The sequence below is a fragment of the Streptomyces sp. JJ66 genome, from assembly GCF_019303495.1.
Lineage (GTDB): Bacteria > Actinomycetota > Actinomycetes > Streptomycetales > Streptomycetaceae > Streptomyces.
On record NZ_JAEVFI010000009.1, the window covers coordinates 112,095 to 157,961 of the forward strand.

Genomic DNA, 45,867 nt, shown 5'->3' on the forward strand with positions numbered 1-45,867 from the left:
GGCGTCCCGGCGGCAGAGCGCCGACCTTGCTCGGAGGCCGTGCCGACTGGGGTCGGGGCTTCGGCCAGCACGGCCTGCAACGCGGTCGCACAGCGCTCGGTTTGCTCGCGGGTGCCCACCGTGATCCGCAGATGGCCAGGAAGGTTCAGCAGGCCGAGGTCGCGGACGAGAACCCGGTGCCGCTCGGCAAGCCGGGCGGCCACCCAGGCGCTGTCGGTGGGGACGCGCGCCATCACGAAGTTCGCGGCGGACGGCAGCGGTTCGGCACCGGCCGTGCGGACTCCCTTCACCAGCAGGTCGCGGGCGTCGGCGGTCTCGGCCCGGACTCGCTCCAGGTAGCCGGGCTGGGCCAGGGCCTGCAGCACGGCACGTTCCGCCGGGCGGCTGACCCGGAACGGCAGGGCGCGGGCGGCCCGGTTCACCTGGGTGACCAGGTCCGGCGGGCCGATCGCACAGCCGATCCGCAGCGAAGCCAGGCCCCACGCCTTGGAGAAGGTGCGCAGCACCAGTGCGCGGGCGCCGTCGCGGACGGCCGCCAGGGCGTAATGTTCGGCGGGGTCGGTGAAGTCCAGGTACGCCTCGTCGAAGACCAGCACGCCGGGGGCGTGGCGAGCGGCGGAGAGCAGCAGTCCGGTCTCGTCGCGGGTGAGCAGTGCGCCCGTCGGGTTGAGGGGGTTGCAGGCGAACGCCAGGTGGGCGCCGTCCCGCACAGCGTCGGCGAGCTGGTCGGCGGGGATCCGGTAGCCGCGCAGCGGCAGGGACCGCACCTGGGCGCCGACAGCCGTCGCGGCGGCGAGGTAGCCGGGGAAGGTGTGGTCGGTGGTGACGGTGGCCGCCTCCGGCGCGGCGGTGAGGAAGGCGAGGGAGGTCAGCAGTACCAGCTCGTCCACACCGTTGCCGAGGGCCAGCATCTCCTCCGGGACGCGGAAGTGGCGGGCCAGCGCCGCTCGGAACCGGGCATAGGCGGGGTCGGGGTAGTGGGGCAGGGAGTCGGCGGCCTCGCGTTGCACGGCCTCGACGGCCCCGGGGGGCGGGCCGAAGGCGGATTCGTTGAGGTGGAGCCGCAGCACGTCGGCGCCGTCCGCCCGGACCGCCGGGGCGGTCTGGAAGAAGGACGACTGCTGCGGGCGGTCGGGGCTCATGTGGTGTGCTCCTGAGGTCGGTCCTCAGGGCCGGGCAGGCCCTGAGGCGTGGGCGGCCGGGTCGAGAAGTCTCTGATGGTTCGTCAGTCGAACGGGACCCTGGCGACGGTCCGCAGCCGGTCCTGGTTGAGCAGCGCGCGGCTGCGGGATCGCTGGATCTTTCCACTGGGGGTTCTCGGCAGCGCACCTCGGTCCAGGAAGCGGCACTCGGCGAGGGCGACCCCGGATTTCGCGGCGGCGACGGCGGCGGCCTGGCCGGCGACACGGTGGAAGTCGTCGGTGCGCCGCCGGATCTCGGTGAGCAGAACCAGCCGTGGTGGCCCCGTTCCGGTGGTCTCCAGCAGAACCGAGCTGCCGTGGCGCAGGGTCCCCAGCCCGTCGAGGGCGGCTTCGATCTCGGTGGCGTAGATCTTGCGTCCGCCGACGGAGAGCATGTCGTCGGTGCGGCCGGTGAGGTAGAGGTCGCCCTGGTGGAGGAAGCCGCGGTCGCCGGTGTGGAACCGGCCCCCGGGGAAGCGGTCGGCGGTGCGCCGGGGGTCCCCGTAGTACCCGGCGGCGAGGCTGGGTGAGGTGAGGGTGATCTCCTCCACGCGGCCGGAGCGGGTGGGGGTGAGGTTCACGCCCGGCAAGGGCGGGCCGTTGGAGACCAGTGGCACGGCGCGCGGGGCGTCGGGGGTGGTCTCGGCGGCCTCGCCATCGAGAAGGGCGGCGCCGTCGAAGTAGCGGACGACCGGTTCCCGGAACCACGGGGTGGCGGCGGCGGCCAGCGTCGCCTCGGCGAGGCCGTAAGCGGGCATGAATGCCTCTGGGCGCAGCCCGGAGGGGGCGAAGCGCCGGCGGGCCTGGTCGAGGGTGTGCCAGTCGACGCGCTCCGCCCCCAGAACCAGGACACGCAGGGTCAGTTCCCGGGGCAGGGCGGCGGTACGGCTCTGGGCCCGGGTGGCCAGGTGCAGCGCGGTGCTGGTGCCCGCGGTCATGGTGGCGCCGTACTCGGAGAGGTCGCGGAACCAGCTGCGGGGGGCCATGGCGAAGCGCTCCGGCGTGGACAGCACCAGGTCGAAGTCGTAGGCCCAGGCGTTGAGCAGGCATCCGAAGACGCCCATGTCGTGGGAGAGCGGCAACCAGCAGCCGATGGTCTCCCGGCCGGGAGCGCTGCCCGCGAAGTCCAGCATCATGCCGAGCTGCGCGGCGATGGCGCGGGGGGTCAGCGCACAGCCCTTGGGGGTGCTGGTACTGCCCGAGGAGTACTGGATGAAGGCGATGTCATCGAGGCCGGGTGGGCAGGGTTCGACACGGTGGCCGCCGGTGGTGACCGACTGAGCGGCCAGGGTCGCCCAGTCGGTCACCGGCAGCGCGCCGGTCAGGTCGGGCGGGGCCGGCAGGGCCGTTTCGGGGGTGAGGACGAGCAGCCCGGGGTCGAGCTGCCCGGCGAGGGTGCGCAGCTGGTCGCCGTATTCGGCGGAGGTCATGCCGCGGGCGGGGAGGGGAAGGGAGGCGACGGTGCCGCCGGCGATCCAGACGGCGAGGAGTCCGCGTACGGCCTCGGGGGTGTTGGTGAGGACGGCCCCGACGCGGGTCCCGGGGCCTACCCCGGCGGAGCGGAGAGCCGCGGCCATGGTGTGGGCCTCCGCCACCACGTCGCGCCACGGGGTGTGGGTGAAGGCGGTGTCCTGCCAGGCGTGGAGGGTGCCCCGGCCGGTGCGGCTGAGGAGCGCCTCCCAGAGGCCGGGGTGCGGGGCCGCCGCCGATCGGGCGCTCTGGTCGGCGGCGGCGCGGGGGGTGGGCGGGGTCATTCGACGTCCACCAGGGAGGGCGCCGCGTCCCGGCGGTGTGCGAGGGGTGCGAGATCCTGCTGGCCGCGCAGGAGTTCGGACCGGTCGGCGCCCGCTGCGGCGACCCGGCTGACCCCTGCTTCGCGCAGCGTGAGGCGTTCGGTGTCGATGCGGACGACCTTGCGGGCGAGCCGCGTCTTCTCCATGGCCCAGATGACGATGGCGCTCAGGTCGATCTCGTACCAGCGTATGCCGTGCCGTGCGGAGCGCGGAAAGGCGTGGTGGTTGTTGTGCCATGCCTCACCGAAGGAGGGGATGGCGAGCCAGAACACGTTGCGGGACTCGTCGGTTGTGGTGAAACGGCGGCGGCCGAAGTAGTGGCCGATCGAGTTGACGGCGTAGGTCATGTGGTTGACCAGGAAGATGCGGATCAGCCCGCCCCAGAGCATGCCGGTGAGGAAACTGGTAGGAGCACCGCCGCTAAGGGCGAAGCCGAGGAGACCAGGCAGCACGATGCCCGCCGCGACGATGAGGACGAAGTGCTCGCTGAGCCAGCGCAGTGACTTCTCCCGGGTCAGGTCGGGGCAGTACCGCATGGGGTCGGAGGTGAGGTCGCGGTTGAAGAGCCAGCCCAGGTGCGCGTGCCAGATCCCGGCGCCCGCGCCCCGGAGCCCGGGGGCGCGGCCCAGGTGCGGGCTGTGCGGGTCGCCCTCCTTATCGGCGACCCGGTGGTGCTTGCGGTGGTGGGCGGCCCAGATCAGCGGCGGCCCCTGGGCGGCCATGGCCCCGGCGGCGGCGAAGGCCACCCGGACGGGCCGGTGGGTCTCGAAGGCACGGTGGGTCAGCAGCCGGTGGTAGCCGATGGATATGCCGAAGCCACAGACGGCGTACATGACCAGCAGGACTGTCAGGTCACTCCAGCTGAAGATCCGGTTCCACAGCAGGACCATTCCGGCGAAGACTGCGAGGAGCGGGACCACGGAGGCGGTGAGGATGAACCACTTGTGCTCTCTGCCGTCCATTGGGCAACTGCCTTTCTCGATCATTCTCGATCGTGGCGACGTGTCGCGGCCCGCGCGGGCTCTAGACGCCTTGGGTGGTTTCCGGGTCGAACTCGGTGCGCAGCGGCGGCAGCGCGAGAGCGAGCAGTGCCGCTGCGGCGGTGAGCAGGGTTCCGGTCAGGAACGCGGTGTGGTAGCTGCTGAGCAGGGCATCGGGCGGGGCCGTCCCGGTCGCGGTCTCGCTGCTCAGCCGACTGCTGGCCAGGCTGGCGAGGACAGCGAGGCCGACGGCGCCGCCGATCTGCTGGCCGGAGTTGAGGATGCCGGAGGCCGCACCGGCGTCGGAGCGGCCCACGCCGCTGACGGCGGCGACCACCAGGGGGACGAAGGCGAGCCCGAAGCCGGCGGCGCACAGCAGCAGGGTGGGCAGCACCTGACCGGCGTAGCCACCGTCGGTGGTGGTGCGCAGCAGCAACCCGAGGCCGATGGAGGCGACCGTCAGACCGCCGGCGCTCAGGGCGCGGGCGCCGAGGCGGGGCAGCAGTTGGATGGCCAGGCCGGAGAAGACTGCCATGGTGATGCCGAAGGGTGCCCAGGAGAGCCCGGCGCGCAGCGGGCTCCAGCCCTGGATCACCTGCATGTACTGCGTGAGGAAGAAGAAGATGCCATAGAGGCCGGAGGCCGCCAGCAGCACCATGGCGTTGGCCAGGACGACGGGCCGGTTGCGGAAGATGCTGAGGCGGATGAGCGGGTCGCTGCCCTTGATCTCGCGCAGCGCGAAGAGCGCCAGCAGCCCGGCGGCCCCGGCCAGCCCGGCGACGGTGGCGAGCGAGGTCCAGGAGCGAGACTCGGTGCTGATCACCGAGTGCACCAGCAGGAGCAGACCGCCGGTGAGGAGGACGGCGCCGGAGGTGTCCAGCCGGACCCGGGAGCCGGGGGTGTCGCGGTCGGCCAGCGCGGGGCGGAGCGCGAGTACGAAGAGCAGCACGCCGATCGGGATGTTCACGAAGAAGACCCAGCGCCAGCTGATGAGATCCGTGATGATGCCGCCGAGGAGGACGCCGGTGACGCCGCTGATCCCGGTGAGGCCACCCCACACACCCAGCGCCCGCCGCCGTTCACCGGCCTGGGTGAAGGCGTTGACGAGGATGCTGAGAGCGGCCGGGCTGAGGAACGCGGCTCCCAGGCCCTGGACGGCACGCGCCGCGATCAGCACCTCGGCGGAGGTGGCGGCTCCTCCGGCGAGCGAGGCGAGGGTGAAGACGGTGAGTCCGGCGAGGAAGACCCGGCGGCGGCCGAAGAGATCGGCGCAGCGTCCGCCGAGCACCAGGAAGCAGCCGAAGAGCAGCATGTAGGCGTCCACGACCCAGGCCAGTGAGGCCAGTTTGAAATCCAGGTCAGCCCGGATCGAGGGCAGGGCCATGGCGACGACGGTGTCGTCGATGATCACGCTGAACTGCGCGCCGCAGGTCACGGCGAAGACCAGTGCGGTGGCCCGGCGGCCGCGCGGCGGCCGGGTCGTGGCGGGGCGTGGGGCTGCTTGGGTCACGGTGGCTCCCGGAGAGAGACAGCGGCGTCTTCTACGTTCGTAGGAATTGTTTCTACGAACGTAGAACTCTAGGGTTCTGGGATGGTTCGGTCAATGGACAACTCGCCCGATCACCGCCCCGCCCGGACGCGCCTGCTGGACGCCGCGGTCACCGTCCTGGCCCGCGACGGCCTGCGCGGGCTGAGCCATCGGCGGGTCGAGCAGGAAGCCGGTCTCACCCACGGCTCGACCACGTACTACTTCCGCACCCGCGACACCCTGATCCGGCAGGTGATCGCCTACCTGGCGGAACGCGACCAGGAGCTGGTCACCGCGACCCTCGGCCCGTCGGACGCCGAGGGTCCGCCCACGGCCGCCGACGTGGTCCGGATCCTGGAACTGCTGCTGACCTCCGCGCGAGAGCAGACGCTCGCCCGCTTCGAGCTCTTCCTCCACGCCGCCCGTGAGCCGGAGCTGCGCGGAGACCTGGTCCGCTGGCGCCGTCCGTTCCGCGATGCTGCCCGGGCGCTGCTCGCCGAGCTCGGCGCGCCCGAGGCCGATCGCGCGGCCGAGTCGCTGGTCACCGGCATCGACGGCCTTCTGTTCACCGCTGTGTGCCTGCCGGACCGGATGCCGCTGGACGAACTGCGCCGACAGACCGAGCGGCTGCTGGCCCGTCATCTGCCGCTGCCCGCGGGGGAGGGCGGGCCAGCAGCCGCCGTTCCCGCCGAGGACACGCCCTGACGCGATCGTTTCCGGGTACTGCGGCACCGCGCGGGGCTGGCGGCCCGCCGAGCCGGTCACCGCCGGGTCCCGGTGGTCCGGGCCCCGGCGGCGGCGACCGCGCGGTTGAGGCGGTCCATGCGGGTGGCCAGAGTCATGCGGCCCTCCAGCCGGAAGGCCGGCGGGCGGCTGCCGTCCACGTCTGTGAAGCCGTACTCGGCCGCCAGATCCCCGACGGCGAGCACCTGCCCGGCTCTGGCGCCGACCTGCGGGTCGGCGGCAAGCTCGGCGACAGCACGGCCCGCGTACTCAGGACTGTGCACCACGCCGGCAGGTCCGGAGCCCATCAGCTCCGCCGCCGCGGCCACCCGCTCGGTGCGCACAAACCCCGGGTGCAGGGCGAGCGCGGTCACCCCGTGCCGCCGCAGATCCCGCGCGAAGGCCCGGCTGAGCCGGTCCGAGCCGTGCTTGAAGACGTCGTAGGCGGCCTGGCCGAGGTACTCCTCGCCGTCGGTGTAGCCGATCCCCACGATGAGCCCCCGGCGCCGCGGCAGCATCAGCGGCACCAGCAGCCGGGTGACCTCGTACTGGGCCCGCAGCGAGCCGGCGCACAGGTCATAGCGCCACATCGGCTGCTCCCAGAACGGCGCGTCGAAACGCACCTCACCGGAGCGCTCGTACCCGGCCCAGGCGTTGTTGACCAAGAGGTCCAGCCGCCCGTGCGCCTCCCGCACACGTTCTGCCAGCGCCCGGTTGTCCTCGGCCGAGGCGTGATCGCAGCGCACCGCGATCCCTGTACCGCCGCGAGCCGAGACCTCCTCCGCCACCTCCTCCACGGTGCCGGGCAGCCCCTCGGTCCGGCCGTCGGCGCGGGAGCTGCGCGCGGTGACGTATACGGTCACGCCAGCCTGCCCCAGCGCCAGCGCGATGCCACGCCCCACGCCGCGGCTGGCGCCGGTGACCACGGCCACGGCGTCCTCCAGCCGCGGCGCCCGCCAGGCGCCGTCCCCTTCGGTGCCTATGTCACTCACTCTGCGTTCCCTTCGATTCGTTCACGTCATGCCCCGGCGCGGGCGGCGATTCCGGCCGCGTACCGCAGCGTGCGGCGATAGGCGTCGGTGTCGGCCACCCGGGGGAGTCCGAACCGCTCCCGGAGCTCCGGCATCGAGGTGGGCAGCACTCCGCCGCTGGAGCGGGTGACGTCGCTGACGTCTCGCAGCACGGCGAGGTAGGAGCGGGTCGCCGGCGGGAGATGGCCCACGTTCCGCGCCTGCTCGCTGTCCGGGTCCACCACCGGCGGGGGATTGAGTCGCCCTCCGCGAGCGGCGAGGTGCTCGGCGCACACCCCGAGCGCCGCTTCCATGTCCATCGCCTCCGCGCCGTAGGTCACCCAGAACTCACCGCGGGTCAGGTCACTCCCGATGGCCGCGAGCACCGCGTGGGACAGCAGATCCTGCGGTACGACGTCGATCCGGTTCCCCTGGTGTACGGGGAGGAACGGTGCCCGGCCCCGGCAGATCCAGTCCGAGAGCAACTGCACGATCTGGCCCCGGGAGGTTTTGCCGGTCGCCGCGTCGCCGATGAGATTGGTGGGGCGGAACACCGTGTGCGGGACGCCCGCCTCGCGCAGCAGCCGCTCCGCCGCCAACTTGGAGCGCACATAGGCGGCGGTGACGTTCCCGTCGCCGAGCGGCGGGTGCGCCCCGGGCAGCACCGCCGCGACGAACGCGGTGCTGATGAAGTGCACCGGTGCCCCGGCCCGCAAGGCGAACTCCGCGACATGTCGGGTCCCCCGCACATTCACCGGCTCATAGGCGGCGGCCGGCAGACCCCACTCGGTCAGCCCTGCGGAGTGGATCACCACGTCCGTCTCGGCGGCCAGCTCCCGGTAGGCACTTGGCGACAGGCCCAGCCGCGGCCGGGTCACATCGGCGGTGACCACCCGCGCGGCATCCGGCAGCGCCACCGGGCGACGGGCCGTCGCGATCATCCGCATGGCCCGGCCGGCTGTTCCGGCCTCACGCAGCAGCGACTGCCCGACCACACCCCCGGCCCCCGTGAGCAGCACCGTCCGGACGCCGGTCACGACCGCCCCTCCCGCCATTCGAGAACCCTGCTCGCGCCACGCACGCCCACGGTGAGCAGCGGCTCCGGCGGGAACGACGGCGCCCCCTGACCGGCGAGCCCGTCCACGCAGAGCAGGCGGGTGAACTCCGAGTCCTTCCCGAGCAGCAGATCGCGCAGCACCTGACCGCCGAGATGGGTCGCGGAGATCCCGTTGCCGCAGAAGCCGTATCCGTACCAGATCCGGCCGGGCAGCACGCCGAAGTGCGGGGTGTAGTCGCGGGTGATGTCCACCGGGCCGCCGTAGGCGTACCGGAACGCCACATCGCGCCACATGGGGAAGAACCGCTGGAACTCGGTGAGGAGTGCGCGGTAGGCGCGCGGTTCGGCCATGCGGCGGTGCCGCAGATCCCGGCCGGGGAAGTAGAGCGCCGGGCCGCCCGCCCACATCAGGCGATTATCCGCGGTGAAGCGGGCGCAGGTGAGGAAGGTCCTGGCCTCCACCAGCCCCTCGCGGCCTGGCCAGGCCACCCGGGCGAGCTGGCCGTCCGTCAGCGGATCGCTCACCAGGGCGTAGCTCCACACCGGGATAACCTTGTTCCGGAAGGGCCGGAAGGCGGACTGGTGGACGTTGGTGGTCAGCACGACGTGATCGGCTGTGACCAGCCCGCCGGGGGTGCGGACCCGGGGCCGGGCCCCCGGCACCACCCGCAGCGCCGGGGTGCGGTCATGGACGGTCACCCCCAGCTCGCGCACCACGCGGGCGAGCCCGCGGGCGAGCTTGAACGGATTGACCAGAGCGCCGACCGAGGCCAGTGCGCCCAGCAGTGCGGGGGACCCGACGCGCTCGCGGGCCTCTTCGGCGGTCAGTAGCCCGGGGGCCGCGCCGGAGAGCCGGGTGGCAAGCTCCCGGTCCCGTTCCAGTCGCCGCAGCTGCGCCGGAGTGGTGGCCGCCAGGAGGTAACCGGTCGGTTCGTACTCCGCGTCCACCCGGTGGCGGCGGAGGAACCGGCCGATGCCCAGCACGGAACGGCCCACGGCCCGGGACGCCTCGGCCGCCCTCCGCTCACCGAAGTTGCGTGCCAGCGACTCCACGTCCTTGCCCAGGGTGGGGGTGACGAAGCCGTCGGCGCGACCGGAAGCACCGTGCCCGGAGTACTCGGCCTCCAGGACGTGGATGTCCAGGGCGGGTTCGGCGAGCTTGAGGAAGTAGGCCGTCCACAGCCCTGCGAACCCGCCGCCGACGATGCAGACGTCGCATTCCAGTGATTCCCGCAATGGCGGTCCGGGCTCGGCTGGCTCGGTCTCCTGCCAGTACACGACATTCTTCAGGACGCTCATTCAGCGCACCTTTTCCAGTACGATCCGGGCGAGACCAAGATGCCTTTTCTGGAAATGCTCTGCGGAAGTCCTCAGATATCTTTCGTAGGATGCGTAGGTCCGCTTGCCGACCATGGACTCAGCCGCTTCGCGGTGTGTGATGAGACGGCTGTGCCACTCCTGCACAGTGCGGCTGTAGTGTTCCGGGTCGTTGCGGAGTGCGACGACATCGAAGCGTCGCTCAGCCGCCTCGACCACCTCGGAGAGTGCCGGAATCTCAGATTCCGGGAAGACGCGTTCCATGATGAACAGCAGATCGCTGACCGCGCGCCGGTCAAGGCGCACGTTGTTTCCCTTGATATTGGTCTGCAGGGCGAGCCGCCCGCCGCGCGGCAGCCAGCCGGAGCAGCGCTCGAAGAACTCCCGGTACGCCGCCACGCGCTCGGCGCGGCGCAGCCCGGTGGCGGCGAAGTGCTCGAAGGCGCCGATGGAGATGACGGCGTCGTAGCCCTCCTCTGGCGTGTGGTCCTGCCAGCTCTCCAGCCGCACCTCGGTGCCCGGCAGTTGCTGCCCGCGCACCCACTTCGCCTGGCTCTCGCTGAGGGTCAGGCCCACGGCCCGCTCCACCCCGCTGCCCTCGGTCAGCCGCCGCAGCAGGCTGCCCCAGCCGCACCCGACATCCAGCACGCGGCGCCGGCCGGCGGCCTTCGCGGCGGTGATGAGGTGGTCCAGCTTCCGCTGCTGCGCCTGCTCCAGCGTTTCGGCGGGATCTGCCGCGTCGTCCCACAGAGCGCAGGTGTATGTGAGCGAGCGATCCAGCCAGAGGGCGTAGAAGTCGTCGGAGACGTCGTAGTGGTGGCGTATCGCCTCCGGGCTCGCCCCCCGGCGCACGGCGACCCGGCTCATGCCGCGCCGCTGCCGAGCTTCGCGTCCCGGGCCAGCTGCACCAGATCCCCGATGGTTCTCACATCCGCCGCGCGGCCCGGATCGAACTCGATTCCCACCTCGTCCTCGATCTCGTAGACGACATCGGCGATCTGCAGGCTGGAGAGGCCGACGGACTCAAAGCTCGTCTGGGCGTCCAGCGTGTGTTCCGATGCCCGGCTGCCGAGTTTCTTGGCGATGAGCTGACACACCATCTCTACCGTGACCATCGCGCATCCCTTCCTGACCGCGTCGCTGATTTTCCCCGCAGCCTAAATGACCCCCGCGCGCTCCGGAATGACAGATGACTGCCATACGGGGACTGGCAGGAATCTGCTATCCGTCACCCCTTCCCAGGGCGGGGACGCGAAGGTAGAAATCCGAGGACAGCCGGGAACTCCCCGAAAGCATTCGGAGGAACGGGCACACATGACTCACTCTTCCTCAGTCGGCACCACCCGGTCACGCGTGACGGACTACATCGCGGACTTTCTGCGGGCACAGGGCGTTCACAACTGCTTCGGCGTGGGCGGCGCGAATATCGAGGACCTCTACGACGCGCTCCACCACACGGGAGAGCCGATGCGTGCCTTGGTGGCCAAACATGAGTTCTCGGCCGCGGCGATGGCGGACGGCCACTACCGCGCTTCGGGGCGGCCCGCCGCGCTCGCCGTCACCTCCGGCGCCGGAGCGATGAACCTGGTGCCCGGCCTGGCCGAGCTGCGCGCCTCCCAGATCCCGGTCCTGGCACTGATCGGCCAGCCGCCAGCCAAACTCGATGGACATGGCTCTTTCCAGGAGACCTCGGGCCTCGGCGGCACCCTGAGTGCCGAGCGGCTCTTCAGCCAGCTCGCGGTGTACTGCGCCCGGGTGGAAGAGGCGGAGGATATCCGAACGCTGCTGCCTGAGGCGTGGGCACGGGCGCAGGCGGAACCCGCCGGGCCGGCCGTGCTGCTGCTGCCCAAGGACGTCCAGCAGTCCGTGCTCACCTCGTGGGCACCCCCGGCAGCTGTCCGGCCGGCCCGCCGCCCGCCCGCTTCCGCGCGGCGGCAGCGGGAGGCCGCCCGGGTCCTGGCCGCCGCCGGGACCGAGCCGGGCGGGGTGGTGGTGATCGCCGGGCGCGGTGTGGCCTCCGCCAACGCCCGGAACGAACTGCTGCGTCTCAGCGACGCGCTGGGCGCGGCGGTCGCCGTCGCCCCCGACGCGCGGGACGTCTTCGACAACCGCCACCCCCGCTTTCTGGGCGTCACCGGGGCCATCGGCCATGGGGCCGCCGAGGCGGCGCTGCGCCGGGCCGCCGCCGTCCTGCTCGCCGGGACGCGGCTGCCGCAGCTCGCTGGGGGACCGCTGCGGGAGCGGCTGAAGGACGTACCCGTGGTCGGCCTCTGCGACCGGCGGCCGTATCTCGCCGCGGACCAGGCCGCGCTCGTCCATCTCGACGGGCCACTGCGGCAGGAACTAGTCACCCTCACCGAACTGCTGCCCGCTCCGCCGGAAACCACTCAGGCGACGCCCACCCCGCCGAGCCCCGCCACGGCCGATATCTTGGCGGCCCCGCTCGACATGCGCACCGCCGTCACCACGCTCGCCGGTCAGCTCCCGGACGGCGCGGTCGTGGTCTGCGACGCCGGGAACTGCGGCGCCACGGCCATCCACCACCTCCCCACGCCGCCCGGCGGCCGCTTCGTCGTCGCACAGGGCATGGGCGGCATGGGCCACAGCTTCGGCGCGGCCGTGGGCGCTTGCCTGGCCACCGGCGCCCCCACCTTCGTCGTGGCGGGTGACGGAGCCTTCCTGATGCACGGCCTGGAAGTGCACACCGCCGCCGAACTCCAGCTTCCGATCACCTTTCTGATCCTCAACAACAACGCGCACGCCATGTGCCACACCCGGGAACACGTCTTCTTCAACGCCGAGTACAGCTACAACCTCTTCCGTCCCACCCGCATCGCGGAGGGGGTGGCGGCCATGTTCCCGCACCTGCCGGCCCGCGGCGTGCGCACGGCTGGAGAGTTGCGCCAGACGCTCCAAGCCCGCCCCGGTTCCGGCCCCCTCCTCATCTCGGTGGACGTCGATCACCGGGAGATGCCGCCCTTCACCCCGTTCCGCCCGCACACGCGGACTACCGAGGCCATCCCACCGAATCACCCATCGCACCAGAACTCCGAAAGGCCATGGCATGACCTACACCCCGCCTCCCGCCATCCCGCCCGCGATCGCCGAGGTCCCCGGACTGCTCCGCTGGGAGACGACCCCGAGGGAGGAGGCGATCGCCCAGGCGCACGCCCTCACCAGGGAGAGCTTCACCTATGACGAGGTGTACGGCCGGTTCTGCACCGTCGAGGAGTACATCGACGCGCCGCCCCGCGCCGTCTACGACTATCTGTGCGAGGTACGGCACCTCAACGAGTACACCTACAGCACCCGCGACTTCGAGCCGGTGGCGGGCAAGCCGGGCCTCTACGTCGGCCGGGACACCCTGATCAGCGACGACACCAGGATCTATCTGAGCTACCGCACCAACGCGGAAGCGCTCACCGTCGATATGCACTGCGCCTGGGACCAGGGCGACGACCTGTGGATGATCTACCTCTACCGCGTCGTGGACGCCCAGGTCGTCCTGGGCAAGCCGGGATCCGTGGTGCTGTGGACCAACTGCCGCCACCCCTACTACGACAAGAACCCCAACCCGGAGCTGGCCCCGAGCCCGGAGCGCCCCTGGGTGGGCGACTTCTGGAACCTGTTCTACGCCGGTCACTTCCTGGAATTGCAGAACCTCAAGAAGATCCTTGAGTTCCGGCACGGCGGCGGATCGGCGGGCGACGCGTGAAAGCCGTCAGCCTGCTGGAGGTGGCCTCCTACCTGCCGCCCCGCCGGGTTCCCACCCAGTACTTCCTGGACCACCAGGCCGAGGCCGCACCGATGGCCGAGCACGAGATGTTCCGGCCGCCCGCCCACCGCCACCTGGTGGCCCGGGAGGAGAGCGCCGCAGACATGATCGAGCAGGCCGGACGCACCTTGCTGGAACGGATCGGGCCCGCCGAGGCGCGGCGCATCGATTTGGTCCTCACCAACGTCCTGCTGCCCGACCTGCCGTTCACCGGCTCCGGGGCTGAGACCGCCCACCGCCTGGGCCTGCGCCCCGACTGGGTCCTCGACGCACACAACGGCGGCTGCGCGTCCTTCGTCCACATGCTGCGGATCGCCCGGGCCCTCATCGGCACCGGCCAGGCTCGGGCCGCGCTGCTGTGCAACGTCCAGAACGGCGCCGGCAACGTCATGGACCAGCCCGGGGTCCGGACCCTGCCGGAAGCGGTGATCCCGGGCGACGGCTGCGGCGTCGCGTATGTCGCACTATCGGACGAGTCACCCATCCTCACCGTGGAGACCCGAAACCTCGGGGAGTACTCCAAGGACTGCGGGCTGACCCTCGACGACGGGCGTAAGTACTGGGAACCGGGCCAGAGCGAGATGCACGTCGGCTTCACGCCCGGCCGAGTCGCCGACATCATCGAGCGCGGCAACCGACTGGTACCGGAGGTCGTCACCGCCGTCTGCGAGCGCCTGCACATCAGCACCGCCGACATCGACGCACTGATCACCAACCAGCCCAACCGCGTGTTCCTCCACAAGTGGCAAGCACAACTGGGCATCAAGCCGGAGCGGCACCTGGACACCTTCGACGAGTTCGGGAATCTCTTCGGCGCTGGGGTCCCGGTCACCCTGGAACACGCCCTGCGCCAGGGGCGCGTCGCGGACGGCGACCTGCTGATGCTGGCGGGATTCGCCCATGCCGGAGACTTCGCCGGCGCCGCCGCCGTGCGCTGGCGCACGGCGGTGTGACCCCGGCGCCTCCCGCCTCCCGCCTCCCGGGGGAGGCGGGAGGCGCCGGGCAGGGCCTACGCATCCCCCGAAGCCGGCGGACCCGGCTCCGGCAGCACCGGGCGGGCCAGAGCAGCGGTCAGGCCGTCGGGGACGGTCAGGTCCTCGACCAGCCATCCGGCACGGTGCGGGCCACCACCGCCACCCACGGTGGCCTGCACCGCGCCCGGTGGCCACGCGCCCGCCAGGACTTCCACGGCACGCAGCTCCGCGCCCAGCCCCAGCCCCCACGCCTTGCTCACCGACTCCTTGCGAACCCAGCCGCGCAGCAGGGCCGCGGGCCGGTCCGCCGGGGGCAGCCCGTCCAGCCAACGCCTTTCCCGTGCGCTGAAGCAGCGCCGCGCGGCGGCCGCACCGACCAGCCCGCCGCCCTGTTCCGCCGCCTCCAGATCCACGCCCAGCGGTCCGCTGTCGCACACGCCCAGCAGCCACCAGGCGCCCGAGCGCGAGACGCCGACCTCCGGGCCGTGCTCCGGCCGGCGCAGGCTGGGGCGGCCGTGCGCCGGGCTGCCGCACCCCCGAGGGCACGGCAGCCTGCCCCATTCCAGGCTCTCCGCCGCCACCCCAAGCTCCGTCCCCAGCACCCGCCGGATCCCCGCTCGGGCAGCGACATAGCGGGACCTGACCCGCACGTCCGTGATGGCGAGAGCACGGGCACGCTCCCCCGGGTCGAGCAGCGCCCAGTCCGCCGCGCGGCCCGCCGAGTCGTCCGACCTCCCCAGCCAGAGGCGGACGGCGGCGGCCTGGGCCGACGGCGGAACGGTCAGGCGCTCCAGCACCGCAGCACCCGGGCCACATGCATGCGGGACGGGCAGTCCAGCTTCCGCATCACCTGCCGCAGATGATTGACCACCGTCCACTCGGAGATCGCCAGTTCGCGGGCGATCTGGCGATTGGTCATGCCCTCGCTGACAAGCTGGGCGATCTGGAACTGGCGCGGGGTCAGCGAACGCGCCTCCCCCGGGATGACGGGACCGTCTACACCGGGACTACCCGCCACCGGTTCTCGGAGCCCGCCGGCCGGTGGCGGGAGCAGCCGCAGCGCGGCCCGGATGCCCTCCGCGCACAGCTCCTCGCACTCCGGCTCGGCTGCCTCACCGAGCCGCACACGTGCCTGTTCCACCTGCACGCTGTCCGCTCCGGCGGCCAGGCCGTGCCTGCGCCGGACGGCGCGCGCCACCGCCAGCACCCGGGCCACGTCGGCACTTTCCCCGGGGGGCGCTGTGGCGGAGACCAGGGCTATCGCCTCCAGCGCATCGGCCGTCTCCTCCGGGGCGGGCCAGGGCAGCAGCAGCGCCAGGGCCGCGCCAGCCGCCTCGTGCGCCTCAGCCGGGCGGCCCAGCTGGCGGCGCACCCGCGCCAGCGCAGTACGGACCCCAGCCCGCACTGCGGGGTCAACGGAGGCACCCTCCAGCTCGGCATCGGCCTCCACCAGCATCCGCTCGGCAGCCTCGGCGGCCCGCCCGGCCAAGCTCAGCGCCCAGGTGCGGCGCAGCGGTGCGGCCTCGGCGGGGCCGCCACAGGCCCGCAGCCCGGCCAGGGCCGCCTGACGCGCCCCGTGCGGATCGCCCGTCCGCCGAGCCAGCTCGGCGCGCAGCGCCGCCAGACCCGGCTCCGCCATACCGGAGCCCTCTGGCGCCGACAGCGCCGCGGACTGTGCCAGGGCGCCCTCGGCGCGAGCGTGGTCGCCCCGGGTCATCGCCCACCGGGCGACGACACGGAACGCCGAGGCCCCCGAGGCGGCGTCCGCTCCACCATCCGCGGCCCACTGGGCCAGTGTCTCCAGCCGACCCGCGTAGGCCGCCAGCAGGGTCTGGTCCGACGTGAGCCCATGGCGCAGGGCGGGCTCCTCAAGGAGGAGCAGTAGCCGCAACTCCTCGCCGTAAGCCCCGAGGTGCTGGAGAAACCGGATCAGGGTGAGCAGATCGGGAAGCCGGCCCCGCAGCGTGGTCAGAGCCCTGGCGCGCACGGGGTCCTGCGGTGTCCAGCGGGCGTCGCGCAGGGCAGCGCACGCGCGTTCCAGGAGCGCCTGGACGGCGGCGGCGTGCTCCTGCCGCAGCGCCGCCTGCAGTCGCGGTGCGGCGCCGAGGCAGCGCCGGAAGTGGTGCCGCACCGGGTGCGGCATGGTGAACTCGTGGCCGTCGCCATCCCGGGCGGTGCTGGTCAGCAAGCTCTTGTGCACCAGGGCCGCCAGACCCCGCTGGGTCTGCTCCCGGCTCACTCCGCTGACGCGGCACGCGAGGCCCATGTCGATGGCGGACTCGAATACCGAGAGTCGCCTGGCCAACTCCCGCTCCTCGGATGTCAGAGCAGAGTCACCCCACCGCAGGGCACGGGCCACGGAGCGGTGCCGCTCCGGCAGGGTGCGAAGCCGGCTGTAGTCGCCGAGGCGGTCCACCCGCACCCTGCGCAGGATGTCCTCCAGCTGGAGCGGGCCGAACGCCTCGGCCGCACGCTCGATGCCCAGCGGCAGGCGCTCGAGCTGCTCGCAGATGTCGCTGACCGACTGGAGAGTGGCGGGGTCGTCGAAGACCGGACGGTAGTACGGGCTCACCGACTCCCGGAACAACCGCACGGCATCGCCGTCCGGCCCGGGGGACAGCCCCACCAGCGGCAGGACGTACTCCGAGTGGATGTCGAGCGGGACCCGGCTGGTGCAGATCACCGTGAGCTCCGGGTCGGCCGTGAGCAGTTCCGTTGCCGCCGCCGCGACCTCGGCCACCGCGAGATCGCAGTTGTCGAGGAGCACGGCCCGGGCGTCCGGCCCCCATGGCCCCGGCAGCAACTCCCGCAGCGTGCCGGCCGTTCGGCCCGGTGCGGTCAGGGCGAGGTCGCGGACGGCGATCGTCCCGCGATGGTGCGGCAGCGCGTGAAGCGCGGCGAGCGCCAGACTGCTTTTCCCGACGCCGACCGGTCCGGTCACGGTCACCAGTCTGCGCCGTGCGACGGTCAAGAGGCGGTGAAGAAGTTCCAGTTCGCGACTCCGGCCCAGCAGTGGCGACGCCACATAGATCTCGTCCCCGTTTCTGACGACGGGTTCGCCTGGTTCTACACTGGAGATCGGGCCCTCATGCAGCAATGTCATGCTTGGTTCCCCCCTGGAAGCGTACCCAGTGCCCTCCCGGCGGCATTCCCCCGTCGCCCGAGCCACGCTTCCTCGGGACGGACTTGCCGACCGCGGCACCAGCCAACACATGCTGAGGCGCCGACCCTACCTCCGTCGGCCGCCCCGGCGAAGCGCGATTTCCTGTCTGCCCGGGGCCGCTTCGCGGATCCGTGAAATGCTTGCGGCCAGGTGCCCACTTGTGAAAAGCAACTCGCGGCGTCCGGGTGGTCATCCCCGTGCCAGCCGATCAACGCGGCCACCGTCTGCACGCGGTAGCCGGGGTGGCAGACCACCCGCCTTCGACCGCGAGGCATACAAGCAGCGCAACACAGTCAACGCTGCATCAACCGCTTGACGCGGTGGCCCGGGATCGCCACCCGCTACGCGTCACGGGCAGCATTTCTCCGGTCTGCCAGGTGATCCAAACGAAACCGCCTAGGTCACGTGCGCTTCTTACGCTTCTCCCGCACCCGCACGGAGAGCTGGATCGGGGTGCCGGTGAAGCCGAACTCCTCGCGCAGCCGCCGCTCGATGAAGCGCCGGTAGCCCGCCTCCAGGAAGCCGGAGGCGAACAGGACGAACCGTGGCGGGCGCGTTCCGGCCTGGGTGCCGAACAGGATGCGGGGCTGCTTGCCGCCGCGCACCGGGTGCGGGTGGGCGGCCACCAGCTCGCCGAGGAAGGCGTTCAGCCGCCCGGTGGGCACCCGCGTCTCCCAGCCTTCCAGGGCGGTTTCGATGGCGGGGACGAGCTTTTCGACGTGTCGCCCGGTCCGCGCGGAGATGTTGACGCGCGGCGCCCACTGCACCTGCACCAGGTCGCGCTCGATCTCGCGCTCCAGGTAGAAGCGGCGCTCGTCGTCGAGGGTGTCCCACTTGTTGTAGGCGAGCACCAGCCCGCGTCCGGCGTCCACGGCCATCGAGATGATGCGCAGGTCCTGGACGCTGATGGACTCGCTGACGTCGAGCAGGACGACGGCGACTTCGGCCTTCTCCAGCGCGGCCGCGGTGCGCAGCGACGCGTAGTAGTCGGCGCCCTCGGTGAGGTGGACGCGGCGGCGGATGCCCGCGGTGTCCACGAACTTCCATGTCTTGCCGCCCAGTTCGATCAGCTCGTCCACCGGGTCCCGGGTGGTGCCCGCCTGTTCGTTGACGACGACGCGCTCCTGGCCCGCGACCTTGTTCAGCAGCGAGGACTTGCCGACGTTGGGACGGCCGATGAGCGCCACCCGGCGCGGCCCGCCCAGGGCGTCGCCGAAGGTTTGCGCCGGGGCCTCGGGCAGCACCTTCAGCACCTCGTCCAGCAGGTCGCCGGTGCCGCGTCCGTGCAGCGCCGAGACGGGGTGCGGTTCGCCCAGGCCCAGGGACCACAGCATGGCCGCGTCCGCCTCGCCGGAGGGCCCGTCCACCTTGTTGGCGCACAGCACCACCGGCTTGCCCGCCCGGCGCAGCAGCTTGACCACGGCCTCGTCGGTGTCGGTGGCTCCCACGGCGGCGTCCACGACGAAGACCACGGCGTCCGCGGCCTCGATGGCGAACTCGGCCTGCGCGGCGACGGCGGCGTCGATACCCAGCACGTCGATCTCCCAGCCGCCGGTGTCCACCACCTTGAAGCGGCGTCCGGCCCACTCGGCCTCGTAGGTGACGCGGTCGCGGGTGACGCCCGGCCGGTCCTCCACGACGGCCTCGCGGCGGCCGAGGACGCGGTTCACCAGCGTCGACTTGCCCACGTTCGGGCGGCCGACGACGGCGAGCACGGGCAGCGGGCCGTGACCGGCCTGGCCGAGGGCGCCCTCGACGTCCTCGGCGTCGAAGCCCTCCTGCGCGGCAAGCTCCATGAACTCCGTGTACTCGGCTTCGCCGAGCTCACCGTGCCCGTGCTCGTCGCCGGAGCTGATCTGGTCGTTCATGAGGTCCTGTCCTTGGCTGGAAGCTGCGGGAAGTGCGTGCGGTGGGGAAGGTGAGGGGGTACGCGGTGCCGGTCAGCGGCCGGTGAGCCGCCTGGCCTCGGTCAGGTGCGCGCTCAGCCGCTCCTGTAGCCGCTCGGTGGCCTCGTCCATGACCTTCCGGGTGCGGCGGCCCTCGCCACCGACGGACACCGGGTCGCCGAAGACGACGTCGATGCGGCTGCGCAGCGGCGGCAGCGCGGGTATCGCCCTGCCGCGCTTGCCGGAGCTGCCGAGCACCGCCACCGGCACGACCGGCGCGCCGGAGCGGACGGCGAAGTAGGCCAGCCCGGCGCGCAGCGCGGCGAAGTCGCCCGCGCCCCGGCTGCCTTCGGGGAAGATGCCGAGCACGCCACCGTGCTCCAGGACGCCGAGCGCGGCGGTGACGGCAGCACGGTCGGCCGTCCTGCGGTCCACCGGCACCTGGCCGATGCCGCGCAGAAACGCCCCGAGCGGGCCGGTGAACGCCTCCTGCTTGATCAGGAAGTGCACCGGGCGCGGGCAGGTGCCCATGAGCACCGGCCCATCGACGTTGTGCGCGTGGTTGACGGCGAGGATGGCCGGGCCGGAGGCCGGCAGGCGCCGGGCGCCGAGGACCCGCGGCCGCCACAGACCGTTGATCAGCCCGATCCCGATGCGCCGGCCGGTTTGTGCGCCGCGTGCGCTCGGCAGCGGCCGGTCCTGGGTACTCACGCCGTGCGCTGCTTGTCTTCGATCAGCGTGACGACGCACTCGATGACCTGCTCCAGGGTGAGGTCGGTGGTGTCCACCTCAATGGCGTCGTCCGCCTTGGCCAGCGGGGAGGTCTTGCGGCTGGAGTCGGCCGCGTCCCGGCGCATCAGGGCCTCGCGGGTGGCGGTGAGGTCCACGCTGCCCTGCTCGCCGACGCGGGCCTTCAGCTCGCCGCCCCGGCGGGCGGCGCGAGCCTCGGGCGAGGCGGTCAGGAACACCTTGAGGTCGGCGTCGGGCAGCACGGTGGTGCCGATGTCCCGGCCTTCGACGACGATGCCCCCGGCCGCCTCGGCGGCGATCCGGCGCTGGAGCGCGGTGATGGTGGCCCGGACCTCGGGCACGGCGCTGACGGCACTGACGGCCGCCGTCACCTCGGCGGTGCGGATCGGCCCGGAGGCGTCCACCCCGTCGGCGGTGATCGTCGGCGCGGAGGGGTCGGTGCCGGAGACGATGTCGGGCTTGCCCGCGGCCGCCGCCACCGCCTGCGCGTCGTTCACCTCGATCCCGTTGGTGAGCATCCACCAGGTGATCGCCCGGTACTGCGCGCCGGTGTCCAGGTAGCTGAGACCGAGCTTGGTGGCGACGGCCTTGGAGGTGCTGGACTTGCCCGTGCCCGAGGGGCCGTCGATCGCGACGACGACGGGTGCCGGAACACCCTGGGGGACGGGGGTCGCACCCTGAACGGTTGCAGCCACGGTGAAGAGGGCCTTTCTGGAGCCTGCGGGCGGATGCCGGGGCGGGATTTGCCCCGCCCCCAGGCTACCGGGAAGTGCGCGGCCGCCTCACCGCGCCGGGTAGCCGCCGGAAGCGGCGCGGGCGAGGCGCCCCCGGAGGACGGCCGAGGGGCCAGGGCACACGCCTGCGGACGGACGCGCCCCAGGCCGGACAGGCGACCGGGCGCGCACCTGAGGACGGGCGCGCCTGAGGCCGGGGCGGCGTCCGGAGGCGCGCCTGAGGACGAGGCGCGCCTCAGGTCTGCCGGATCGCCCAGCCGCGCTCGCGCAGCACCTCCGTGAGCCGGACGGCGGCCGCCTGCTCGACCATGAGCTGCACGTGCCCGGCCTGCTGCCCGGTGGCGTGCTCGATCCGCACGTCCTCGATGTTGACGCCCGCCTGGCCCGCGTCGGCGAAGATCCGGGCCAGCTCGCCGGGGCGGTCGCTGATGAGCACCGCCACCGTCGCGTACGCCGTCGGCGTCTGGCCGTGCTTGCCGGGGATGCGGGACCGTCCGGAGTTGCCGCGCCGCAACACGTCCTCGATGCCGCCGGAGCCCTCGTGGCGCTTGGCGTCGTCGGCCGACTCCAGCGCGCGCAACGAGCGCACCGTCTCCTGCAGGTCACTCGCCACGGCCGCGAGCACGTCGGCGACCGGCCCGGGGTTGGCGGAGAGGATGTCCAGCCACATGCGCGGCTCGGAGGCGGCGATGCGGGTGACGTCGCGGATGCCCTGCCCGCACAGCCGCACCGCCGTCTCGTCCGCGCTCTCCAGCCGGGCCGCGACCAGGCTGGACAGCAGCTGCGGGGTGTGCGAGACGAGCGCGACGGCGCGGTCGTGGGCGTCGGCGTCCATCACCACGGGCACCGCCCGGCACAGCGCGACCAGTTCCAGCGCCAGGTTCAGCACCTCGGTGTCGGTGTCGGCCATGGGCGTGAGCACCCACGGGCGGCCCTCGAACAGGTCGCCGGTGGCCGCGAGCGGCCCGGACTGCTCGCGGCCCGCCATGGGATGGGTGCCCAGGTAGGTGCGCGGGTCGCCGCCGAGGTCGGCCAGCTCGCGGCGCGGGCCGCCCTTGACGCTGGCGACGTCCAGGTAGCCGCGCGCCACGCCCGCGCGCTGCGCCTCGGCCAGCACCGGGGCCACCCGGGCGGGCGGCACGGCGATGACGGCCAGATCGACCGGCCCCGGCGGCGGCTCGGCCGTCCCGGCGCCCAGTGCGGCGGCGGTGCGGGCCTGCTCGGTGTCCCGGTCGCGCAGGTGGACGGTGACGCCGCGTGCGGTGAGGGCGAGCGCGGCGGAGGTGCCGATCAGGCCGGTGCCGATGATCAGTGCGGTCCGCATGTCAGAGGCCGACCTCGCGCATCAGCATGCCGACCTCGGTATTGGTCAGGCGCCGCAGCCAGCCCGACTTCTGGTCGCCCAGCGGGATCGGCCCGAACTTGGTCCGCACCAGGCGGTCCACGGGGAAGCCCGCCTCGGCGAGCATGCGGCGCACGATGTGCTTGCGGCCCTCGTGCAGCGCCACCTCGACCAGGTAGTTCTTCCCGGTGTTCTCCACCACCTTGAAGTGGTCGGCGCGCGCGTAGCCGTCGTCCAGCTTGACGCCGTCCTTGAGCCGCTTGCCCAGGTCGCGCGGGATCGGCCCCTGGATCGCGGCCAGGTAGGTCTTGGTCACGCCGTAACGGGGGTGGGTGAGGCGGTGGGCCAGCTCGCCGTGGTTGGTGAGCAGGATCAGGCCCTCGGTCTCGGTGTCCAGCCGGCCGACGTGGAACAGGCGCGTCTCGCGGTTGGTCACGTAGTCACCCAGGCACTGGCGGCCCTCCGGGTCCTCCATGGAGGAGACGACACCGGCGGGCTTGTTCAGCGCGAAGAACAGGTAGGACTGCGCGGCGACGGTCAGGCCGTCCACCTTGATCTCGTCCTTCTCCGGGTCCACGCGCAGGCCCTGTTCCAGCACGATGCGCCCGTTGACCTCGACGCGGGCCTGCTCGATCAGCTCCTCGCAGGCGCGACGGCTGCCCATCCCGGCCCGGGCCAGCACCTTCTGCAGGCGCTCCCCCTCCGGCTCGTCGAACGTCTTGGGCAGCTTCAGGCCCGGCTTGTCGTGCCGGGCACGGTTGCGCTCCTCGACCTGCGCGTCGTACTCGCGGGAGCGGGCGGGCGCCGTGCGCCGGGGCCTGCCGCCCTGGGCGCCCTTGCCCCCCGGCGTGCCCTTCGCGCCCTTCGTGCCCGGGCCGCCCTTCCCGCCCGGGCCGCCCTTCCCGCCCCTGGCGCCCGGCTGGGCGGGCTTGCCGCTCCGGCCGGGCGCCGACTGGCCGCCCGGACCGCCCTGGCCGCCCGGCTTGCCGCCGGTCTGGGAACCCGTCGTCGGGTAGCGGCGCTCCTCCGGGCGGGGGCGGCCGCCGTCGCGCCGCTGCCGGTTGTCCCGGCCGCCTGTCGCGCCCCGGTTGTTCCGGTCGCTGTTCCTGCCGCTGCTTCGCATGTATTCCGTCTTACGTCCGAGCGTCGCCGCTGTCATCGTCGTCTGCATCTACCTCGAACGACGGCACGCCCTCCTGGCTCTCGCCCTCGACCGCGTCCGCCTCGGGGAGGAAGGGCGCGAGCTCCGGCAGCTCGTCCAGACCGCGCAGGCCCATCCGCTCCAGGAAGTAGTGCGTCGTCACGTACAGGATCGCACCTGTCTCGGGTTCGGTGCCCGCCTCCTCCAGCAAGCCCCGCTGGAGCAGGGTGCGCATGACCCCGTCGCAGTTCACGCCGCGCACGGCGGAGACCCGCGAGCGGCTGACGGGCTGGCGGTAGGCGACGACGGCCAGGGTCTCCAGCGCCGCCTGCGTCAGTCGCGCCTGCTGGCCGTCCAGCACGAAGCCCTCGACCGCGTCCGCGTACTCGGGGCGGGTGAAGAAGCGCCAGCCGCCGGCGACGAAGCGCAGCTCGAAGCCACGGCCCTGCCGGGCGTAGTCGTCGGCCAGCTCGCGCAGGGCGTCGGCCACCGCGCGGCGCGGACGCTGGAGGACACGGGCGAGGTGTTCCTCGGTGGCTGGCTCGTCCACGACCATCAGCACCGCCTCCAGCGCGGGCTTCAGCTCCAGCTGGGCCACGCGGCTGGCTCCGGCGGGCGGGCCGCCCTCGCCCGGTGCCGCCTCGGGTGCGGGGGTGGTTGTGGTCTCGCTCACTGCCTGCTCGCCTCCTGTGGCCCGGCCCCGTCCTCGGGCTGGGGCTGCCGGTCGAACTCGTCGGTGACGCGGGGCGCCGCGTCCTCGGCGCCGCTCCAGTGGACGGTGAGCGCGCCCAGCGCCTCGTCCTGGTCCAGCGTGACGGCCCGCTCCCGGTACAGCTCCAGCAGGGCCAGGAACCGGGCGACGACGGTGAGGGTGTCCCCCGCGTCCGCCGTCAGCTCCGCGAAGGTGGCCGCGCCCCGCGTGCGCAGCAGCGTCACGATGACCTCGGCCTGTTCACGCACGCTGACCAGCGGCGCGTGGATGTGGTCGATGTACACCCGCGGCCTGGGCTTGGGCCGCATCGCCTTCACCGCCAGCCGGGCGAACCCCTCGGGGCCGATCCGGATGACGACGTCCGGCAGCAGCTCGGCGTGGTGGGGTTCCAGGCCGACGGTACGCGGAAAGCGGCGCGCCTCCCCGGCCAGCCGGTCGGCGAAGATGTCGGCGACCCGCTTGTACGCGCGGTACTGCAGGAGCCGGGCGAACAGCAGGTCGCGGGCCTCCAGCAGCGCGAGATCGGCCTCGTCCTCCACCTCGGCAGACGGCAGCAGCCGGGCCGCCTTCAGGTCCAGCAAGGTGGCGGCGACGACCAGGAACTCGGTGGTCTGGTCCAGGTCCCAGTCAGGCCCCATGGCCCGGATGTGCGCCATGAACTCGTCGGTCACCCGGGAGAGCGCGACCTCGGTCACGTCCAGTTTGTGCTTGGAGATGAGCTGAAGGAGCAGGTCGAACGGCCCCTCGAAGTTGTCCAGTACGACGGTGAAGGCCGCGGATTCCGTGGAAGCGGGCGCTGGGGAGCCAGCTCCCGTGGGGTCAGCCGCCAGGGGCGGAGCGTCCGCAACCCCCGCCGCCGGGTCCTTTGGCGCTGACGGCGCGGGCGGCGCGCTCAGGGCCTGGGGAGCCACCCGCTCATCCGGTGCGGGTGCGTTCGGCACGTCGGGTGCGTTCGGATCGCAGGTGGCAGGCTCGGGTGCTTCCACCGGGGACGCGGCGTCTGAGCCCGGGGGCGGCGGCGGAGTTTTCGCGGCCAGCGGTCCGGTGCCGCTCGTCTCCTCAGCCGCCGTGCTGGGCGGCGGGGGGACGCCGCGCCCCAGGGCCCGGCGGGTGGGGCGGGCGGCGGCGGGTGGTTCGGGCGAGCTCATGGCGTGCGCACCTTATCGCCCGCCACGGGTCCCGGGCCGTGGCCGCCACGCTCCAGGCCGCGCGAACTGGCCCGCGCCCGCGCTCCACCGTGCCCGGGCGGTCCGGCGAGCCCGGAGCGGTTCAGGGTCAGCCGCGCAGGCGGCGGACCAGGATGCTCGCGTCGCCCCGGGCCTCCAGGTCGGCGAGGACGACCGCGACCGCCTCGCGCACGATCCGGCCGCGATCGACCGCCAGCCCGTGCTCACCGCGCAGCACCAGCCGCGCGTGTTCGAGGTCCATCAGCTCCTCGGCGGAGACGTACACGGTGATCTTCTCGTCGTGCCGCTCCCGCCCGCTGGGCCGCCGGGGCGCGCTGCGGCGGCGCGGCGGGTTGCCTCCGGCGCCTGCCGGGGCGGGCTGCCGCCCCCCGCTCGGCGCTCCCGTACCGCCACGCGGGGCGGACGCGGCGCTCCCGGGCTGCCCGGGCACGGCCGGACGGGACGCGGGCCGGGGCGCGGGGGCCTCGCGACCGCCCCCGTCAGCCCGGTCGCCGCGTCCGCTGTGTTCCTCGGGCGCGGCCGGTCGCCGCGGTTGCTGGTCCTGCCGCGGCTGCTGGGACTGTTCGGCCTGGGGGCCGGTGCCACCGCTCTGGGACGGGGAGGGCTGAACCCCCGGCCCGCCGGTCGTTCGGAACAGTTCGTCGGCTGCCGGGAGACTCACTCGGCGTGGCACCGGGCGAGCACCTCCCTGGCGAGCTGGCGGTACGCGGCGGCACCGACGGAGTTGGAGGCGTAGGTGGTGATGGGCTCACCGGCGACCGTCGTCTCCGGGAAGCGCACGGTGCGGCCGATGACCGTGTGGTAGACGTTGTCGTCGAACGCCTCGACGACGCGGGCCAGCACCTCGCGGCTGTGCACGGTGCGCGAGTCGTACATCGTGGCCAGGATGCCGTCGAGTTCGAGCTGCGGGTTCAGCCGCTCCTGCACCTTCTCGATGGTCTCCGTCAGCAGCGCGACACCGCGCAGCGCGAAGAACTCGCACTCCAGCGGCACGATCACCTTGTGCGCGGCGGTGAGCGCGTTGACGGTGAGCAGGCCGAGCGAGGGCTGGCAGTCGATGACGACGAAGTCGTAGTCGGGCAGCAGCGGTTCGAGGGCGCGCTGGAGCGTGGACTCGCGCGCCACCTCGCTGACGAGCTGCACCTCGGCGGCCGACAGGTCGATGTTGCTCGGCAGCAGGTCCATCCCGGCGACGGCGGTCTTGAGCAGCACCTCGTCGCTGGACATGCCCCGCTCCATGAGCAGGTTGTAGACGGTGAGGTCCAGCTCCATCGGGTTGACGCCGAGACCGACGGACAGGGCGCCCTGCGGGTCGAAGTCCACGAGGAGGACGCGGCGTCCGTACTCGGCGAGCGCGGCGCCGAGGTTGATGGTGGACGTGGTCTTGCCGACGCCGCCCTTCTGGTTGCACATCGCGATGATCTTCGCGGGGCCGTGCTCGCTGACGGGGCCCGGGATCGGGAAGTACGGCAGCGGGCGGCCGGTGGGGCCGATGCGCTCGCGGCGCTGGCGGGCCGCGTCGGGCGCGAGCGTCGCGGCGTACTCGGGGTCGGGTTCGAACTCGGCGTCGGGGTCGTAGAAGTGACCTTCGGGCAGTTCGGTGTGCTCGGCGTACCCGTCGGGGAGGTGGCCGGGGTCGGTCTCGCCCCCGGCCGCGTCCGCGCTCTGCTGGGCCTGCTGGCTCTGATGGGCTGTCATGGTCGAGGAGTCCTGGTGTGCGGTGAAGGTGCGGACAGCGACGGAGCCGACAGCTCCCCGCCCGGCGAGTTCCTGGCCCGGCGCGGGCGTGCCTGGCAGACCACCCCCGGGAGAAAATGTCGACTCATTCACAAGTCGTCTTACCTCCAATGCCGACCAGGGAACTTGTAGACAGGTCAGTCTGGCACCATGCCGACGTTTGGTGACTCTATGGCGAGTCGGTCGTCCGCAGCAACACAAACCGTCAGAGCCAGCACGATGCACCGGGAACCGAACACCCTCTTGTCAAGGGCGTAACGGGGCCGGGTGAAGGCGTTCCGGGGGGCCGCGAATCGGTTGAACAGTAATATTTCCCGCGAGTTGCCCCGCCCAGCCGTCAACCGCCGCGCCGCTGCGGACACATGAGGCGGCCCCGGCCGGATCACGGGTAGGGGTGATCCGGCCGGGGCCGCCGGAACCGGTGATGTTGACCACCGGCCTTGACGCGCTGCGGCACGTCAAGGGGCGTGCGGTGGTCAGCCGAGCAGGTCGGCGAGGTCCACGCGCTCCAGGCCGTGCGCCTCGGCCACCGGGCCGTAGACGACCTTGCCGTCGTGGGTGTTCAGGCCCTTGGCCAGCGCGGCGTCGCGGCGCAGCGCCTCGGCCCAGCCCCGGTTGGCCAGCTCCAGGATGTAGGGCAGCGTGGCGTTGGTCAGCGCGTAGGTGGAGGTGTTGGGCACGGCGCCGGGCATGTTGGCGACGCAGTAGAACACCGAGTCGTGCACGCGGAACGTCGGCTCGGCGTGCGTGGTGGGACGGGAGTCCTCGAAGCAGCCGCCCTGGTCGATCGCGATATCGACAAGGACACTTCCCGGCTTCATCCGGGACACCAGCTCGTTGGTGACCAGCTTCGGGGCCTTGGCGCCCGGGATGAGCACCGCGCCGATGACCAGGTCGGCCTCCCGTACGGCCTTCTCCAGCTCCAGGGCGTTGGAGGCGATCGGACGGACCTTGGTGCCGAAGATCTTGTCGGCCTCACGCAGCTTGCTGACGTCCTTGTCCAGCAGCGTGACGTGGAAGCCGAGGCCCACGGCGATCTGCGTGGCGTTCCAGCCGGAGACGCCGCCGCCGATGACCACGGCCCTGGCCGCGTGCACACCCGGCACGCCGCCCGGCAGCACGCCCCGGCCGCCAGCGGAGCGCATCAGGTGGTAGGCGCCCACCTGCGGCGCGATCCGCCCGGCCACCTCGGACATCGGGGCCAGCAGCGGCAGCGCGCGGCTCGCCGTCTCGACCGTCTCGTAGGCGATGGCCGTGGTTCCCGACTCCAGCAGGGCGTCGGTGCACTCGCGGGAGGCGGCGAGGTGGAGGTAGGTGAAGAGCGTCTGGTCCTTGCGGAGCCGGTGGTACTCCTCCGCGATCGGCTCCTTGACCTTCAGCAGCAGGTCGGCGGTGGCCCACACCTCGTCCGCGGTGTCGAGGATGGTGGCACCCGCGGCCACGTACTCGGCGTCGTCGATGGAGGAGCCGGCACCGGCGCTCCGCTCCACACAGACCTGGTGTCCGTTGCGGACGAGTTCGAGCACGCCGGCCGGCGTGATGGCCACGCGGAACTCGTTGTTCTTGACCTCGCGGGGGATACCGACCTTCACGTCGATCACGGTCCTTGCCTTCGGGGGTGCTGGTGGGTGCCGGGTGCATCCGGCTCCCGGCACCCACCAGCCCTTACAACAGGATAAAGGCGGCATAACGGGAGCAGCCGGGCAGCGGTCGGGATGACCACGACTCTGCCAGTCTAATGAAGGACTGCGTCCTGTCTAGCCTTACAAAGCAGGAATCTTTTCCGGGATCACTATGGATTTCGTAGGTGGGCCTCACGAGTGGCGGCCATCCGGGTCCTCGTTCACGCCGGTCACGGGCGGCTCCGCACCGGTGGCGACCGGCGCCCGGGCGGCGCGGGCACCGTCCGTCCCGCTCCGCGCCGCGTCCCGCGCACCGGACGCGGCGGTGGACCGCACGCCGCTGGGCCTTGACGGAGCGGGAACGGCCGGTGACCGGGGCTCGCCGAGGGCGCCGCCAGCGCCGGGGGCGCCCTCGGTGCGGGCCAGCAGGCGCTCAGCGGCGGCCCGGTGGGCGGCGGAACCGCCGGTGTCGCCGACCCGGGCACAGGCGTCGGCCAGCCGCAGGCACAGCGCGGCCTCCAGCCGGACGTCGCCAGCCTGGCGCGCCCGCTCCAGCGCCAGGTAGCCGGTGCGCAGCGACTCGTGCGGGCGCCCGGCGTACTCCTGGACCCGGGCCACCTCGCTCAGCGCCCGGGCGTGGGCCTGTGGATTCCGCAGCCGCTTGTACGCGGCGGCCGCCGCCCGCCAGCAGCGCAGCGCCTCGCCCCACTGCCCGGCGTACAGGTGCACCGCGCCCAGGCGGCCGTGCAGCCGGGCGATGCCGTCCCGGTCGCCCCGGGACTGGCACAGCGCGAGCGCCCGCCCGTACCAGTCGGCGGCCCGTGGCCAGTCGGTCAGCTCCGCGTACGTCCCGCCGAGGGAGTCCATCGCGCGGACCGCCGCCTCGGTGTCGCCGCCACCGCCAGCACGGACGGCGGCCAGCGCCGCGCGGTAGCGGTCCAGCGCCACCCGGGGCCGCCCGGTCCAGGCATCCAGGTCGCCGAGGTTCAGCAGGGCGGCGGCCCGCTCCTGGTGCAGGCCACGGCGTTCGGCGACGTCCAGCACCAGTTCGTGCAACCGGTACTGCTCGGGCGCGGTGCGTTCCGGGGGCCGGTGGGCGGCCAGGGCGCGGGCGAGCGCGGCGCTGAAGCGGCGGGCGAGGGTGTCCAGCTCTCCGTCGGCGACGGCCAGGCGCGCCCCGGCCAGCAGCGCGGGCAGCCGCGTGTCCAGCCAGTCGGCGGCCTCCCCCGGAGTCGCGAAGCGCAGGGCGCGGGGCTGGTCGCCCAGCTCGCGGCGCGGCGCGGAGCCGGGTGGCTGGGTCACCGCCCAGCAGGCGTGCAGCTGCCGCACCGCGCGCTCCAGCAGCCGGGCCCGGGCCAGCTGCCGCTCGGCGGGACGTTCGGCGGCCGCCAGCTCCGCGCGCAGCAGCGGGTCCAGGCAGCCGGGCACCCGGTAGGCGTCGGCGGGCAGGGGGCGCAGCAGCCCGAGCCGGGCGAACTCGGTCAGCTGGTCCCGGGCGAACGGCACCGAGCACCCGGCGAGCCCGGCGGCCAGCGCGGCGTCCACCAGGCCGTCCGGGGCCAGGCACAGCAGGCGCAGCAGCCGGGCGCCAAAGGCGCTGAGCGTGCCGTACAGCAGCCGGAACGTCCGCTCGACGGGCGTGCCCGTGCCCTCGGTGGCGGCGACCGTACGGGCGGCCTCCAGCACGGAGGCGTGCGGGTGGGCGGCGAGCCAGCCCCCGGCCAGGGTCAGCGCGGTGGCGTGGTGCCCGCAGCTGTGGGCGAGCCGCTCGGCCGCCCGCGGGTCCACGGTGATGCGGACCTCCGACCCGGCGCGCTGGGCGATGAGGGCGACGGCGGCCGGGGTGTCGAGGCCGCCGAGGGTGCAGGGGCGCACGTCCTGCACGCCGCTGAGCGGCCCCTCGGCGGTGGCGAGGACCACAGAGCCGGGGCTGTCGGGCAGCACCTCGGTGAGCTGTTCGGCCGCCGCCACGTCGTCCAGGAGCAGCAGGGCCCGGCGCTCGCGCAGAGCGGCGCGCAGAGTCTCGGTCAGCTCGTCGGCGTCCGCACCGGGCGGGGCAAGGACGCCAAGCGCGTCGAGCAGGTCCCGGGCGGCGCGCTCGACGGGGACGGGCAGGCCGCCGGGGTCGGTGAGGCGGGCACGCAGCACCCCGTCGGGGTACGCGTCGGCCGCGCGGCGGGCGAACTCCTCGGCGAGCGTGGTGCGGCCGCAGCCGGGGTCCCCGGCGATGAGCAGGACGCGGGAGCGTGGTGCGAGGCGTCCGGCGAGGGTGTCCAGCCCGGCCCGCTCGACGTCTTCGCGCAGCGCGGCGAGTTCGCGCTCACGCCCGTGGAAGGCCGGTGTCCCGGCGTCCGGCCCGCTGTGCACACCGTGATCCGTCACGGGCCGAGCGTAGTGCAGCGGTGATCGGCCCGGACGGCAGCGACGTGCGCTGTGCCCGCCCGGTCACCGCCACGGAGCACGCCCCCGGGTCACTGCCGCGCGGAATCCCGCGCCCGGTGCGGGCACCGCCTCCTGCCCGCCGGGCTCCGGGGCGGCCGTATGCACCGGCCGCGTCTGGCTCCCGTCCCCGAGCCGGGGAACGGGAGCCAGGTGCGCGGGCGCTCAGGCGGGGTAGGGCCGCGCGGGCCAGGCGGCGTCCGCGGGGCGAAGCTGGTCCAGGCCGTCCGTGCTCAGCGCGGCGTGCAGGGCCAGCACGCCGACCGCCAGGCAGGTGTTGTGCAGGTCACCGGCGAGGACACCGCGCACCAGGCCGGGCAGCGGGACGCGGGCCAGCTCCATGTCGGCCTCCTCCTCGGCGACCTCGAACCGCTCGCCCTCCACCGCCGAGAGCTCCCGCGCGAGGAAGATGCGCACCGCTTCGTCCGAGCCGCCGGGGCTGGTGTAGACGTCGGTGAGCACGCGCCAGTCCTCGGCCTTGACGTGGGCCTCCTCGTACAGCTCGCGCTGCGCGGCGAGCAGCGGGTTCTCGCCGGGCACGTCCAGCAGCCCGGCCGGGATCTCCCACAGCTTGTGCCGCACCGGGTGCCGGTACTGCTTGACGACGACCACCCGGCCGGTGTCGTCCAGCGCGAGGATGGCGACCGAGCCGGGGTGGGTCTGGTAGTCGCGGCTGACGGCCGAGCCGTCGGGCATGACCACCTGATCGGTGCGCACACCGGTCTTGTTGCCGGTGAACGGCGTGGCCGTGCCGGTGACGGGCCACTCCTGCGCGGTGTCGGTGTAGCGCTCGCTCATCAGGCGCCCTGCTGACGCTCGACGGCGGCCTTGACGAGCCCGGCGAACAGCGGGTGCGGCCGGGTCGGGCGGGAGCGCAGCTCCGGGTGGGCCTGGGTGGCCACCAGGTAGGGGTGCGTCTCGCGCGGGTACTCGACGTACTCCACCAGCTTGTTGTCCGGGGAGGTACCGGAGAACACCAGCTGCGCCTTCTCCAGCTCGCCCCGGTAGGCGTTGTTGACCTCGTAGCGGTGGCGGTGCCGCTCCTCCACGTACGGCTCGCCGCCGTACACCTCGCGGACGATGGAGCCCTCGGCGAGCTTGGCCGGGTACAGGCCGAGCCGCATGGTGCCGCCCAGGTCGCCCTCACCGGCGACGATGTCGAGCTGTTCGGCCATGGTGGAGACCACCGGGTGCTGGGCGGCGGGGTCGAACTCGGTGGAGTCGGCGCCCTCGATACCGGCCAGGTTGCGGGCGGCCTCGATGATGACGCACTGCAAGCCCAGGCACAGGCCCAGCAGCGGCACCCGGTTCTCGCGGGCGTAGCGGATGGCCGCCACCTTGCCCTCCACGCCGCGCTCGCCGAAGCCGCCGGGGATGCAGATCGCGTCCACGTCGCCGAGCAGGCGTTCGGCGGCTCCGGGGGCCTTGCACTCGTCGGAGGTGACCCACTTGATGGTGACCCGGGTGCGGTTGGCGAAGCCGCCCGCGCGCAGCGCCTCGGTGACCGAAAGGTAGGCGTCGGGCAGGTCGATGTACTTGCCGACGAGCGCGACCGTCACCTCGTGGTCGGGCTGGTGGACGCGGCCGAGCAGGTCGTCCCACTGGGTCCAGTCCACGTCGCGGAACGGCAGGTCCAGGCGGCGCACCACGTAGGCGTCCAGCCCTTCGCCGTGCAGCACCTTGGGGATGTCGTAGATCGACTTGGCGTCGATGGCGGCGACGACGGCGGCCTCGTCCACGTCGCACATCAGCGAGATCTTGCGCTTGATGGAGGTGGGCACCTCGCGGTCAGCGCGCAGCACGATCGCGTCGGGCTGGATGCCGATGTTGCGCAGCGCGGCCACCGAGTGCTGGGTGGGCTTGGTCTTCAGCTCGCCGGAGGGGCCGATGTAGGGCAGCAGCGAGATGTGCGTGACGAAGACGTTGTCGCGGCCGACCTCGTGCCGCACCTGGCGCACGGCTTCCAGGAAGGGCAGCGACTCGATGTCGCCGACGGTGCCGCCGACCTCGGTGATGACGACGTCCACCTCGTCGGTGGCCAGGCGGCGGATGCGGTGCTTGATCTCGTTGGTGATGTGCGGGATCACCTGAACGGTGTCACCGAGGTAGTCGCCGCGCCGCTCCTTGGCGATGACCGAGGAGTAGATCTGCCCGGTGGTGACGTTGGCGGAGCCGTCGAGATCGACGTCGAGGAAGCGCTCGTAGTGGCCGATGTCCAGGTCCGTCTCGGCGCCGTCATTGGTGACGAACACCTCACCGTGCTGGAACGGGTTCATGGTGCCCGGATCGACGTTGAGGTACGGGTCCAGCTTCTGCATGGTGACCCGCAGGCCGCGCGCCTTGAGCAGGGCGCCGAGGCTGGACGCGGTCAGGCCCTTGCCGAGCGAGGAGGCGACACCCCCGGTGACGAAGATGTGCTTGGTCGTCATGGACTTGGGTGGCATGGCCAAGAGGGGGCTCCCGTGGTCGCGAGGTGGGGTGCGCACCGGCGCCCGTCCGGGCCGAAGCCGGGGTGCCGCTGCCTGAGGTTCGCAGGGCCTGTCGTGCGGGACGCAGCACCCTCCGGTCCACGGGCTACCAGGGTATCAGCCAGCTGGCCGCCTGGCGTCCGGCGGGCGGCCACCGCCCACCGGGCCACCGGCTGATCCAGCGGCCTGCTGCTGGCCGGGTGACCGTTTCGAGTCGGCCTGACGATGTGACCAGAGCACCGCCGTCCGCCTATCGTGACGAGAGGGCACTTTCGCCGCCTCACGTCGTATGCTGCTCCGATACTCGCTGGGCAGAAATCAAGATCTCGTACGTCCCACGGGGGGCGTCACCGCCGTTCGACTGGAGATGCCTGTGGCCGGGCGCATCGAGGACTACGCACTCATCGGGGACATGCAGACCGCAGCCCTGATCTGCCGCGACGGCACCGCCGACTGGCTGTGCCTGCCGCGTTTCGACTCGCACGCCATCTTCGCCGGACTGCTCGGGACCGAGGAGAACGGGTTCTGGCGGCTGGGCCCCACACCGGTCGGCGACGCCGAACCGCAGCCCGCCACCCGCCGCCGCTATCGCGGGGACTCGCTGATCCTGGAGTCCGAGTGGGACACCGACCGCGGCACCGTCCGGGTGACGGACTTCATGCCGCCGCGTGACGGGGCCCCGCAGCTGGTCCGCGTCGTCGAGGGCGTCAGCGGGCGGGTGCCGATGACGTCCGCGCTGCGCATGCGCTTCTCCTACGGCTGGGTGGTGCCGTGGGTGCACAAGGTGGACCACCGCACCGTCGCCGTCGCCGGACCCGACTCCGTGTGGCTGGACACCGACGCGGAGACCTACGGCAAGGATCTGACGACGTACTCGGACTTCACCGTCGCGCCGGGCGAGAAGGTGACGTTCACCATCAGCTGGCAGGCGTCCCACCTCAAGCCCCCGCCGTACCCGGAGCCGTTCGTCGCGCTGGAGAACACCGAGGAGTTCTGGCGCGAGTGGGTGGCGCAGTGCACCTACCACGGCCCCTACCGGGAGCCGGTGATCCGCTCGCTGATCACGCTGAAGGCGCTCACCTACGCCCCGACCGGCGGCATCGTGGCGGCGCCCACCACCTCGCTGCCCGAGAACATCGGCGGCGTCCGCAACTGGGACTACCGCTTCACCTGGCTGCGGGACGCGGCGATCACCCTGTCCTCGCTGCTGCGCACCGGCTACCGGGACGAGGCGCGGGCGTGGCGCGAGTGGCTGCTGCGCGCGGTCGCCGGCGACCCGGAGAACCTGCAGATCATGTACGGCATCGCCGGCGAACGCGAGCTGGGCGAGACGGAACTGACGTGGCTGGCGGGCTACGAGGGTTCCACCCCGGTGCGGGTGGGCAACGGCGCGGCCGGGCAGCTCCAGCTCGACGTCTACGGCGAGGTCACCGAGGCGCTGCACCTGGCGCACATGACCGGGCTGGCCCGCAACGACTACGCGAGCGTGCTCCAGCTCAAGCTCATCCGGTATCTGGAGGACCACTGGGACGAGCCGGACGAGGGCATCTGGGAGGTGCGCGGCCCGCGCCGCCACTTCGTGCACTCCAAGGTGATGGCCTGGGTCGCGGTGGACCGCACCATCAAGCTCATCGAGTCCGGTGAGGTGGACGGCCCGCTGGACCGCTGGCGGGATCTGCGCGACGAGATCCACCGCACGGTGTGCGAGAAGGGCTACGACAAGGAGCGCAACACCTTCACCCAGTCCTACGGCTCCAAGGAGCTGGACGCCTCGCTGCTGCTGATTCCGCAGATGGGCTTCCTGCCGCCGGACGACAAGCGGGTCATCGGCACCATCGAGGCCATCCAGCGCGAACTGTCCACCGAGGACGGCTTCGTGGTGCGCTACCCGACGATGGGCGAGGAGGCCGGGGTGGACGGCCTGGAGGGCGACGAGGGCGCGTTCCTGGCCTGCTCGTTCTGGCTCGCCGACGACCTGGCGATGATCGGCCGGGTGGACGAGGCCCGGCAGCTGTTTGAGCGGCTGCTGTCGCTGCGCAACGACCTGGGGCTCCTCGCGGAGGAGTGGGACCCGCAGCTCAAGCGGCAAGTCGGCAACTTCCCGCAGGCGTTCAGCCACGTGCCGCTGATCGACACCGCGCTGCGGCTGACCGCCTCCGGCGCCTACGGCGGCTGACCCGGCCCGCCCCGGCGCCCGGCCCGGGCCAGGGCCGGGCGCCGGGGCGGAGCGGTCGGCGCCGGAGGTTCGGCGGGGATACCCGCTTTCGTTCGGTGAGCGGCTGGCAGGCGCGGGCGGCGGTCAGCGGTCGGCGCGGGCGGCGGCGAGGAGTTCCTCGGCGTGGGCACGGGCGAGTTCGGAGTCCTCCTGGCCCGCCAGCATCCGGGAGAGTTCGCGGACCCGTTCCTCCCCGTCCAGCGCCTGCACGCCGCTGCGGGTGACCGAGCCGTCGCTGGTCTTGCGCACGGCCAGGTGCCGGTCGGCGAACGCGGCGACCTGCGGCAGATGCGTGACGACAACGACCTGCGCGGTGCGCGCCAGCCGGGCCAGGCGGCGTCCGACCTCCACCGCCGCCATGCCGCCCACCCCCGCGTCCACCTCGTCGAACAGGTAGGTGGGCACGGGGTCGGACCCGGCGAAGACCACCTCGACGGCCAGCATCACGCGGGACAGCTCACCGCCGGAGGCACTTTTGGCGATCGGCCGGGGCTGTGCCCCGGGGTGCGGCGCGAGCAGCAGCTCCACCTCGTCGGTGCCGTGCGGGCCGAAGGCGATCCGGTGGCCGTCGATGTCGAGCCCGTCGGCGTCCTCGCTCCGGTTCAGCGCGAAGGAGACGCGGGCGTGCGGCATGGCCAGTTCGGCCAGCTCCTCGGTGACGGCGTCGGCGAAGCGTTTGGCGGCGTCGGCGCGGGCGTCGGTGAGGACTCCGGCCAGGCGGGTCAGTTCGGCGCGCAGGGTGTCGCGTTCGGCGGTGAGTTCGCCGATGCGGTCGTCGTCGCCCTCCAGCTCCGCGAGGCGGGCGGCGCCGTCCTCGGCCCAGGCGAGCACGGCGGTGAGGTCCTCGCCGTACTTGCGGGTGAGCTGGCCGAGCACGGCGCGGCGCTCCTCGACGGCGGCCAGCCGCAGCGGATCGGCCTCCAGCGCGTCGGGGTAGCCCGCGAGTTCCCCGGCGATGTCGGCGAGCAGGATCTGTACCTCACCGAGCCGGTCGGCGAGCTGGGCGAGCGCCGGGTCGTGGGCCCGTACGGCGTCCAGCGCGCGGTGGGCGCCAAAGACCAGGGCGTTCGCGTCCACCGACTCGGGATCGGCCGGGTCCCCGGCGAGCGCTCCGTGCGCGGTGACGGCGGCCGACGCCAGCGCCTCGGCGTGGCCCAGGCGTTCGGCCTCGGCGGCCAGTTCGGCGTCCTCGCCGGGGCGGGGTTCGGCGGCGGCCACCTCCTCCAGCCCGAACCGCAACAGGTCCGCCTCCTGGGCACGTTCGCGGGCCCGGGTGGTCAGCTCGGCCAGCTCGGCGCTGACCTCGCGCAGCCGCCGGTACGCCCGCGTCCACTGAGCGAGCGGCGCGGCGACGGCGTCCCCGGCGTACCGGTCGAGCGCCTGCCGCTGCCGGGCGGGGCGCAGCAGGCCCTGCTGGTCGGTCTGGCCGTGCACGGCCACCAGGTCGTCGCTCAGCTCGGCGAGCAGGCCGACCGGCACGGAACGCCCGCCCAGGTGCGCGCGGGAGCGTCCCTCGGCGGACAGGGTGCGGGTGATGATGAGCGCGTCCTCGTCCAGCTCCGCACCCGCCTCGACGGCGCGGCGGGCGGCGGGCGCATCGCCCGGGACGGCGACGCGGCCCTCCACGACGGCGGCCCTGGCGCCCACGCGGACCAGTCCCGCGTCCGCGCGCCCCCCAAGCAGCAGGCCGAGGCTGGTGACGACCATCGTCTTGCCCGCGCCCGTCTCACCGGTCACCGCGGTGAAGCCGGGAGACAGTTCGAACGCGGCGTCGTCGATCACGCCGAGGGCCTGAATCCGCATCTCCTCCAACACGGCTACGACCATACGCGGTCCCCCGCACCTTCCGGCTCCGGTGCCCACCGATTCCGCCGCCCCTCGCCTCGTGGCCGCCCAGCGGCAGCGTTCAGCGACCGCGCCAGCCCGCCACCGGGAGGGCGAACTTGGCGACCAGCCGGTCGGTGAAGGAGGCGTGGTGGAGGCGGGCGAGGCGGACGGGGACGGCGCCCCGGCGCACCTCGACGCGGGCGCCCGCGGGAAGCTCCACCGTGCGGCGGCCGTCGCACCACAGCACGCCGTTGGGGGTGTGCGCCTGCACCTCGACGGCCAGCACCGACTTGGGCGAGGTGACCAGCGGTTTGGCGAACAGCGCGTGGGCGCTGATCGGGACCATCAGCAGCGCCTCCACCTCCGGCCACACCACCGGGCCGCCTGCCGAGAAGGCGTAGGCCGTGGAGCCGGTCGGCGTCGCGCACACCACGCCGTCGCCGCCGAAGCGGGACACCGGGCGGCCGTCCACTTCGGTGACGACCTCCAGCATGCGTTCGCGGGCCGCCTTCTCCACCGACGCCTCGTTCAGCGCCCAGCCGGTGTAGAGGGGGTCGCCGTCGCTGCCGCCGTTGCGTACCAGGACGTCGATGGTCATGCGTTCCTCGACCTCGTAGTCCCGGGCGACGACGCGGTTCACCACCCGTTCGAGGTCGTCGCGTTCGGCTTCGGCGAGGAAGCCGACGCGGCCGAGGTTCACGCCGAGCATCGGCACACCGGAGGCGCGGGCGAACTCCGCGCCGCGCAGCAGCGTCCCGTCGCCGCCGAGGACGACGAGCAGTTCGCACCCGGCCAGCAGGTCGCCGCCGCCGTCCACCACCTCGACGGCGCTGGGCAGCGGCAGGTCGCGGGCCTCGTCGGCCAGCACGCGCACCCCCAGCCCGTGCCGCAGCAGGCCCTGCACGACGAGTTCGGCGCTGCGGATGGCGGCCGGCCGGCCGGTGTGGGCGAGCAGGAAGACGGTGCGCTGGTGACTGTCGCTGATCACTGGGGCCCCTCCGCCACGGCTCGGTCCACGTCGGCCGGGTCGAGGTCGGGCGCCCCGGCACGCAGCCACAAGAAGTATTCGACATTGCCGGACGGTCCGGGCAGCGGGCTGGCGGTGACACCGAGCACACCCAGACCCAGACCGGCGGCCTGCCGTCCCACCGTACGGACGGCGTCGGCGCGCAGTTCACGGCTGCGGACGACGCCACCGCTGCCGAGCCGTTCGCGCCCCACCTCGAACTGGGGCTTGACCATGAGCACCAGGTCGGCGTCCGGTGCCGTGCAGGCGAGGAGGGCGGGCAGCACCAGGCCGAGCGGGATGAAGGACAGGTCGCCCACGACGAGATCGACCCGCTGCCCGTCGAGGGTCCGCGGGGTCAGTTCGCGCACGTTGGTGCGGTCCTTGACGATGACGCGCTCGTCGCTGCGCAGACTCCACGCGAGCTGTCCGTAGCCGACATCCACGGCGAACACGCGCGCGGCCCCGGCGCGCAGCAGCACGTCGGTGAAGCCGCCGGTGGAGGCTCCGGCGTCCAGCGCGGTGCGGCCGCGCACGGCCAGCCCGCGCGGGGTGAAGGCGGCCAGGGCACCGGCGAGCTTGTGACCGCCCCGGGAGACGTAGTCGGGGTCACCCTCGTCGGCGCGCACGACGATGGCCGCGCCCGTCTCGACCTGCGTGGCGGACTTCGCGGCCGTCGTGCCGCCCACGGTGACGCGGCCGGCCGCGATGAGCTGCCCGGCGTGCTCGCGGGAGCGGGCCAGCTTGCGGCGCACCAGCTCCGCGTCGAGGCGGGCACGGCGTGGGCGTGTGGCGGCCACGTGCGGTTCAGCTCCCGGGGTCGTGCTGGTCGAGCGCGGTCAGCGTGCTGCGCAGACCGTGGTGCACATTCTCGTACACCTCCAGGTGTGCGGAGACCTCCAGCCGGTCGGCGTCCGCGAGCCGCCGCAGCCGCGCGTCCACCTCCGGGTGCCCGGTGGGCGTGACGGCCACGCCGAGCGGACGCGGCCCGGCGGGCTGGCCGTCTTCGGTACCAGCGTCGGCGGGCACGGACGTGGCGTGGGTGTCACCGGCCACCGAATCGGCGTGCTCAGCGCCTGCGTCCGGCGCCACCCCGGCCCGGGCTTCCGGCGCCACCCCGGGCCGGGCTTCCGGCGCCGCCGGGAGCCACGCGGTGGGGGTCTGCGGCACGGCGTCCTCGTCCCTGCGATCCATGGCCCCGACGCTACACGGCCCCACGCCCGCAAGCGGCGGGCACCGCCAGCGTCAGAAACCCAGCGCCGCGACCGCCTTGTCCACCGGACCGTGGTAGTCGGCCGCCCACGCGGCGGCGCACAGCGCCCGGAGCCCGTCGAAGGGCTCACCCTCCCCGTCGAGCACCAGAGCGCCGCCCACCACGTCAGCGGCCCACCCACCGCAGGCGAACGCGGTGCCGGTGCGCACGGGCGCGGCGTGCGGGGCGGCCAGCCCGCGCAGATCGGCGGCCACGTAGGCCGGACGGTGCTCCGGCCGCGCCCGCACCAGCCCGGCGGCATCCGTCACCCCGGTCAGGACCAGCAGCGCGTCCACGCCGCCCGCGTGGGCGCCCTCGATGTCGGTGTCCAGCCGGTCCCCCACGACCAGGGGCCGCCGCGCCCCCGTGCGCAGAATCGTCTCCCGGTGCATCGGCGGCAGCGGCTTCCCGGCGACCTGCGGCTCGGGCGCGTCCCGCATCCACCGGGTGGCGATGCGCACCACCTCCACCGCCGCTCCGTTGCCCGGGGCGATGCCGCGTCCGCTGGGGATGGTGAGGTCGGTGTTGGACGCGTACCAGGCCGCGCCGCGTCCGACCGCGAACGCTGCCTCAGCCAGCCGGGCCCAGGCCAACTCCGGCCCGCCGTAGCCCTGGACCACCGCCACGGGGTTGTCGTCGGCCGAGTCCACGAGCGTCAGCCCCCGCTCCCCCAGAGCCACCCGGAGCCCCTCACCGCCCACGCACAGCACGCGCGCGCCCGGCGGGTGCTGCTCGGCGATGAGCCGGGCGACCGCCTGCGCCGAGGTGACCACGTCCTCCGGCGTCGCGGCCACCCCGAGTGACGTCAGGTGTCCGGCCACCGTCCGGGGCGTGCGGGCGGCGTTGTTGGTGACGTAGGCCAGCCGCATCCCGGCCGCCCGCGCCGCGTCCAGCGCGGGCACGGCGTGCGGGACCGCTTCGCCGCCCCGGTAGACGACGCCGTCCAGGTCGAGCAGGGCGGTGTCGTACGCGGCGTGCAGCGGCTGCCCGCAGGATCGCAGCATGGCGGGTGTCTCCTCCTGGTGAAGCGGATCGCTGTGGTGCGGTGATCGTCTCTCGTGCGAGTCATCGCTCGTCGTTCGGTGGATCGCTCGGCGTTGGGTGGATCGTTCGGCGTTGGGTGGATCGTTCGGCGTGCGGTGGATCGTTCGGCGGGGCGAGCGTTCCGGCCATCCTGCCCCCGGCTCCCGGTAAGGACCGTAACCCGGCTTAGCATGCTGGGATGCATGCTGACGGTCTGCGCCTGGTCCCCTTCCGTGGTCTGCGCTACGCGCCGGAGCGGGTGGGCAGTCTCGCCGCCGTCACCTCGCCGCCCTATGACGTCGTCGTCCGGCCTGACCAGGTGGAACAGCTGGAGACCGCCGACCCGTACAACATCGTCCGCCTCATCCTCCCGCACACCGCCGACCCGTCCGCCCGGCACCGCAAGGCGGCCGAGACGCTGCGCGAGTGGGAGGCCGACGGCGTCCTGACGCGCGACGCGGAGCCAGCGCTGTACGTCTACGAGCAGCGCCACGGCGAGTCGCTGCAACGCGGGCTGATCGGCGCCCTGCGGCTCACCCCGCCCGGGGAGGGCGTCGTCCTGCCGCACGAGGACGTGATGCCGCAGGTGGTCGAGGACCGGCTGGCGCTGATGCGCGAGACCGGCGCCAACCTGGAACCGCTGCTGCTGTCCTACCGGGGTGAGGGCACGGCGACGGGCGCGGCGGCCGTCATCGAGCGGGCGGCCAAACGGGCCCCCCTGCTGTCCACGACCACCACGGACGGTTTCGCGCACCGCCTGTGGGCGGTGACCGACGCGGCCGAACTCGCCGAGGTGGACGCCGACCTGACGCACCGCCGCGCGCTGATCGCCGACGGCCACCACCGCTGGGCCACCTACCTGCGGCTGCGGGAGACCCACCCCGAGCGGCCCGAGTGGAACCACGGCCTGGTGCTGCTGGTGGACACGGTGCGCTACCCGCTGCGCGTCGCCGCCATCCACCGCTTCCTGCCGCACCTGACGCCCGCCGCCGCGCTCGCCGGGCTGGCGGGCGCCTTCCGTGCCCGTCCGCTGCCCGGCCCGCTCCCGGCGGCGCTGGAAGCCCTCGCGGAGGCCGAGGGCACCGCGTTCCTCCTGTCCGGCGGCCCCGGCGCCTTCCACCTCATCGACCGTCCCGACCCGGGCCTGCTGTCCCGCACCGTGCGCGCCGACCGCCCCGCCGCGTGGCGCACCCTGGACGCCACCGTCCTGCACGCCGCGCTGCTCGACGCGGTGTGGCGGGTGCCCGACGGTCCCGCGCACATCGGTTACCTGCACTGCGCGGAGGCGGCCGTGGCCAAGGCGGAGCACACCGGCGGCACGGCGGTGCTGATGCGCCCGGTCGCGGAGTCCACGGTCCGCGAGCTGGCTCAGCAGGGTGTCACGATGCCCCGCAAGTCCACGTCCTTCGGCCCCAAACCCGCCACGGGCCTGGTCCTGCGCACCCTCGACGCCCCCGGCTGATCCGGGCGGCGCAGCCCCACCGGCTGGCGTCCTCCTCACTCCGGTCGGGCTCACCGTCACGGAGCTGCCGCACGCCGCCGAGCCCCGGGGCAGCGGGGCCGCCGCCCACGCCGACGCGTGTGCCTGTGGCCGCCGAACCGCTGGTGGGCGGCACCCGACTGACTCGGGTACCGCCCACCACCTCGCAGCTACCGGGGCAGCGCGCGACTCAGCGCTCCGGACGCTCTCCGGAAGCGGCGCCGTCGTCGGCGGCGGGAGCGCCCTCCGTAGCCTGCGGCTCCTCCTCTGCCTCCGGGTCGAAGGCGTCCAGGAACTCGATCCCGTCCAGCTCCGCCAGGCGGTCCGACGCGTCCGTCACCCCGCTCTGGTCCGCCTCCAGCGCCTTGGCGAACCACTCGCGCGCCTCCGCCTCACGGCCCACGGCCAGCAGCGCGTCGGCATACGCGTACCGCAACCGCGCCGACCACGGCTGCACCGAACCCGAGGCCAGCTCCGGGCTCTGCAGCGTGACAACAGCGGCCTCCAGCTGGCCCATGTCGCGCCGTGCCCCGGCGGCCACCAGGCGCATCTCCACCTGGCCCGCCTTGTCGAGCTTGTGCACCTCCGGCTCCCCCGCCATGGCAAGCGCCTTCTCCGGGCGGCCCATCCCGCGTTCGCAGTCGGCCATCACCGGCCACAGGTGCTGCGAACCCGTCATACGCCGCGCCGCCCGGAACTCGGCCAGTGCCTCGGCGTACTTCTGGCTCCCGTACGCCGCGAAGCCCATCGCCTCCCGCACGGCGGGCACGCGCGAAGCGAGCCGCAGCGCCACCTTGGCGTACCCGTACGCCTGCTCCGGGTCTTCCTCCAGGGTCCGGGCGACCATGACCAGGTTCTTGGCCACGTCTTCGGCGAGCGTCTTCGGCAGGCTCATCAGCTCCTGCTTGACGTCCTTGTCGATCTCCTCGCCGGTGACGTCCTCGGGGATCGGCAGTCGGCGCACGAACTCGCGCGGACGCTCGTCTCGCCAGTTGTCGCGCCGGTCGTCCCGCCGGTAGCCGTCACCGCGCGGGCCTCGCGGCCCACCACCGGAACGGAAGCCATCCCGGCCACGGTCGTCACGCCGTGCACCGCCATAGGGACGACGGCCCCCGCGCTCGTCATGGCGGTAGCCGCCCCGGGGCCGTTCCTGCCCCTCGTCCCGCCGGGGCTCTCGTCGGTCGTCGCGCCGGTAGTCGGGACGGTCGTCGCGGCGGTGCTCACGGCGGTAGTCGGGACGGTCGCCACGGCGGTAGTCGGGACGGTCGCCACGGCGGTAGTCGGGACGGTCGTCACGCCACTCGGTGCGGCGGCCCTCGTGCACGTCACGACGCTCACGCCGACCGCCCCGGTCGTCGTCGCGGCGGAACGGACGCCGGTCATCGCCCCGTTCACCACCTCGGGGTCGCTCCGGCCGGTCACCCCGGACGAACCGTGGCCGCTCCTCCCGGCGGAAACCACGCTGATCGTCGCGCCGGAAGCCCCGGTCGTCATCGCGCCGCTCGTCCCGACGGAACTCCCGGCGCTCACCGCGCGGACGCTCCTCCCGGCCGCCGGACCCACCCCGCTCGTCACGCCGGTAACCGCCGCGCTCGTCACGGCGGAAGCCCCCGCCATCGTGCCGCCGGAATCCTCCACGAGCGTCCCGACGGTCGTCGCGGCGGTCATCTCGTCGCTCACCCGAGCGCCCGAAGCCACCTGATCCACCCCGCCGGTCGTCTTCCCGGCGGAAGCCCCCGCCGTCACGCCGGTCCGGGCGGAATCCACCTCGGTCACGGTCATCGTTCCGGCGCGGCCCGCGCGGACGGTCGTCCCGGTCCCGGCGAAACCCGCCCTGACCGGGGTCACGGCGGTCGCCGCCCCGGTACCCACCTCGGTCACGGTCATCGTCTCGGCGCGGCCCGCGCGGACGGTCGTCCCGGTCCCGGCGAAACCCGCCCTGGCGGGGGTCGCGACGGTCACCACCCCGGTACCCGCCACGGTCGCCGGAGCCGGAACGACGCGGGCGCTCGGACCTCTCAGGCCGGTCCGGCCGCTCCTCAGATGAATTCGACATGGGGGTGTCTCCTAGCTCCGTGTTTCACATTCGATGTCGCGCGCTCGCCCCCTGCGGGCGCGCGGAAAACAAAAAAGACCGCTGGTCCCAGCATGTCGCTGGGACCAGCGGTCCTCAAAGATTGTTCGGCGGCGTCCTACTCTCCCACACGCTCCCGCATGCAGTACCATCGGCGCTGAAAGGCTTAGCTTCCGGGTTCGGAATGTAACCGGGCGTTCCCCTAACGCTATAACCACCGAAACCCTATCACCGCTCCGAAGAGCGGAAGTCTGACAAGGTCAGCGAACAAGCACTCTGTTCAGTTAATGACCCAACTCACCGGCAAGCTGTTTGCTGCCTGGGAGCTACACAGTGGACGCGAAGCATCTATGGACAAGCCCTCGGCCTATTAGTACCGGTCAACTCCACCCCTTACAGGGCTTCCATATCCGGNCCTCATCTCGAAGCAGGCTTCCCGCTTAGATGCTTTCAGCGGTTATCCTTTCCGAACGTAGCCAACCAGCCATGCCCTTGGCAGAACAACTGGCACACCAGAGGTCCGTCCGTCCCGGTCCTCTCGTACTAGGGACAGCCCTTCTCAAGACTCCTACGCGCACAGCGGATAGGGACCGAACTGTCTCACGACGTTCTAAACCCAGCTCGCGTACCGCTTTAATGGGCGAACAGCCCAACCCTTGGGACCGACTCCAGCCCCAGGATGCGACGAGCCGACATCGAGGTGCCAAACCATCCCGTCGATATGGACTCTTGGGGAAGATCAGCCTGTTATCCCCGGGGTACCTTTTATCCGTTGAGCGACGGCGCTTCCACAAGCCACCGCCGGATCACTAGTCCCGACTTTCGTCCCTGCTCGACCCGTCAGTCTCACAGTCAAGCTCCCTTGTGCACTTACACTCACCACCTGATGACCAACCAGGCTGAGGGAACCTTTGGGCGCCTCCGTTACCCTTTAGGAGGCAACCGCCCCAGTTAAACTACCCACCAGACACTGTCCCTGATCCGGATCACGGACCCAGGTTAGACATCCAGCACGACCAGAGTGGTATTTCAACAACGACTCCACCACCACTAGCGTGATAGCTTCACAGTCTCCCACCTATCCTACACAAGCCGAACCGAACACCAATATCAAGCTATAGTAAAGGTCCCGGGGTCTTTCCGTCCTGCTGCGCGAAACGAGCATCTTTACTCGTACTGCAATTTCACCGGGCCTATGGTTGAGACAGTCAAGAAGTCGTTACGCCATTCGTGCAGGTCGGAACTTACCCGACAAGGAATTTCGCTACCTTAGGATGGTTATAGTTACCACCGCCGTTTACTGGCGCTTAAGTTCTCAGCCTCGCCCTACCGAAATAGAGCTAACCGGTCCCCTTAACGTTCCAGCACCGGGCAGGCGTCAGTCCGTATACATCGCCTTACAGCTTCGCACGGACCTGTGTTTTTAGTAAACAGTCGCTTCTCGCTGGTCTCTGCGGCCACCCCCAGCTCA

37 protein-coding genes and 2 rRNA genes (2 of these 39 running past the window's edge) are annotated in these 45,867 nt (G+C 72.7%); 7 read left to right on the forward strand and 32 right to left on the reverse strand.

Features of this window, described 5'->3' with window-relative positions:
* The 4 genes from JJV70_RS08935 to JJV70_RS08950 form a co-directional block, all read right to left on the reverse strand.
* A protein-coding gene (locus JJV70_RS08935; RefSeq protein WP_219047232.1) for a histidinol-phosphate transaminase crosses the window boundary here: on the reverse strand, positions 1 to 1,142 show its 5' portion. Its footprint begins 7 nt before the window's first position; the window shows 1,142 of its 1,149 coding nt (coding positions 1–1,142); the start codon lies at positions 1,140 to 1,142; the stop codon falls past the left edge of the window.
* 83 nt (positions 1,143 to 1,225) lie between these two features.
* A complete protein-coding gene (locus tag JJV70_RS08940) occupies positions 1,226 to 2,935 on the reverse strand; it encodes an AMP-binding protein (protein WP_219047233.1) in 1,710 nt (569 codons plus the stop codon).
* Entirely contained in the window at positions 2,932 to 3,936 is a 1,005-nt protein-coding gene (locus tag JJV70_RS08945; RefSeq protein ID WP_219047234.1) for a fatty acid desaturase, read from the reverse strand. Before JJV70_RS08945 ends, JJV70_RS08940 begins: the two co-directional genes overlap by 4 nt.
* 61 nt (positions 3,937 to 3,997) lie before the next feature.
* On the reverse strand, positions 3,998 to 5,464 hold the full coding sequence (locus JJV70_RS08950) for an MFS transporter (RefSeq protein ID WP_219047235.1): 1,467 nt from the start codon (positions 5,462 to 5,464) through the stop codon (positions 3,998 to 4,000).
* Positions 5,465 to 5,557: 93 nt separating this feature from the next.
* On the opposite strand from JJV70_RS08950, the gene JJV70_RS08955 reads away from it, so the two are divergent.
* Complete coding sequence (locus JJV70_RS08955) at positions 5,558 to 6,187, forward strand: TetR/AcrR family transcriptional regulator (RefSeq protein WP_219047236.1); 630 nt, start codon at positions 5,558 to 5,560, stop codon at positions 6,185 to 6,187.
* A gap of 56 nt (positions 6,188 to 6,243) precedes the next feature.
* On the opposite strand, the gene JJV70_RS08960 is transcribed toward JJV70_RS08955, so the two are convergent.
* The 5 genes from JJV70_RS08960 to JJV70_RS08980 are packed head-to-tail and all read right to left on the reverse strand — an operon-like array spanning position 6,244 to position 10,704.
* Entirely contained in the window at positions 6,244 to 7,197 is a 954-nt protein-coding gene (locus tag JJV70_RS08960; protein WP_308294749.1) for an SDR family NAD(P)-dependent oxidoreductase, read from the reverse strand.
* A 26-nt stretch (positions 7,198 to 7,223) separates the two neighbouring features.
* The gene (locus JJV70_RS08965) at positions 7,224 to 8,252 is read right to left on the reverse strand and encodes an SDR family oxidoreductase (protein WP_219047237.1); all 1,029 of its coding nucleotides are present in this window, start codon (positions 8,250 to 8,252) and stop codon (positions 7,224 to 7,226) included.
* A complete protein-coding gene (locus JJV70_RS08970; RefSeq protein WP_219047238.1) occupies positions 8,249 to 9,571 on the reverse strand; it encodes an FAD-dependent oxidoreductase in 1,323 nt (440 codons plus the stop codon). The genes JJV70_RS08965 and JJV70_RS08970 overlap by 4 nt, the downstream gene beginning before the upstream one ends.
* Positions 9,572 to 10,456 carry a cyclopropane-fatty-acyl-phospholipid synthase family protein gene (locus JJV70_RS08975; RefSeq protein WP_219047239.1) on the reverse strand — a complete coding sequence of 295 codons (885 nt, stop codon included), beginning with the start codon at positions 10,454 to 10,456 and terminating at the stop codon, positions 9,572 to 9,574. It lies immediately after the preceding gene.
* Positions 10,453 to 10,704 (reverse strand): acyl carrier protein, encoded by a 252-nt coding sequence (locus tag JJV70_RS08980; RefSeq protein ID WP_219047240.1) that lies wholly within the window; start codon positions 10,702 to 10,704, stop codon positions 10,453 to 10,455. Before JJV70_RS08980 ends, JJV70_RS08975 begins: the two co-directional genes overlap by 4 nt.
* A 199-nt stretch (positions 10,705 to 10,903) precedes the next feature.
* Between JJV70_RS08980 and JJV70_RS08985 the strand changes: the two genes are divergently transcribed.
* From JJV70_RS08985 to JJV70_RS08990, 3 genes are read left to right on the forward strand one after another with little or no spacing between them, the layout of a single operon-like run.
* On the forward strand, positions 10,904 to 12,787 hold the full coding sequence (locus JJV70_RS08985; protein ID WP_219047241.1) for a thiamine pyrophosphate-binding protein: 1,884 nt from the start codon (positions 10,904 to 10,906) through the stop codon (positions 12,785 to 12,787).
* Positions 12,744 to 13,304 carry an SRPBCC family protein gene (locus JJV70_RS22580; protein ID WP_308294752.1) on the forward strand — a complete coding sequence of 187 codons (561 nt, stop codon included), beginning with the start codon at positions 12,744 to 12,746 and terminating at the stop codon, positions 13,302 to 13,304. Before JJV70_RS08985 ends, JJV70_RS22580 begins: the two co-directional genes overlap by 44 nt.
* The gene (locus tag JJV70_RS08990; RefSeq protein WP_219047242.1) at positions 13,301 to 14,317 is read left to right on the forward strand and encodes a 3-oxoacyl-[acyl-carrier-protein] synthase III C-terminal domain-containing protein; all 1,017 of its coding nucleotides are present in this window, start codon (positions 13,301 to 13,303) and stop codon (positions 14,315 to 14,317) included. Before JJV70_RS22580 ends, JJV70_RS08990 begins: the two co-directional genes overlap by 4 nt.
* A gap of 56 nt (positions 14,318 to 14,373) precedes the next feature.
* Here the strand turns inward: JJV70_RS08990 and JJV70_RS08995 are convergent, their stop codons facing one another.
* From JJV70_RS08995 to JJV70_RS09065, 15 genes are all read right to left on the reverse strand, one after another.
* Positions 14,374 to 15,135, reverse strand: coding sequence for a 4'-phosphopantetheinyl transferase superfamily protein (locus tag JJV70_RS08995; protein ID WP_219047243.1), 762 nt, complete (start codon positions 15,133 to 15,135; stop codon positions 14,374 to 14,376).
* On the reverse strand, positions 15,120 to 17,552 hold the full coding sequence (locus JJV70_RS23180; RefSeq protein ID WP_306823428.1) for a LuxR C-terminal-related transcriptional regulator: 2,433 nt from the start codon (positions 17,550 to 17,552) through the stop codon (positions 15,120 to 15,122). Before JJV70_RS23180 ends, JJV70_RS08995 begins: the two co-directional genes overlap by 16 nt.
* A 350-nt stretch (positions 17,553 to 17,902) precedes the next feature.
* Positions 17,903 to 19,369: a ribosome biogenesis GTPase Der gene (gene der / locus JJV70_RS09005; RefSeq protein WP_219047245.1), complete on the reverse strand. Its 1,467-nt coding sequence runs from the start codon at positions 19,367 to 19,369 to the stop codon at positions 17,903 to 17,905.
* A 72-nt stretch (positions 19,370 to 19,441) separates the two neighbouring features.
* Complete coding sequence (locus JJV70_RS09010; RefSeq protein WP_308294750.1) at positions 19,442 to 20,098, reverse strand: lysophospholipid acyltransferase family protein; 657 nt, start codon at positions 20,096 to 20,098, stop codon at positions 19,442 to 19,444.
* Entirely contained in the window at positions 20,095 to 20,832 is a 738-nt protein-coding gene (gene cmk, locus JJV70_RS09015; protein ID WP_219047247.1) for a (d)CMP kinase, read from the reverse strand. Before cmk ends, JJV70_RS09010 begins: the two co-directional genes overlap by 4 nt.
* Positions 20,833 to 21,106: 274 nt before the next feature.
* Positions 21,107 to 22,195, reverse strand: a complete 1,089-nt coding sequence (locus JJV70_RS09020; RefSeq protein ID WP_219047248.1) for a prephenate dehydrogenase — start codon at positions 22,193 to 22,195, stop codon at positions 21,107 to 21,109.
* Between the two features lies 1 nt (position 22,196).
* Positions 22,197 to 23,336, reverse strand: a complete 1,140-nt coding sequence (locus tag JJV70_RS09025) for a pseudouridine synthase (RefSeq protein WP_219047279.1) — start codon at positions 23,334 to 23,336, stop codon at positions 22,197 to 22,199.
* A 10-nt stretch (positions 23,337 to 23,346) separates the two neighbouring features.
* On the reverse strand, positions 23,347 to 24,027 hold the full coding sequence (gene scpB / locus JJV70_RS09030) for an SMC-Scp complex subunit ScpB (RefSeq protein WP_374227264.1): 681 nt from the start codon (positions 24,025 to 24,027) through the stop codon (positions 23,347 to 23,349).
* Positions 24,024 to 25,214: a ScpA family protein gene (locus JJV70_RS09035; protein ID WP_257573628.1), complete on the reverse strand. Its 1,191-nt coding sequence runs from the start codon at positions 25,212 to 25,214 to the stop codon at positions 24,024 to 24,026. The genes scpB and JJV70_RS09035 overlap by 4 nt, the downstream gene beginning before the upstream one ends.
* Positions 25,215 to 25,341: 127 nt before the next feature.
* Complete coding sequence (locus JJV70_RS09040) at positions 25,342 to 25,926, reverse strand: hypothetical protein (RefSeq protein WP_219047249.1); 585 nt, start codon at positions 25,924 to 25,926, stop codon at positions 25,342 to 25,344.
* Positions 25,911 to 27,083: a ParA family protein gene (locus JJV70_RS09045; RefSeq protein WP_219047250.1), complete on the reverse strand. Its 1,173-nt coding sequence runs from the start codon at positions 27,081 to 27,083 to the stop codon at positions 25,911 to 25,913. Before JJV70_RS09045 ends, JJV70_RS09040 begins: the two co-directional genes overlap by 16 nt.
* Positions 27,084 to 27,466: 383 nt before the next feature.
* Positions 27,467 to 28,582, reverse strand: coding sequence for an alanine dehydrogenase (ald, locus tag JJV70_RS09050; RefSeq protein WP_219047282.1), 1,116 nt, complete (start codon positions 28,580 to 28,582; stop codon positions 27,467 to 27,469).
* A 222-nt stretch (positions 28,583 to 28,804) separates the two neighbouring features.
* Complete coding sequence (locus tag JJV70_RS09055) at positions 28,805 to 30,994, reverse strand: tetratricopeptide repeat protein (RefSeq protein WP_308294751.1); 2,190 nt, start codon at positions 30,992 to 30,994, stop codon at positions 28,805 to 28,807.
* Between the two features lie 222 nt (positions 30,995 to 31,216).
* A complete protein-coding gene (locus JJV70_RS09060) occupies positions 31,217 to 31,849 on the reverse strand; it encodes an NUDIX hydrolase (protein ID WP_219047251.1) in 633 nt (210 codons plus the stop codon).
* On the reverse strand, positions 31,849 to 33,495 hold the full coding sequence (locus JJV70_RS09065; protein WP_219047252.1) for a CTP synthase: 1,647 nt from the start codon (positions 33,493 to 33,495) through the stop codon (positions 31,849 to 31,851). Before JJV70_RS09065 ends, JJV70_RS09060 begins: the two co-directional genes overlap by 1 nt.
* A 391-nt stretch (positions 33,496 to 33,886) precedes the next feature.
* Between JJV70_RS09065 and JJV70_RS09070 the strand changes: the two genes are divergently transcribed.
* A complete protein-coding gene (locus JJV70_RS09070) occupies positions 33,887 to 35,695 on the forward strand; it encodes a glycoside hydrolase family 15 protein (protein ID WP_219047253.1) in 1,809 nt (602 codons plus the stop codon).
* 123 nt (positions 35,696 to 35,818) lie between these two features.
* Here the strand turns inward: JJV70_RS09070 and recN are convergent, their stop codons facing one another.
* From recN to JJV70_RS09095, 5 genes are all read right to left on the reverse strand, one after another.
* On the reverse strand, positions 35,819 to 37,561 hold the full coding sequence (gene recN / locus JJV70_RS09075) for a DNA repair protein RecN (RefSeq protein WP_219047254.1): 1,743 nt from the start codon (positions 37,559 to 37,561) through the stop codon (positions 35,819 to 35,821).
* 79 nt (positions 37,562 to 37,640) lie between these two features.
* On the reverse strand, positions 37,641 to 38,549 hold the full coding sequence (locus JJV70_RS09080) for an NAD kinase (protein WP_219047255.1): 909 nt from the start codon (positions 38,547 to 38,549) through the stop codon (positions 37,641 to 37,643).
* Positions 38,546 to 39,367, reverse strand: a complete 822-nt coding sequence (locus JJV70_RS09085; RefSeq protein ID WP_219047256.1) for a TlyA family RNA methyltransferase — start codon at positions 39,365 to 39,367, stop codon at positions 38,546 to 38,548. Before JJV70_RS09085 ends, JJV70_RS09080 begins: the two co-directional genes overlap by 4 nt.
* A gap of 7 nt (positions 39,368 to 39,374) precedes the next feature.
* Positions 39,375 to 39,761 (reverse strand): hypothetical protein, encoded by a 387-nt coding sequence (locus JJV70_RS09090; RefSeq protein ID WP_257573629.1) that lies wholly within the window; start codon positions 39,759 to 39,761, stop codon positions 39,375 to 39,377.
* Positions 39,762 to 39,812: 51 nt separating this feature from the next.
* Entirely contained in the window at positions 39,813 to 40,823 is a 1,011-nt protein-coding gene (locus tag JJV70_RS09095) for an HAD hydrolase-like protein (protein WP_219047257.1), read from the reverse strand.
* Between the two features lie 218 nt (positions 40,824 to 41,041).
* Between JJV70_RS09095 and JJV70_RS09100 the strand changes: the two genes are divergently transcribed.
* Positions 41,042 to 42,304 carry a DUF1015 family protein gene (locus JJV70_RS09100; RefSeq protein ID WP_219047258.1) on the forward strand — a complete coding sequence of 421 codons (1,263 nt, stop codon included), beginning with the start codon at positions 41,042 to 41,044 and terminating at the stop codon, positions 42,302 to 42,304.
* 208 nt (positions 42,305 to 42,512) lie between these two features.
* Here JJV70_RS09100 and JJV70_RS09105 read toward each other — a convergent pair whose 3' ends face one another.
* Positions 42,513 to 43,277, reverse strand: coding sequence for a tetratricopeptide repeat protein (locus JJV70_RS09105; protein ID WP_219047285.1), 765 nt, complete (start codon positions 43,275 to 43,277; stop codon positions 42,513 to 42,515).
* A 363-nt stretch (positions 43,278 to 43,640) separates the two neighbouring features.
* On the opposite strand from JJV70_RS09105, the gene JJV70_RS23185 reads away from it, so the two are divergent.
* Positions 43,641 to 44,024 carry a hypothetical protein gene (locus JJV70_RS23185; protein WP_219047259.1) on the forward strand — a complete coding sequence of 128 codons (384 nt, stop codon included), beginning with the start codon at positions 43,641 to 43,643 and terminating at the stop codon, positions 44,022 to 44,024.
* A gap of 477 nt (positions 44,025 to 44,501) precedes the next feature.
* On the opposite strand, the gene rrf is transcribed toward JJV70_RS23185, so the two are convergent.
* A 5S ribosomal RNA gene (gene rrf / locus JJV70_RS09115) occupies positions 44,502 to 44,618 on the reverse strand.
* 128 nt (positions 44,619 to 44,746) lie between these two features.
* A 23S ribosomal RNA gene (locus JJV70_RS09120) occupies positions 44,747 to 45,867 on the reverse strand (it continues 1,576 nt past the right edge of the window).

Bases quoted from the DNA above. Each gene is read 5' to 3' on its own strand.
- JJV70_RS08940 (WP_219047233.1), bottom strand. From the start codon at position 2,935: ATGACCCCGCCCACCCCCCGCGCCGCCGCCGACCAGAGCGCCCGATCG.
- JJV70_RS08945 (WP_219047234.1), bottom strand. From the start codon at position 3,936: ATGGACGGCAGAGAGCACAAGTGGTTCATCCTCACCGCCTCCGTGGTC.
- JJV70_RS08955 (WP_219047236.1), top strand. From the start codon at position 5,558: ATGGACAACTCGCCCGATCACCGCCCCGCCCGGACGCGCCTGCTGGAC.
- JJV70_RS08970 (WP_219047238.1), bottom strand. From the start codon at position 9,571: ATGAGCGTCCTGAAGAATGTCGTGTACTGGCAGGAGACCGAGCCAGCC.
- JJV70_RS08975 (WP_219047239.1), bottom strand. From the start codon at position 10,456: ATGAGCCGGGTCGCCGTGCGCCGGGGGGCGAGCCCGGAGGCGATACGC.
- JJV70_RS08980 (WP_219047240.1), bottom strand. From the start codon at position 10,704: ATGGTCACGGTAGAGATGGTGTGTCAGCTCATCGCCAAGAAACTCGGC.
- JJV70_RS08985 (WP_219047241.1), top strand. From the start codon at position 10,904: ATGACTCACTCTTCCTCAGTCGGCACCACCCGGTCACGCGTGACGGAC.
- JJV70_RS23180 (WP_306823428.1), bottom strand. From the start codon at position 17,552: ATGTGTTGGCTGGTGCCGCGGTCGGCAAGTCCGTCCCGAGGAAGCGTG.
- der (WP_219047245.1), bottom strand. From the start codon at position 19,369: ATGAACGACCAGATCAGCTCCGGCGACGAGCACGGGCACGGTGAGCTC.
- JJV70_RS09020 (WP_219047248.1), bottom strand. From the start codon at position 22,195: ATGCGGACCGCACTGATCATCGGCACCGGCCTGATCGGCACCTCCGCC.
- JJV70_RS09025 (WP_219047279.1), bottom strand. From the start codon at position 23,336: ATGCGAAGCAGCGGCAGGAACAGCGACCGGAACAACCGGGGCGCGACA.
- JJV70_RS09035 (WP_257573628.1), bottom strand. From the start codon at position 25,214: ATGAGCTCGCCCGAACCACCCGCCGCCGCCCGCCCCACCCGCCGGGCC.
- JJV70_RS09060 (WP_219047251.1), bottom strand. From the start codon at position 31,849: ATGAGCGAGCGCTACACCGACACCGCGCAGGAGTGGCCCGTCACCGGC.
- JJV70_RS09065 (WP_219047252.1), bottom strand. From the start codon at position 33,495: ATGCCACCCAAGTCCATGACGACCAAGCACATCTTCGTCACCGGGGGT.
- JJV70_RS09070 (WP_219047253.1), top strand. From the start codon at position 33,887: ATGCCTGTGGCCGGGCGCATCGAGGACTACGCACTCATCGGGGACATG.
- recN (WP_219047254.1), bottom strand. From the start codon at position 37,561: ATGGTCGTAGCCGTGTTGGAGGAGATGCGGATTCAGGCCCTCGGCGTG.
- JJV70_RS09090 (WP_257573629.1), bottom strand. From the start codon at position 39,761: ATGGATCGCAGGGACGAGGACGCCGTGCCGCAGACCCCCACCGCGTGG.
- JJV70_RS09095 (WP_219047257.1), bottom strand. From the start codon at position 40,823: ATGCTGCGATCCTGCGGGCAGCCGCTGCACGCCGCGTACGACACCGCC.
- JJV70_RS09100 (WP_219047258.1), top strand. From the start codon at position 41,042: ATGCATGCTGACGGTCTGCGCCTGGTCCCCTTCCGTGGTCTGCGCTAC.